The organism is Mucilaginibacter sp. (genome assembly GCF_964263795.1).
Taxonomy (GTDB): Bacteria; Bacteroidota; Bacteroidia; order Sphingobacteriales; family Sphingobacteriaceae; genus Mucilaginibacter.
This window is the reverse complement of record NZ_CAXVWK010000119.1, coordinates 1-48,302: the sequence shown is the minus strand read 5'-3', so window position 1 is coordinate 48,302 and position 48,302 is coordinate 1. Positions and strand designations below refer to the sequence as shown.

At 44.0% G+C, this 48,302-nt stretch carries 49 protein-coding genes and 2 pseudogenes; 39 read left to right on the top strand and 12 right to left on the bottom strand.

Annotation, left to right across the window (positions count from 1 at the left end; translation table 11 throughout):
* The first annotated feature begins 167 nt into the window (after window positions 1–167).
* The 4 genes from ACE5CV_RS18895 to ACE5CV_RS18880 are packed head-to-tail and all read left to right on the top strand — an operon-like array spanning window position 168 to window position 1,108.
* Window positions 168–374 carry a hypothetical protein gene (locus ACE5CV_RS18895; RefSeq protein WP_374951759.1) on the top strand — a complete coding sequence of 69 codons (207 nt, stop codon included), beginning with the start codon at window positions 168–170 and terminating at the stop codon, window positions 372–374.
* A 55-nt stretch (window positions 375–429) separates the two neighbouring features.
* Window positions 430–636, top strand: coding sequence for a hypothetical protein (locus tag ACE5CV_RS18890; protein ID WP_374951758.1), 207 nt, complete (start codon window positions 430–432; stop codon window positions 634–636).
* A 51-nt stretch (window positions 637–687) separates the two neighbouring features.
* Window positions 688–894, top strand: coding sequence for a hypothetical protein (locus ACE5CV_RS18885; RefSeq protein ID WP_374951757.1), 207 nt, complete (start codon window positions 688–690; stop codon window positions 892–894).
* A gap of 46 nt (window positions 895–940) precedes the next feature.
* Window positions 941–1,108, top strand: a complete 168-nt coding sequence (locus tag ACE5CV_RS18880; protein WP_374951756.1) for a hypothetical protein — start codon at window positions 941–943, stop codon at window positions 1,106–1,108.
* Between the two features lie 119 nt (window positions 1,109–1,227).
* Here ACE5CV_RS18880 and ACE5CV_RS18875 read toward each other — a convergent pair whose 3' ends face one another.
* A complete protein-coding gene (locus ACE5CV_RS18875; protein WP_374951755.1) occupies window positions 1,228–1,728 on the bottom strand; it encodes a hypothetical protein in 501 nt (166 codons plus the stop codon).
* 405 nt (window positions 1,729–2,133) lie between these two features.
* Between ACE5CV_RS18875 and ACE5CV_RS18870 the strand changes: the two genes are divergently transcribed.
* On the top strand, window positions 2,134–2,352 hold the full coding sequence (locus ACE5CV_RS18870; protein WP_374951754.1) for a hypothetical protein: 219 nt from the start codon (window positions 2,134–2,136) through the stop codon (window positions 2,350–2,352).
* Window positions 2,353–2,395: 43 nt separating this feature from the next.
* Here the strand turns inward: ACE5CV_RS18870 and ACE5CV_RS18865 are convergent, their stop codons facing one another.
* On the bottom strand, window positions 2,396–2,881 hold the full coding sequence (locus tag ACE5CV_RS18865; protein ID WP_374951753.1) for a CYTH domain-containing protein: 486 nt from the start codon (window positions 2,879–2,881) through the stop codon (window positions 2,396–2,398).
* Between the two features lie 87 nt (window positions 2,882–2,968).
* Between ACE5CV_RS18865 and ACE5CV_RS18860 the strand changes: the two genes are divergently transcribed.
* The 3 genes from ACE5CV_RS18860 (at window position 2,969) to ACE5CV_RS18850 (ending at window position 7,119) form a co-directional block, all read left to right on the top strand.
* A complete protein-coding gene (locus tag ACE5CV_RS18860) occupies window positions 2,969–5,686 on the top strand; it encodes a carboxypeptidase regulatory-like domain-containing protein (protein ID WP_374951752.1) in 2,718 nt (905 codons plus the stop codon).
* 118 nt (window positions 5,687–5,804) lie between these two features.
* A complete protein-coding gene (locus tag ACE5CV_RS18855) occupies window positions 5,805–6,674 on the top strand; it encodes an aldo/keto reductase (RefSeq protein ID WP_374951751.1) in 870 nt (289 codons plus the stop codon).
* Between the two features lie 61 nt (window positions 6,675–6,735).
* Complete coding sequence (locus ACE5CV_RS18850; RefSeq protein WP_374951750.1) at window positions 6,736–7,119, top strand: hypothetical protein; 384 nt, start codon at window positions 6,736–6,738, stop codon at window positions 7,117–7,119.
* Here ACE5CV_RS18850 and ACE5CV_RS18845 read toward each other — a convergent pair whose 3' ends face one another.
* Window positions 7,120–7,413 carry a YciI family protein gene (locus tag ACE5CV_RS18845; RefSeq protein WP_374951749.1) on the bottom strand — a complete coding sequence of 98 codons (294 nt, stop codon included), beginning with the start codon at window positions 7,411–7,413 and terminating at the stop codon, window positions 7,120–7,122.
* Between the two features lie 133 nt (window positions 7,414–7,546).
* Here ACE5CV_RS18845 and ACE5CV_RS18840 point away from each other — a divergent pair, with 133 nt between their 5' ends.
* The 5 genes from ACE5CV_RS18840 to ACE5CV_RS18820 are packed head-to-tail and all read left to right on the top strand — an operon-like array spanning window position 7,547 to window position 11,254.
* Complete coding sequence (locus tag ACE5CV_RS18840) at window positions 7,547–8,704, top strand: galactokinase (protein ID WP_374951748.1); 1,158 nt, start codon at window positions 7,547–7,549, stop codon at window positions 8,702–8,704.
* A gap of 33 nt (window positions 8,705–8,737) precedes the next feature.
* The gene (locus ACE5CV_RS18835; RefSeq protein WP_374951747.1) at window positions 8,738–9,274 is read left to right on the top strand and encodes an RNA methyltransferase; all 537 of its coding nucleotides are present in this window, start codon (window positions 8,738–8,740) and stop codon (window positions 9,272–9,274) included.
* A gap of 4 nt (window positions 9,275–9,278) precedes the next feature.
* Window positions 9,279–9,938, top strand: coding sequence for a YdeI/OmpD-associated family protein (locus tag ACE5CV_RS18830; protein WP_374951746.1), 660 nt, complete (start codon window positions 9,279–9,281; stop codon window positions 9,936–9,938).
* Between the two features lie 44 nt (window positions 9,939–9,982).
* A complete protein-coding gene (locus tag ACE5CV_RS18825; protein WP_374951745.1) occupies window positions 9,983–10,798 on the top strand; it encodes a PhzF family phenazine biosynthesis protein in 816 nt (271 codons plus the stop codon).
* A 12-nt stretch (window positions 10,799–10,810) separates the two neighbouring features.
* Window positions 10,811–11,254, top strand: a complete 444-nt coding sequence (locus tag ACE5CV_RS18820; RefSeq protein WP_374951744.1) for a DUF1572 family protein — start codon at window positions 10,811–10,813, stop codon at window positions 11,252–11,254.
* Window positions 11,255–11,352: 98 nt separating this feature from the next.
* On the opposite strand, the gene ACE5CV_RS18815 is transcribed toward ACE5CV_RS18820, so the two are convergent.
* Complete coding sequence (locus tag ACE5CV_RS18815) at window positions 11,353–12,834, bottom strand: glutamate synthase subunit beta (protein WP_374951743.1); 1,482 nt, start codon at window positions 12,832–12,834, stop codon at window positions 11,353–11,355.
* 5 nt (window positions 12,835–12,839) lie between these two features.
* Complete coding sequence (gene gltB / locus ACE5CV_RS18810) at window positions 12,840–17,366, bottom strand: glutamate synthase large subunit (protein WP_374951742.1); 4,527 nt, start codon at window positions 17,364–17,366, stop codon at window positions 12,840–12,842.
* Between the two features lie 248 nt (window positions 17,367–17,614).
* On the opposite strand from gltB, the gene ACE5CV_RS18805 reads away from it, so the two are divergent.
* From ACE5CV_RS18805 to ACE5CV_RS18740, 14 genes and pseudogenes are all read left to right on the top strand, one after another.
* Window positions 17,615–18,106 (top strand): D-glycero-alpha-D-manno-heptose-1,7-bisphosphate 7-phosphatase, encoded by a 492-nt coding sequence (locus ACE5CV_RS18805; RefSeq protein ID WP_374951741.1) that lies wholly within the window; start codon window positions 17,615–17,617, stop codon window positions 18,104–18,106.
* Window positions 18,107–18,225: 119 nt separating this feature from the next.
* Window positions 18,226–19,740, top strand: a complete 1,515-nt coding sequence (locus tag ACE5CV_RS18800) for a hypothetical protein (protein ID WP_374951740.1) — start codon at window positions 18,226–18,228, stop codon at window positions 19,738–19,740.
* 751 nt (window positions 19,741–20,491) lie between these two features.
* Window positions 20,492–21,343: an ATP phosphoribosyltransferase gene (gene hisG / locus ACE5CV_RS18795; RefSeq protein ID WP_374951739.1), complete on the top strand. Its 852-nt coding sequence runs from the start codon at window positions 20,492–20,494 to the stop codon at window positions 21,341–21,343.
* A gap of 86 nt (window positions 21,344–21,429) precedes the next feature.
* Window positions 21,430–22,716, top strand: coding sequence for a histidinol dehydrogenase (gene hisD, locus ACE5CV_RS18790; protein ID WP_374951738.1), 1,287 nt, complete (start codon window positions 21,430–21,432; stop codon window positions 22,714–22,716).
* Window positions 22,717–22,780: 64 nt separating this feature from the next.
* Entirely contained in the window at window positions 22,781–23,833 is a 1,053-nt protein-coding gene (hisC, locus tag ACE5CV_RS18785) for a histidinol-phosphate transaminase (protein ID WP_374951737.1), read from the top strand.
* The gene (hisB, locus tag ACE5CV_RS18780) at window positions 23,826–24,974 is read left to right on the top strand and encodes a bifunctional histidinol-phosphatase/imidazoleglycerol-phosphate dehydratase HisB (protein ID WP_374951736.1); all 1,149 of its coding nucleotides are present in this window, start codon (window positions 23,826–23,828) and stop codon (window positions 24,972–24,974) included. The genes hisC and hisB overlap by 8 nt, the downstream gene beginning before the upstream one ends.
* A gap of 32 nt (window positions 24,975–25,006) precedes the next feature.
* Window positions 25,007–25,657, top strand: coding sequence for an imidazole glycerol phosphate synthase subunit HisH (gene hisH, locus ACE5CV_RS18775; protein ID WP_374951735.1), 651 nt, complete (start codon window positions 25,007–25,009; stop codon window positions 25,655–25,657).
* A 2-nt stretch (window positions 25,658–25,659) separates the two neighbouring features.
* The gene (locus ACE5CV_RS18770) at window positions 25,660–26,409 is read left to right on the top strand and encodes a HisA/HisF-related TIM barrel protein (protein ID WP_374951734.1); all 750 of its coding nucleotides are present in this window, start codon (window positions 25,660–25,662) and stop codon (window positions 26,407–26,409) included.
* A 45-nt stretch (window positions 26,410–26,454) separates the two neighbouring features.
* Window positions 26,455–26,745: pseudogene (locus ACE5CV_RS18765) on the top strand (endonuclease domain-containing protein); the annotation flags it as partial.
* 51 nt (window positions 26,746–26,796) lie between these two features.
* Window positions 26,797–27,600, top strand: a complete 804-nt coding sequence (gene hisF, locus ACE5CV_RS18760; RefSeq protein ID WP_374951760.1) for an imidazole glycerol phosphate synthase subunit HisF — start codon at window positions 26,797–26,799, stop codon at window positions 27,598–27,600.
* 78 nt (window positions 27,601–27,678) lie between these two features.
* Complete coding sequence (gene hisIE, locus ACE5CV_RS18755; protein WP_374951733.1) at window positions 27,679–28,266, top strand: bifunctional phosphoribosyl-AMP cyclohydrolase/phosphoribosyl-ATP diphosphatase HisIE; 588 nt, start codon at window positions 27,679–27,681, stop codon at window positions 28,264–28,266.
* 74 nt (window positions 28,267–28,340) lie between these two features.
* Entirely contained in the window at window positions 28,341–29,246 is a 906-nt protein-coding gene (locus tag ACE5CV_RS18750) for a WD40 repeat domain-containing protein (RefSeq protein ID WP_374951732.1), read from the top strand.
* A 126-nt stretch (window positions 29,247–29,372) separates the two neighbouring features.
* Window positions 29,373–32,471 (top strand): T9SS type A sorting domain-containing protein, encoded by a 3,099-nt coding sequence (locus ACE5CV_RS18745; RefSeq protein ID WP_374951731.1) that lies wholly within the window; start codon window positions 29,373–29,375, stop codon window positions 32,469–32,471.
* A gap of 29 nt (window positions 32,472–32,500) precedes the next feature.
* A complete protein-coding gene (locus ACE5CV_RS18740) occupies window positions 32,501–32,815 on the top strand; it encodes a hypothetical protein (protein ID WP_374951730.1) in 315 nt (104 codons plus the stop codon).
* Here ACE5CV_RS18740 and ACE5CV_RS18735 read toward each other — a convergent pair.
* Together ACE5CV_RS18735 and ACE5CV_RS18730 are read right to left on the bottom strand one after the other, a co-directional pair.
* The gene (locus ACE5CV_RS18735) at window positions 32,799–33,560 is read right to left on the bottom strand and encodes a C40 family peptidase (protein WP_374951729.1); all 762 of its coding nucleotides are present in this window, start codon (window positions 33,558–33,560) and stop codon (window positions 32,799–32,801) included. The genes ACE5CV_RS18740 and ACE5CV_RS18735 overlap by 17 nt on opposite strands.
* Window positions 33,561–33,660: 100 nt before the next feature.
* Complete coding sequence (locus ACE5CV_RS18730; protein WP_374951728.1) at window positions 33,661–34,014, bottom strand: 4Fe-4S dicluster domain-containing protein; 354 nt, start codon at window positions 34,012–34,014, stop codon at window positions 33,661–33,663.
* A 104-nt stretch (window positions 34,015–34,118) separates the two neighbouring features.
* Between ACE5CV_RS18730 and ACE5CV_RS18725 the strand changes: the two genes are divergently transcribed.
* The 9 genes from ACE5CV_RS18725 (at window position 34,119) to ACE5CV_RS18685 (ending at window position 43,576) form a co-directional block, all read left to right on the top strand.
* Window positions 34,119–35,144, top strand: a complete 1,026-nt coding sequence (locus tag ACE5CV_RS18725; protein WP_374951727.1) for an acyl-CoA reductase — start codon at window positions 34,119–34,121, stop codon at window positions 35,142–35,144.
* Between the two features lie 81 nt (window positions 35,145–35,225).
* A complete protein-coding gene (locus ACE5CV_RS18720) occupies window positions 35,226–35,429 on the top strand; it encodes a fructose-6-phosphate aldolase (RefSeq protein WP_374951726.1) in 204 nt (67 codons plus the stop codon).
* A 5-nt stretch (window positions 35,430–35,434) separates the two neighbouring features.
* Complete coding sequence (locus ACE5CV_RS18715) at window positions 35,435–36,118, top strand: cell division ATP-binding protein FtsE (protein ID WP_374951725.1); 684 nt, start codon at window positions 35,435–35,437, stop codon at window positions 36,116–36,118.
* 167 nt (window positions 36,119–36,285) lie between these two features.
* Window positions 36,286–36,861 (top strand): nucleotide exchange factor GrpE, encoded by a 576-nt coding sequence (locus ACE5CV_RS18710; RefSeq protein WP_374951724.1) that lies wholly within the window; start codon window positions 36,286–36,288, stop codon window positions 36,859–36,861.
* 109 nt (window positions 36,862–36,970) lie between these two features.
* A complete protein-coding gene (gene dnaJ / locus ACE5CV_RS18705) occupies window positions 36,971–38,137 on the top strand; it encodes a molecular chaperone DnaJ (RefSeq protein ID WP_374951723.1) in 1,167 nt (388 codons plus the stop codon).
* Between the two features lie 200 nt (window positions 38,138–38,337).
* Window positions 38,338–39,246, top strand: coding sequence for an ABC transporter ATP-binding protein (locus ACE5CV_RS18700; protein WP_374951722.1), 909 nt, complete (start codon window positions 38,338–38,340; stop codon window positions 39,244–39,246).
* Between the two features lie 3 nt (window positions 39,247–39,249).
* Window positions 39,250–40,506: an ABC transporter permease gene (locus tag ACE5CV_RS18695; protein WP_374951721.1), complete on the top strand. Its 1,257-nt coding sequence runs from the start codon at window positions 39,250–39,252 to the stop codon at window positions 40,504–40,506.
* 76 nt (window positions 40,507–40,582) lie between these two features.
* Window positions 40,583–41,533 (top strand): exopolyphosphatase, encoded by a 951-nt coding sequence (locus ACE5CV_RS18690; RefSeq protein WP_374951720.1) that lies wholly within the window; start codon window positions 40,583–40,585, stop codon window positions 41,531–41,533.
* 66 nt (window positions 41,534–41,599) lie between these two features.
* Window positions 41,600–43,576 (top strand): M1 family metallopeptidase, encoded by a 1,977-nt coding sequence (locus tag ACE5CV_RS18685; protein ID WP_374951719.1) that lies wholly within the window; start codon window positions 41,600–41,602, stop codon window positions 43,574–43,576.
* Window positions 43,577–43,710: 134 nt separating this feature from the next.
* Here ACE5CV_RS18685 and ACE5CV_RS18680 read toward each other — a convergent pair whose 3' ends face one another.
* From ACE5CV_RS18680 to ACE5CV_RS18660, 5 genes are all read right to left on the bottom strand, one after another.
* Entirely contained in the window at window positions 43,711–44,283 is a 573-nt protein-coding gene (locus ACE5CV_RS18680) for a Maf family protein (protein WP_374951718.1), read from the bottom strand.
* Window positions 44,284–44,323: 40 nt separating this feature from the next.
* Entirely contained in the window at window positions 44,324–44,845 is a 522-nt protein-coding gene (locus tag ACE5CV_RS18675) for a KdsC family phosphatase (RefSeq protein ID WP_374951717.1), read from the bottom strand.
* Window positions 44,846–44,928: 83 nt separating this feature from the next.
* A complete protein-coding gene (iscX, locus tag ACE5CV_RS18670) occupies window positions 44,929–45,171 on the bottom strand; it encodes a Fe-S cluster assembly protein IscX (protein ID WP_374951716.1) in 243 nt (80 codons plus the stop codon).
* Between the two features lie 95 nt (window positions 45,172–45,266).
* Window positions 45,267–45,599, bottom strand: coding sequence for a 2Fe-2S iron-sulfur cluster-binding protein (locus tag ACE5CV_RS18665; protein WP_374951715.1), 333 nt, complete (start codon window positions 45,597–45,599; stop codon window positions 45,267–45,269).
* A gap of 19 nt (window positions 45,600–45,618) precedes the next feature.
* Window positions 45,619–46,401 carry a Rossmann-like and DUF2520 domain-containing protein gene (locus ACE5CV_RS18660; RefSeq protein ID WP_374951714.1) on the bottom strand — a complete coding sequence of 261 codons (783 nt, stop codon included), beginning with the start codon at window positions 46,399–46,401 and terminating at the stop codon, window positions 45,619–45,621.
* Window positions 46,402–46,485: 84 nt separating this feature from the next.
* Here ACE5CV_RS18660 and ACE5CV_RS18655 point away from each other — a divergent pair, with 84 nt between their 5' ends.
* The 3 genes and pseudogenes from ACE5CV_RS18655 to ACE5CV_RS18645 all read left to right on the top strand — a co-directional run.
* On the top strand, window positions 46,486–47,409 hold the full coding sequence (locus ACE5CV_RS18655; RefSeq protein ID WP_374951713.1) for an alpha/beta fold hydrolase: 924 nt from the start codon (window positions 46,486–46,488) through the stop codon (window positions 47,407–47,409).
* 30 nt (window positions 47,410–47,439) lie between these two features.
* Window positions 47,440–47,775 (top strand): YbjQ family protein, encoded by a 336-nt coding sequence (locus tag ACE5CV_RS18650; protein WP_374951712.1) that lies wholly within the window; start codon window positions 47,440–47,442, stop codon window positions 47,773–47,775.
* Window positions 47,776–47,971: 196 nt separating this feature from the next.
* Window positions 47,972–48,302 (top strand): annotated as a pseudogene (locus ACE5CV_RS18645) (peptidase dimerization domain protein); the annotation flags it as partial.

Genomic DNA, 48,302 nt, shown 5'->3' with positions numbered 1-48,302 from the left:
CTGCAACAACTAAAAAAGATGTTGGTACTGCCGACACCAAAAAAGACGTAGGCACTGCTGATACAAAAAAAGATGTTGGTACTGCCGATACTAAAAAAGACGTAGGCACCGCCGACTAATTAATCAATCAACTGAATTATCACCCATAATTATAAAATCCAAGAAAAATGAAAAAGTCAATCATAGCAATCGCAATAATATTAAGCACCGGTTTAACTGCAACTGTAAACGCTTCAAGCGCACCTAAAGCGAAAACTGCAACCACTAAAAAAGATGTTGGTACTGCCGATACCAAAAAAGACGTAGGCACTGCTGATACCAAGAAAGATGTTGGTACTGCCGACACTAAAAAAGATGTAGGCACCGCAGACTAATTAAAATTAATCAACCAACTGAATATCATCACCCATAAATACAAATCCACAAAAAATGAAAAAGTCAATCATAGCAATCGCAATCATATTAAGCACTGGTTTAACTGCAACTGTAAACGCATCAAGCGCACCTAAAGTAAAAACTGCAACCACTAAAAAAGATGTTGGTACCGCCGATACCAAAAAAGATGTAGGAACTGCTGATACTAAAAAAGATGTTGGTACTGCCGACACTAAAAAAGACGTAGGCACCGCAGACTAATTAATTAACCAAAAACCATCAAACACAAATACAAATACAAAATCTAAGAAAATGAAAAAGTTAATCATAGCAATCGCAATCATATTAAGCACCGGTTTAACTGCAACTGTAAACGCATCAAGCGCACCTAAAGCAAAAACTGCAACCACTAAAAAAGATGTTGGCACTGCCGATACTAAAAAAGATGTTGGTACTGCCGACACTAAAAAAGATGTTGGTACTGCCGACACTAAAAAAGACGTAGGCACTGCCGACTAATCACCCACTATTTAAACTCTATTAAAACATCCACTTCAAATCCATCATGAAAAAATTCATCATAGCAGCAGCATTAGTTTTAACATCAGGCGTTACAGCGTTTTCGTTAACCAGAGACAATGGCCAGGCAACAGAAAAAGTACAATCTGAGCAAGCTGCCTTAGCGGTAAAAGATTCGTCAAGACCAAAAGCTGATATCGCAACTGCCGATTAATCGATCAGCATAATTGCAATAACAGCTTTTTTAGTAATAGCCGGCAAAGCGCCGGCCTGAAAGATATTTATCCTGCCAAGTCTAAAGATGATCTTCGGCAGCTGTTTTGAACCAATTTGTTATTTGGTTCTGAATTTTTCGCAGTTATCCAGCTTATATATCACAGAGTAATCGGCTTTTGTGTTAACCTGTTCGCGGCCTGTCTTAGTATTTAAATTCATAGGCTTTTGTGCGAGTTCCTGGGCCGAAAGTTTGAATTCTACCGCAAGGGTATCTTTCATCCCCTCCTGCATAAAGCTCCAAACGGCTTTAATATTATCACCCTCAAGGGTACCAAGTAAAGTGCCTTTACGCCTGTCTTTTTCTTTTGGCAGCCAGCTCATATCACCACTCACCTTGTTGGCATTTATCACTAAATGTACTGCCGTAGTATCGTCGGCGTTTTTACCATCGGTATGTACAAAACAATACTCCATATTTTGGGCAGGGGTATTTAAACGGGTAGCGGCCGATGTATCCTTTTTCCCGCTATCTGCTGCTAAGGTATCGTTGTTATTTTTTGACCCATTACCGGCGCAAGATGCTAGCGCCAGGGTAAATATTATTATGTAAGGTTTCATGCTTAATTAGCTGTATGTTGATTGTTACTACAAACGTCAGCGCGAAATGTTCGGTTATACACCAATCGCCACACATGGTGTAACCTTAGCTCCCCTGATGCTTAACGCTCTCGCATATCTTTGCTAAAATTAGTTGTATATGAAATTGTTACAAATAAGATGTAGAAGCGCGAGGCTCATAAGTCCGAAAAATCCTGAATAGCAAGTATATTTAATGATTTATCCCGCTTGGCACTATCTAAGCCATTAGCAGAGAGCGGTATTAATTTGTTACTTAAGTATAATTACATATATTGCCACCCTTTACAGCAATTATTTTGTGATTACCAACAACTTTGTAATCCGGATACTGAAACAATTATTATCAAATACAGTTAAACTAAAAAAACACTAAACAAAACTATCATGGCAGCAGCTAAAAGTGGTGGAATTACCGCCTATTCAGTAAAAACAAAAACTAAAAATGTTCCGATGATCGATCCGGTTATTGACATTAAATCAGGTCGTTACATTGCAACCGGCAAAGATGCCGAAGGCAACAAAATGGCTGCGATAATGGGTAAAGCTACCGCAGAAGAGCATGTTAAGAATGGCAACGCGAAAAAAGGTACTGGCTGGTCATAACCCATACATACATAAAAAGAGCCTGCTTTATAGCGGGCTTTTTTTATGCCCAATTTTTATAAGGTGATACTGATAAACTTGCGTTGGTATACCGCAAATCATCACTTACTTCTTCTTTTATCCACTCGGGCTTTTCAAAATGCTGATCTTCCTTATCGAGTTCTATCTCCGCTACTATAAGCCCTTCGTTATCCCCTGAAAAAACATCCACTTCCCAGATATTTCCGCAAAAATCAATTTCATAACGGGTTTTTTCGATGGCCGATGTCGCCATGTTTTGCAGTATCTCTACCCCATCGGCAACCGGGATGGTATATTCAAATTCGCTGCGGCTGATACCGGTAGCGCTGCCTTTTAAGGTGATAAAGGCTATGTCATCGGCAACCCGTATGCGTACGGTTCGTTTATCGTCACTTAGCAAATAGCCTTGCTTGTAAACTGTGCCGCTGGGTTTGGTAAGTTGCTGCCATTTTTCATGATCTACCAAAAATTTTCGTTCAATCTCTATACCCATATAATAATGTAACAAGTTAGGTGTTAAATAAAGTTAAAAGGCTACCCCTTCAACATGCAGTAAAGCTAAATGTTTATATTAGCCGATGCTACTTTTTAACCCATGAACGTCAAAAAAACCGCATTACTTTTATTTGTCATCTTCGTATCGTTATCTTCTGCTTTCGCTCAGCGCGATACTGTTGGCCTGAATACGATTCTTACCAGCACTGCTAAATACACATCCGGTTTCCCGATAGAAAAGGTTTATTTGCACCTGGATAAACCGTATTATGCGGCTACCGATACCATTTGGTTTAAAGCTTATGTTACCCTGGATAAGCACCTGCCATCGGGCTTAAGCAACGTTGTTTACGTTGATATTGCCAATAGCCAGGATAGCATTGTAAAAGAGTTAAAGTTGCCGGTGGCAAATGGCGTTGCAAGCGGTAATATTGTGCTCACCACCAATCTTAAAGAAGGCAATTATCATTTACGCGCCTATACCGGCTGGATGCGCAACTTTGAACCGGAATATTTCTTTAACAAGAATATTGTAATAGGTAACCCGGTCGATAACGCCGTAAATACGGGTATAACATTTAATACCAGCATGGTAAACCGGCGCATGCAGATTAACGCAGACATCAGTTACAAAGAGAACGGTAAACTTGCACTGGCCAACAAAAAAATTACCTGGACGGCTACCGCAGCAAACGGCGATGAGTTGGGAAAAGGCAAAGGTACAACCGATGCAAATGGAGGTTTTAAACTGGAGTTTGCCGGAGAAAACCCCGCGCTGATCCAATCTGCAATGTTGACCACAGTAATAGACACCGGCGAGCGGAAAGCGGTTACTAAGGTTTTCCCTTTAAAAACCGCAGCCGGGATAAAAGATGTTCAATTTTTCCCGGAAGGTGGCGACCTGATCGTTGGGGTACGGTCAAAGGTGGCTTTTAAGGCAATTGGCACAAATGGATTAGGACTTAACATTAAAGGTAACGTAACCGACAATACCGGTGCCGAGGTTGCGACCATTACCGCCCAGCATTTAGGCATGGGGATATTTGCCCTTTTGCCCGAGGATGGTAAAACCTATAAAGCCAACATTAGCTTTCCCGATGGCTCAAAAGCCACTTATGATATGCCACGTATCCGGCCCGCCGGTATCAGTATGGCACTTTATAATAACGATCCGACGAACTTAACGCTCAAGATATCGGCCAATACACCTTACTTTACCAACAATCAAAACAAACAATACTACATAGTTGCCCAAACAGGTGGTGCCATTTTTTTTGCCGCGCAAACTAAACTGGAAAGCCCGGTTTACAGCGCAGCTATTCCAAAAAACAAATTTCCTACCGGCATTATCCAGTTTACCCTTTTTACAGGCACCGGCGTTGCTGTAAGCGAGCGAATAGTATTTATCCAGCATAATGATATGCTGAACCTTGCATTAACGTCCGACAAAAAAATTTATAACACTCGTCAGAATGTAAAGATGACCGTATTGGCGAAAAATAAAACGTTGCCGGTAAGCGGCAATTTCTCGGTATCGGTAATAGATGAATCGAAGGTTCCGGTAGATGAGAATTCGGAAACTACCATCCTTTCTAATTTACTGCTTACTTCTGAGTTGAAGGGTTATATTGAGAAGCCTAATTATTATTTCCTGGCGAAAAACACTAACGCAGCAGATGATTTGGATGTGCTAATGCTTACACAGGGATACCGCCGTATCTCTTATTCAAACATCCTGGCCGGTAAGTACCCACAGATAATTTTGATGCCCGAGCAGCAGGGCCTTGAAATTAGCGGTATGTTACGTAACAACACCGGTATGCCTATACCGAAAGGAAATTTATTGCTGCAGATGCCCGGCAAAGCTACTGTAGAAACCTATACCGACATGGTGGGTAACTTTAAATTCAATAAACTGGCCTTTAAGGATTCTTCACAAGTAACTATTACTGCGCGCAACAATCCGTTAAGCAAAAACATGGCAATTACTGTTAATGGCGAAACAGTACAGCCCGTGAGCAAAAACAATTACGTTTACGACGAGGTAACCAATATCGACAGCGCATTTAAGCCCTTTTTAGCGAACAGTAAAAAGGTTTATGACGGCCAGCATATATTAAAGGAGGTAGTCATCAAATCTACCGTTTACAAAAAACCGTTGCATCGTGATTGGCCGGGCTTAACCGGTTTACCGGCACAGGCGGATCAAACTATCGGCGCCGAGGTGTTAAAAGGCTGCCCTACATTATTCACCTGCATACCATCTATGGTTTTGGGTATTACCGCACAGGATGGCTTTTACTATCTGGCCAGAAATTTCAGCAGTGGTAATAAGCAACCGATGCAGGTTTATCTGGATGGCAAACCCGTTGATGCATCCGCACTAACCTCCCTAAGAGGCGATGACGTAGAAAGTGTCGAATTGTATAAATCTGACGGGCTGAGCGGCGCTAACAGGATAAATGGCACTAACGGTGTATTACTGGTTAATATGCGTAAGATCAATAAAACCAAGATATCGTTCGCTCAAATGCAGGATATGATTCCTAAGCCTTATGAGGTTACTTTTATGGCTAACGGATATGGCATTACCCGCGAGTTTTACTCGCCAAAATATATTCCCGGCAAACCATTAGGCGGCCCTGATCTGCGTAGCACCATTTACTGGAATCCTAAGATTATTACCGACAAAGTTACCGGTGCGGCATCCTTTGATTATTTTAACGCCGACGGTCGCGGTTCTTACCGCGCCACAATAGAAGGCTTTGACGCCGATGGAAACCTTGGCCGATATGTTTTACGCTATACCGTGAAATAACAGATTGGACTGCTTTAATACAGCCAAATGAACGGTTATATGACAATGTCCTGTTATAGCAAATAAACAATTGGCCGAACGTGCGGTTATTTATTGTAATTATACAACAACAATTATCATGAGTAACGATACCGCATCAACTAACAAAACATTTAATATTGGTGGTGAACTAACCGTTAACCGGGTAGGTTACGGTGCCATGCGCATTACAGGCAAAGGCATATGGGGGCCTCCAAAAGACAAAGACGAGGCCATCCGTGTGCTTAAACGTGCCGTCGAATTAGGTGTAACCTTTATCGACACTGCCGACAGCTACGGCCCGCATATATCTGAGGAATTGATTGCCGAAGCTTTATACCCTCACCCTGAAGGCCTGGTAATTGGCACTAAAGGTGGTTTGCTTCGTACAGGCCCGGATCAATGGCCCGTTAACGCAAGTCCGGAGCATTTAAAAGAAGCGCTGGAGGGCAGCCTTAAACGCCTTAAAATGGACCAGATAGATCTGTACCAACTGCATCGTATAGACCCTAACGTACCGGCTGAGAAAACTTTTGAGTTTTTGAAACAGGCGCAGGCCGACGGTAAGATAAAACACATCGGGTTATCTGAGGTTGATGTAGACGATATCCGCAAGGCGCAGGATTATTTTGAGGTGGTATCCGTACAAAACATGTACAGTGTAGACAACCGTAAATGGGAAGGCGTGTTAGAATTTTGCGAGGAAAACGACATTGCCTTTATCCCCTGGTATCCGCTTAATGCAGGTAATGTAGCCGCGCAGGAAAAACTGCAGGCCATCGCAAAAAAACATAACGCTACAGCGCACCAGGTAGCTTTAAGCTGGCTATTACAGCACTCGCCAAATATCTTGCTGATCCCGGGCACATCAAGTGTTGATCACCTAGAAGAAAACATGCAAACAACAGGCGTTGTGTTAGACGCAGAAGATATAGACGAATTGGATGGCATTTCGCCACCAATTGGATAACCTACATTTTAACGTGAAAAGGGCACTGTAAATACGGTGCCCTTTTTTATTTTTACTGCCGATGAAGAGTAAACAGGAGATCCTGAACAATTACTACACCGAAGGTGCCGATGGCATGCCCGAGATTACAGCTGATGGACTGCTAAAGGCTATGGATGAATATGCCGAACAAGCTTTTAACGCCGCACGGTTACCTAACAACAATCAAAACCACTATCCTGCTTTTGGTGATCTTAAAGCCGAAATAGAAAAACAAAAGATTGTAAAAAATAGCCTGTCGGATGATTTGAAACTTATTGCCGACAGTATTTTACCACAGTTTATCCCAACTGATACCAGCGCCCAAAGCTTATCATTTGACATCCGAACAAATGGCAATAGCTATACCGTGCACTATGCAAAAAATGCCGACGGTTACTGGGAGTATCAAAATTACACGGAATAGTTAGCCCAGGTTTGCTACGCGAAACGGCTTTACATCCACCGTTTCCCAAACGCCCTGTGTTATGTAAGGTTCGCCTTGTTTCCATGCTTCAAGCGCTTCCTCGTTTTCAAACTGAACGATCATTACAGAACCGATCATGTCGCCATTATCATTCAGCATCGCACCGCCTAAAACGTAGTTACCGTTTTCTTTCAATGTTTTGGCACCATCCAGGTGATGCGGGCGGATGTTCATGCGGCGTTGCAGCGCGCCTTCGTCGGTATGGTCGTAAGCAGTTATGATGTATTGATTCATATTGATATCGTTAGTTAAAGTTAACAAGTATAAAGAACTTCTGTTTAAACGCAATTTTTTAAGATAAACCTTGGCACAAAGGCCCGCATATCCTGCAGTTTTCGCAATATTTGTCAGGCAAACCAACCACTAAATGAGAGAAGACCTGAAAAACGATTTTAGCAGCGCATATCATAAAGAACCGGCGCACACTTACTTCTCGCCCGGCAGGGTCAATCTTATCGGCGAACATATCGACTACAACGGCGGACTGGTAATGCCATGCGCTATAACTTTCGGCACTTACCTTTTGGTTTCGCCTAATGGTGCCAACGTGTTCCGTTTCAAAAGCCTTAACTTTGATGATATTGCCGAAATCCCCTTGCAGTCATCATACGATAAAGACGGGAATGGCTGGTACAACTTTCCGCTCGGGGTTATCTCCTACTTTACACAACATGATAAGTTGCTTCAAGGTTTAGACATGCTCTATTACGGTGATATTCCGATCGGGTCGGGTCTTTCGTCCTCTGCTTCTATCGAGGTAGTGACGGCATTTGCGCTTAACCAGCTTTTTGATGCTGGTTTCAGTAAACTTGATCTGGTAAAACTTTCTAAATGGGTAGAGAACAGCTTTATCGGCTTGAGCAGCGGTATTATGGATCAGTTTTCGGTTGCTTTTGGCGAAAAAGACAAAGCGCTGATGCTGAATTGTGACACCCTTGATTATGAGGCAGTAGACAGCAACCTTGGCGATTACGTACTTGCCATAGTCAATACTAACAAACCCCGCAAACTGGCCGAATCTAAATACAACGAGCGCGTGCAGGAATGCCAAACAGCATTGAGCGCTTTGAAGCAGGAACTTAATATTAACTATCTGTGCGATATTGACACCCGAACTTTCGACGAACACAGCCACCTTATTACTGACCCAACAGTTTTAAAACGGGCAACTCATGTAGTTGCCGAAAATGAACGCGTTAAGCTTGCTGCAAACGCTTTAAGCAGCAACAATCTGCCGGAATTTGGCCGTTTGATGTACGCCTCGCATGATTCCCTCCGAGACCTTTATGAGGTAAGCGGTATTGAACTGGATACTGTTATAGAATATGCCAAAACAAATAAAAACGTAGCCGGCGCACGAATGACCGGCGCAGGTTTTGGCGGTTGTGCCATAGCTTTGGTTAAGGCTGATAAGTTTGAGGAGTTTAGTAAAGGGGTAACCGAATATTATACGGAGAAGATTGGCTACGCGCCTTCGGTGTATCAGTCGAGCATTGGTGACGGTGTGCGGGAATTGTTTGATTAACAAATTGTAGCTTTGCAAGCTTACCCAATCAATATGCGCAAACTAAAACTCGACGAACTAAACCGTGCCACCGTGGATGAATTTAAAACACAGGATAAGTTACCGGTTGCCGTAGTGCTTGATAATGTGCGCAGTATGCATAACATTGGTTCTATTTTTCGCACATCTGATGGTTTTGCAGTAGAAAAGATTTGCTTGTGTGGCATAACCGCGCAGCCTCCGCACCGCGAAATAGAAAAAACGGCTTTAGGTGCAACACAATCGGTAAGCTGGGAGTACTTTGAAACACCCTTACAAGCTGTTGAAGCGCTGCGTGCCGGCGGTTACCAGATAATCGCTATCGAGCAGGCACAAAACAGTACTATGCTGAATACTTTTAAGCCATTACCTGCACAAAAGTACGCACTCATATTCGGTAATGAAGTTAACGGAGTAAGCGACGAAGTGATGGAAGTTATTGATACCTGTATAGAGATACCGCAATTCGGCACTAAACATTCATTTAATATCGTCGTATCGGCAGGAATTGTATTGTGGGATTTCTTTGCTAAATTAAACTTCAAGTATTAATGCTATGAGTTCACTTGCCAAAAAGTTGCTGATGAAACCCGGCCAAACCTGGCTGATATTAAACGCGGCCCCGGGCTACCTGTCACTTTTAGATCCGTTGCCTGATGGTATTAAACTCGTTTTTGAACCAGCAAGTACGGTAGATGGCATGCAGATTTTCGTTAATACAGCTAAAGAACTTGCGAATAAATTGCAAGATTTGACACCTTTTTTAAAAGCTGGTACGGTGCTATGGGTCATTTATCCTAAAAAAAATTCAGGAATTGAAACCGACCTGGAAATGATGAGCGGATGGGAAGCTGCCAAACAATTTGGCCTGCGTCCCGTCGCTTCTGCCGCTATTGATAACACCTGGACCACACTTCGTTTCCGCCCGGAAAACCTTGTTAAGCATTCAGATTTCAGCCAGGAATCAATCAAAAAAAACGATTACTCTGCTTTTATAGATACTGTAAATAAACAGATCACGCTACCGCCCGATGTGACTGAGGCACTGACCGACACGCCGGCTGCGTTGTCCGTTTACAATGGCTTAGCTTGGTCGCACCGTAAAGAATACATGGTTTGGATATTGAGCGCCAAACAAGAACAAACACGCGCAGGCAGGATTGAAAAGATGAAAGGGATGCTGCTGGCTGGTAAGAAGAACCCGTCAGAAAAGTAAGCCAGACCGCTTAAATTTCGCCTTTTATAAGATAGTACGCCATTATGAAAACCTACATTGTCGATTCATTTACAAATCAAGCTTTTAAAGGGAACCCAGCAGGGGTTTGCTTTCCGGAACATGAAATTGACGAGCAAAAAATGCTGCTAATAGCACACGAACTCGGCCTTTCTGAAACTGCATTTGTCCGCAAAACAGATGATGAACATACTTTTGCCATCAGATATTTTTCGCCTAAAAAGGAAATTCCCTTGTGCGGCCATGCCACGCTTGCCTCGGCAAAGGTTTTATTTAAACAAACCGACGCAGAACGTATACGATTTTTAACTCATGAGAATGTCGAACTATTGGTAGGGAGAAATGGCGAGGATATTGTAATGGAATTTCCCGTTTATGATACTATTGCGGCAACCGCTCCAGTTGCAATGCTGCAAGCCCTGGGTTTATCGGAAATTACAAATACGGTATATAGCCCTAAAAACAAGATTATCGTCCTGGAAATTAACGACACGAAAATCGTGGCCGAACTTAAACCCGATTTCGATGCCCTGTTAAGGTCTTACGATGGTATCAACGGTGTATTAATAACCGCCCGGGCGTACAATGATGGGTACGACTTTCATTATCGATATTTTTGGCCTTGGGCCGGGACAAACGAAGATCCTGTTACAGGGGGAGTACAAACCTTTCTGGCTAAGTATTGGGGGCAGAAATTGGACAAAAAAGCATTGCGGGCCTTTCAATCATCCAGCCGGACCGGCGCTATGTCTTTAATTTTGCAAGGAGATAAAGTTTTATTAACAAGCCAGGCGGTAATCATTTTAGAAGGAAGTATAAATTTATTTGATTCAATCATTTAATAACTATTTAATATGCTTACTTCTTTAAAATTAATTTTTGAAAGAGACCTCCTTAAACTAAAAACGGAGATTGAATTATATCAAAATGAAAGTAATATCTGGCTAATTAACAAAAGCATATCTAATTCGGCGGGCAACCTATGCCTGCATCTTGTAGGAAACTTAAATGCTTATATAGGTTTTGGGCTTGCCAATATAAACTATACACGTGAGCGTGATCTTGAATTTTCTTTGAAAGATGTTCCGAGAACTTATCTGATCGAAAAGATCAATCAAACAATTATTGTTGTGCAAACCGGTTTAAATAATTTGGATGAAAGAAAGATGGAAACAAACTTTCCAATAGTTATTTGGGAGCAGCCTACCCGGATGGATTACACCTTAATACATTTAGCAACACATTTGGCTTACCATCTCGGGCAAATTAATTACCATCGGAGGTTACTGGATGACTGAGCTGATCAACAATAGCATTACGGCAAATCACACCATAAAAAAAGCCCTTGCAGTTTAACTGACAAGGGCCTTAATTTTTTTACTGATCAAATAAGCGTTTAATAAAACACCTGCTCAAATTGGTTCACGGCGTCTTTGCTTTCCAGGTTAGAGTGGCCCATTAAAAATTCATCAACCTTACGGGCTGCTTCGCGGCCTTCAGATATTGCCCAAACTACTAATGACTGCCCCCGGCGCATATCGCCTGCAGCAAACACTTTACCAACGTTTGTACGGTACTTTCCTTCAACTGCTTTTACGTTCTTACGCTCATCTAAAGCAACGTTGAGTTGCTGCAGGGCGCCTTCAAATTGGGGGTTTACAAAGCCCATTGCGAGGAAAACCCGCTGACAAGGAATCTCCCGCTCGCTGCCTTCAACTTCGTTAAACTTCATCGGGCGGCCCATTACATCTATCTCCCAGCTTACATCAGCCACTTTTATAGCTTTAAGCTCGCCATTTTCATCGCCAATAAACTCTTTGGTGTTGATGCCCCAAAAACGCTCAGCGCCTTCCTCGTGAGAACTGGTGGTTTTTAGCACCATTGGATAAGTTGGCCATGGCATATGTGCGGTACGCTTCTCGGGCGGCTGCACCATCACCTCGAATTGCTTTACAGATGCTGCTCCCTGCCTGTTCGAGGTGCCCACGCAATCGCTGCCGGTATCGCCGCCGCCAATTACAATCACGTCTTTGCCGCTCGCCACAATATCTTCCATCTCGAAAGATGTACTGCTAACACGCTTGTTTTGCTGCTTCAAAAAGTCCATGGCAAAATGGACCCCTTTCAATTGCCTGCCCGGGATGGGCAGATCACGCGGAATAGTGGAGCCACCTGCCAATACTACCGCATCATTTGCACGTACCAGCTCCTCTGCAGGGATTGTTTTCCCAACCTCTACATTGTATTTAAAGATGATACCATCCTCTTCCATTACCTGGATACGGCGGTCAATCACCCACTTTTCCAGCTTAAAATCGGGTATGCCGTAACGGAGTAAGCCACCCGCACGGTCGTCGCGCTCGTAAACTGTAACGCTATGTCCTGCTTTACTCAACTGCGCAGCTGCAGCTAACCCTGCCGGGCCAGAACCCACCACAGCTACTTTCTTGCCCGTTTTTATTAATGGCGCAACCGGCTTAACCATGTTTTTGGAGTAGGCAACTTCAATAATATGTTTTTCTATTTCCTCAATGGCAACCGGTGGTTTGTTGATGCCTAATACACATGCAGACTCGCATGGAGCAGGGCAAATACGGCCGGTAAACTCCGGGAAATTATTTGTAGATGAAAGGATCTGGTAAGCTTCATCCCAGTTTTTACGATAAACCGCGTCATTAAATTCGGGGATCACATTGCCAAGCGGGCAACCCGAATGGCAAAATGGAATACCGCAGTTCATGCAGCGTGCCGATTGCTGGTTAAGCTTCTCGTCAGAATACAAACCAACAAATTCATTATAGTTTTTCACCCTTTCGGCAACAGGCGTTTTTTGAGGGAGTTCCCTGTCAAATTCCTGAAATCCTGTAACTTTTCCCATAATAATTAATGACTAACAGTTTGTAATTCTAATTTTTCTAACACTTTTTTATACTCTTTAGGGTATACCTTAACAAATTGCGTCGAAGCCTTACTCCAGTTCTTCAGGATGTTTTGTGCAACCTTGCTGCCGGTTAAGTTAATGTGCTTTTTAAGCAATGCGGTAATCTGTTCTTCGTCCTTAACTGATAACGGATCAAGATCAACCATTTCCATGTTGCAATTATCGGCAAACGTACCGTTAGGGTTGTAAACCCAGGCTATACCGCCACTCATACCGGCTGCAAAATTTCTTCCGGTTTCGCCTAATATCAGTGCACGGCCGCCGGTCATGTACTCGCAACCATGGTCGCCTATACCTTCAACAACCGTTGTAGCGCCTGAGTTACGCACTGCAAATCTTTCGCCCGCCATACCCCGGATAAACATCTCGCCAGATGTAGCGCCGTAAAGTGCCACGTTGCCTATAATAATATTATCCTCGGGTTTAAATGTGGCGTTAGCAGCCGGATAAATTGCCAGCTGAGCGCCTGATAGACCTTTGCCGACGTAATCGTTTGCCTCGCCTTCTAATTCGAAAGAGATACCTTTAGTAGTGAAAGCGCCAAAGCTTTGCCCGGCCGACCCTTTAAATTTATAGTTGATGGTATTATCTGGCAAGCCTGCAGATCCGTATAGCTTAGAGATTTCGTTAGAGAGCAGCGTACCAATAGTACGATCGACGTTTTTCACATCAAAAGTTGCAAATACCGGCGTCTTATCTTCTAAAGCTTGCCTGGCAGTACGGAAAAGTTCCCAATCCAATATGGCATCCATACCGTGATCCTGCTTTTCGCTATTGTACAGCGTCATCCCTTTAGTTATCGTTACAGGATGTAAAATGCCGCTAAGGTCTATCGTTTTAGCCTTCCAATTTTTAATTCCTTCCTTAACCTTCAAAAATTGCACGCGGCCAACCATTTCATTAATGGTACGGAAACCTAATTCAGCCATAATTTCGCGCAGCTCTTCGGCCATAAAACGGAACAGGTTCACTACATGGTCCGGGCTGCCGCTGAATAATTTCCTTAGCTCGGGGTCTTGCGTGGCCACACCAACAGGGCAGGTATTTAAGTGGCATTTGCGCATCATGATACAACCACCTGCAACAAGTGCTGCAGTTGCTACGCCCCATTCTTCGGCACCCATCAGGGTAGCAATAGCCAGGTCTCGGCCAGTTTTTAGCTGCCCATCTGTTTGCAGCACCACACGGCTGCGTAGCTTGTTTCGTACCAGCGTTTGGTGCGCTTCGGCCAGGCCAAGCTCCCACGGCAGGCCCGCATGTTTAACCGAGCTAATGGGTGATGCGCCTGTACCACCGTCATAACCGGCTATCAGGATAACATCGGCATGAGCCTTGGCTACGCCGGCGGCAATAGTACCGACACCCGCCTTCGATACCAGCTTAACGTTGATACGTGCGGCACGGTTAGCATTCTTTAGATCAAATATCAGCTGTGCCAGATCTTCAATAGAGTAAATATCGTGGTGGGGCGGTGGTGAAATTAACCCAACACCAGGAGTAGAGTGACGGGTCTTAGCTATCCACTCATCAACTTTGTGTCCGGGTAGCTGCCCGCCTTCGCCGGGCTTTGCGCCCTGGGCCATTTTTATCTGTAATTCATCAGCATTGCTCAGGTAATTGGATGTTACGCCAAAACGCGCAGATGCAACCTGTTTGATGGCCGAGCGCATCGAATCGCCGTTGGCCATTTTCTCATAACGCATCTCGTCCTCACCGCCCTCGCCTGTATTGCTTTTGCCGCCTATCCGGTTCATGGCAATAGCCATTGTACTGTGCGCCTCATGAGAGATTGACCCGAAAGACATAGCTCCGGTAGCAAAACGCGTCATAATGCTTTCTATAGGTTCTACCTCATCAATATTGATGGCCTCGCGGTGATGTGCAAAATCAAGCAACCCACGAATGGTAAAATGCTTTTCGGTTTGCTCATTAATGGCAGAAGCATAATTTTTATAAACCGAATAATTATTGCTGCGCGTTGCATGCTGCAACAGGTGTACTGTTGTAGGGTTGAAAAGATGCGCCTCTCCCCTGCGTTTCCACTGGTAAATTCCACCCTCGGGCAGTAAATGATTATCAGTTTTAGGGCTGTTAAAGCCTATTTTGTGTTTGCAAAGCGATTCTTTGGCAATTTCATCTAAACCTAAGCCCCCAATACGGGTAACCGCACCCGAGAAATATTTATCGACAACTTCTTTATTGATCCCCAGGATTTCAAAAACCTGCGAACCGTGGTAGGACTGCAAAGTTGAAATCCCCATTTTTGAGAAGATCTTTAGCAAACCATCGTTAACCGATTTTACATAGTTTTTGTACAGATATTTAAGATCGAGGTTGGTTTCTAACCCACCGTTGTTCTTCAGTGTTTCGATCGTTGACAGTGCCAGGTAAGGATTGATAGCCGTAGCACCAAAGGCTAACAAAGTAGCAAAGTGATGAACTTCCCAACTGTCGCCGGTTTCGGCAACCAAACCTACCGCGCCTCGACGGCCTTTTTTAATAAGGTGGTGATGCACGGCAGATACGGCAAGCAGCATCGGGATAGGCGCATGTTCAGAGTCAATTGCACGATCCGACAGGATCAGCACCTCAAATCCATCATCAACCGCATCTTCTGCATAGCGGCATAACCTTGCAATACCTTTCTCTAATGAACCTGGCATGCCATCGCCGTTAAAATAAGTTTGCAGCGTTTTAGCGTGAAACATCCCCGTATCAATACTGCGCAGTTTTTCTAACTGGTGGTTCTTTAATATAGGGTGATCAAGCACAACACAATGGCAGTGCATTTTATCCTCATCCAGCAAATTACCGTTATTACCTATAAAGGTAGCAAGGCTCATTACCAAACGCTCGCGGATAGGATCTATCGGCGGGTTGGTTACCTGAGCGAAAAATTGTTTAAAGTAGCTGGACAGGTGCTGTGGCTTGTCAGACAAAATAGCCAGCGGCACATCTGTACCCATCGATCCAATAGGTTCTTTACCATCCAGTGCCATTGGTTTGATAATCGTATCGATATCCTCGCGACTGTAACCAAACACCTGCTGATAACGGTAAACAGCATCGGCACTTAGGCTTGCAAATGATAAACGCGGTTCGGCCAATTCACCTAAGCGGATCTTATAGTTTTCTAACCAGGTACCGTAAGGCTGCTGGCTCGTTATTTCTTTTTTTATTTCTTCGTCTGTAATTATCCTGCCCTTTTCGGTATCAATCAGCAGCATTTTGCCAGGTTGCAAGCGGCCTTTTCTAACAACGGTACTTTCGTCGATGATGAGCGTACCGGCTTCCGAAGCGGCGATCACGCGGCCATCGTTAGTGATCACGTAACGTAAAGGGCGCAGTCCATTACGATCAAGCAACGCCCCTACAATTTTACCGTCGGTAAAGGATATGGCGGCCGGTCCATCCCATGGTTCCATCAAGGTAGCATGATATTCATAGAATGCCTTTTTAACGGGGTCCATCTGTTCGTTACCATCCCATGCCTCGGGTATCAGCATCATCATTACGTGTGGTAATGAGCGGCCGGTGTGCAATAAAATTTCAATAATATTATCCAAACAGGCAGAATCCGATTGGTTATTGTCAATAACCGGCAGCAGCATATCCATTTCCTCGTTGGTGAAGTAAGTAGATGCATATGAGCGTATGCCCGAATAAAACCAGTTTAAGTTACCGGTGAGGGTATTGATCTCGCCATTGTGCGCAATCAGGCGGAACGGCTGTGCCAGCTTCCATGATGGGAAAGTGTTTGTTGAGAACCTGGAGTGGATAACAGCAAACCCTGATGCAACACGCGGATCGGCCAGGTCTGTAAAATACTTACGCAGTTGGTAAGTAGTTACCTGCCCTTTATATATTATAGTACGGCAGCTTAGCGATGTAAAATAAAAATGCTCTGCGGCTGCAGGGATAGTTTCTGTTATAGTTTTGTTAATGTAACGGCGCAGTACATAAAGTTTGCGCTCGAAATCATCCGTATTGGTAATATTTTGCGGGCGAGAAATGAATAGTTGTTCGCAATCCGGCTCTGCCTGGCGGGCGGTTTCGCCAATTGCCGATGAATCTACCGTAAGTTTGCGATAGCCCAGTTGATTAAGCCCCAACTTTTCGATAGCAGCAGATATGATTTTGCGAGATGCCTTTTTCAAGGTTGGCTCTTTTGGGAAAAAGATCATCCCAACACCGTACTCCCCCGGTTCAGGCAGGCTGATCTCCAGGTTAGAGCATTCTTCCATCAAAAATTCGTGCGGGAGCTGTATCAGGATACCAGCCCCATCGCCGGTCTCCGGGTCGCAACCGCAAGCGCCGCGGTGCTCCATGTTTTCGAGCATGGTAAGGGCATCGTCAATTATATGGTTTGATTTATGACCGTTAATATTGGTTATAAAACCTGTTCCGCAGGAATCGTGTTCAAATTCCGGCCTGTAAAGGCCTTGCTGGTTGCCATTGGTTTGATCCATTTCTTTATCCGTTTTTTTGAGATACGGGTAATAACGAAATTAACGAAATTTCATATTTATATAATAAGCGCCGCTATTTTTGAAATGTTGTTAAAACAATACCCAATATATATTAATAAATTATAATGACTACTAAAATCATCTACTTAATATATGAAATTGACAATTTTGAAAGTTTAATTAATATGCACACATAGTAATTGCTGTATTAACTTAATTTTGCCCGAATTAAACCAACCACTTTAAACATGGCCGATAAACGTAAAGCAGTTTTTTTAGACAGAGATGGCGTACTTAACCGCGAAATGGGCGATTACGTATGTAAAATTGAAGATTTTCATGTATTGGATAATTTTGATGCGCTAAAAGAATTGCAGGACCGCGGCTACTTGTTATTGGTGGCTACCAACCAGGGCGGCTTAGCCAAAGGTTGGTATGATGTTGCGGAACTAACGAAAATGCATGATCACCTTACACAGGTTTACCATGAACACGGTGTAGAGATAACCGACTTTTTTTATTGCCCGCACCATCCCAATTTTAGTGGCGACTGCGATTGCCGCAAGCCTAAACCGGGGTTGTTGTTTCAAGGCATTGAGAAATATAACATAGACCCACGCCAATCGTACTTTATAGGCGACCGAGAGCGAGACGTAGAAGCAGGGACGGCAGCAGGCGTTACCGGAATTTTAATAAACAGCGACCAACCAATAAGCACGGTGCTGGATTTGATAGCGTAAAAGAGGTTCTCTCTGCTAAATCTTCCAGGTGTTGTAATAGAAACTAACATTAGATAACCCTGCCTTCGTGATCTTTGGGTCATTCAAACAAAAATCACTCAATATCCTTTATTTCGTTAATGACCTTTTCCAAATCCATAAAAGACTATGACACTTTATTAGCCTGTGCTATAGGCTTTTATTTGATATGCCTTTTTTGCAGCTATAGCGGCATCGGTATATCGCCCGATTCTATCATGTATACCAGCGCTGCCCGGAGTTTAAATACAAACGGCACGCTGCAAACTTTTAACCATATTCCTATTGTTGATTTTCCGGTGTTTTACCCGATCTTTCTGGGTGTCATCATGTTTATCAGCCGGATAGATCCGGTTGTTTTCGGGACAATACTGGATGCTACGCTGTTTGCCTCTCTCCTGTTCACCAGCGGGTGGATCATGAACCGGTTTGTACCGTCCTCGCAGTTATATAAATGGCTGATGTTGACAGCAATTGTGTTTAGCCCTGCATTACTGCAGATCTACACTTACCTATGGTCAGAAACACTGTTTATCCTGGAGGTGCTTTTCTTTATCATCGCATTCCGTGAATACCTCCTTAAACACACTGTTAAAGCGCTGTTGATCGCCGCTATAATTGCTGCCTTTAGCTGTGTTACCCGGTATGCGGCAGTAACAATTGTTGGCACCGGCGGGCTATTGTTACTACTGGACAGGACGCTGGTTTTGAAAAAGAAGATCATCCACATCCTCATTTACGGCTTTACCTGTATCTCTTTACTGGTAGCCAATTTAGTTTTTAACGCCTTGCACACCGGCACAGGTACAGGTCCGCGTGAGCCTTCTATTACCCCTTTCAGCAAAAACCTGTATTATTTCGGTACAATAATGTGCGATTGGATGGGTTTTACACCTGCACAGTATTTCCTGGCGACGCCGATTGCTATAGTAATGCTGCTGGGCTTTATTATCGCGTTAGCATATAATTACTACCGCCGGCATTTAAATAGTTATGAGAATCTGGCCATTACCTTTTCGTTGGTTTACGGGTTGTTCATTATTTTGTCTTCCACTTTCTCCCGATACGAGCGGATCAATCACCGTTTATTATCGCCGTTGTTCATCACATCGCTTTGGGGCTATACCAGTTGGGGATTGCTTTTGTTAAAAAGCATCAGCGTAAAACGTACCCGATTGATTGTTGGCACTGTAATGACCGTATTGATGTTGGGCTTTATTACCAAAGAGTTTTTAATAGACTACGCCCGCTATAAAGACCAGGTAGCCGACGACTATGGTAACCCCGGCTATACCGACAGCGGCTGGCAGGAATCGCCATTTGCCAACTATCTGCGGACGATTGATAAAAAAATGTTCGACCCGAAGGTCACCATTTACACCGATGCACATGAAGCGGTTTACTTTTTCTCAGGTATCTCATCTTACCTGGTACCTCATAAATTCTTTAAAAAGGATGTAAAGAAGTTTTACGAGATCAAGCACTTCTACCTTATCTGGTTCAACAATTTGGAAAACCCGGAGCTTATTAACATAAAGGATATAGAAAAGGTGAAAAACTTAAAACTGTTAAAGAAGTTTGAAGATGGTGCAATATATGAGTATAAGGAAGAGTAGCTAATCGATTACGTATATAACGTCATCTAATAAACTTTTTGCGTTCTTTTTTATTCCTTGAAAACGGTAAACGAAGTAAAGAATAAATAAAACCCCCCATATAATAAAAATTGCACTAGCTAAATATATGCCGGTGACCGTGCATATTAAAGATGATATACAATCAAATAGGTAAGACGTCAAGTAGGTTAACCTTACTTTAACAATACATTCTTTCTGAATAATTGAAAAGCTACCGTAAGAGATGTAGTTTGCCGTCTCATTTAAGCTCACTTTTTTTTGCCATAGGGAGAGAATGATAAATTGCTTATGTCTCTTTTATCAACCTTATAGTTGTTTTGATAAATTACATACTCTATTTGATCTAAAATATCTGATAAATTTCCATTCAAATAAATCAAATCTTGTTCTATTACCCGACTTATTCTTGTCATGATTCACTATGATAAAGTTAAAATAAATAACTCTCCAAGCATAATTTACATAAGTACTTATACATATTGCCATTTTTTCAAAAAAGCATATTATAAATTTAATTTTTGACAATCAAATTCAGATTTTATTTTGATTTGATAATCTACTCCCTATATTTGCATCACTTATCTATAAGTACTGTAAAAAAAAATGGAAAAGTTTAAACTACATCATCTTCATCTGCATCACCACCCGGTGGTGAATAGATAATGTATGTTTCTACGCGAAATAACAACCCTCCGTTTTTTATATTTTATAGTACCCTTAAACTCAACTTGTGAAAACATTAAAAATAGCGATCCAAAAATCGGGTCGGCTCAACGAAAAGTCTGTTGAATTATTAAAAAATTGCGGCTTAAACTTCGAGAACTATAAAAGCTCGCTTATATCCCCGGTATCTAATTTTCCGTTAGAAATTCTTTTTCTCCGTGACGATGACATCCCCGAATACGTGCAGGATGGTATTGCCGATCTGGGCATTGTAGGTGAAAACGTGATAGAAGAAACCGAAGTGGAGGTTGCTTACCTCCAAAAATTGGGCTTTGGCAAATGCTCTTTAAAAATAGCCGTACCTAATAATAATACAATTACTGATCTGAAACAACTCAATGGTAAAGCCATTGCTACCACCTACCCTATTATATTGGGTAAATACTTAAAAGAGCAGGGCATTACTTCAGATATCCGTACCATATCCGGTTCGGTAGAGATCTCTCCCGGCTTAGGCTTAAGTGATGCCATCTGCGACCTGGTATCTACCGGTGGCACATTAAAAAGTAACGGATTAAAACCATTTGCGGATGTAATGAGCAGCGAGGCCGTCCTAATAGGTAGCAAAGGCAGCGAGGACGACGACCTGATCAAAGAACTGATCCAGCGGATTCAATCGGTATTGCGCGCTAAAGAAACCAAATATGTGGTACTGAATGTAAAGCGCGAAAACCTGGATGCCGTTATAGCGTTGTTACCGGGGGTAAAAAGCCCGTCGGTAGTGCCGTTGGCTGAAGCAGATTGGGTGGCGGTGCATACTGTTATACCGGAGCGTGACTTTTGGGACAGGATAAGCCAGTTGAAACAAGCCGGCGCACAAGGCATTGTAGTAATGCCGATAGAGAAAATCATATTATAGCTTTAACAAATTCCTCTCTAAAAGAGGAATTTATGAGCTTTTAAAATATAATTCCCTCTCCTTTAGAGGGTATTTGGGTGAGGCAAATGGAAATTTTTAATTATTCAGAACTTTCAAGATCAGATATTCAAAAGCTGGTGCAACGCAATGTGGACCCTGCTAATGAGATCCGTCTATTGGTTGAGGAAGTGATTGAGAATGTGAAGCAGCACGGCGATCGTGCCCTTTATGACTATGCCAATAAATTTGACAAAGTAGAACTGGAGAAGCTTTACCTGGACCGCGCCGAGCTAACTGAAATTGCAGCTACAGTACTCCCCGAGCAACAGGAAGCCTTGCAAGTAGCTTACGCCAATATATATAAATTTCATAAGGCACAGCTTAAAGGCGAGGATAAAATTGAAACCATGCCGGGTGTTACCTGCTGGCGTGAACTGCGGGCCATCGAAAAAGTAGGTCTTTATATTCCGGGCGGAACAGCTGTGTTGCCATCAACTTTCCTGATGCTGGGTATCCCGGCGAGAATTGCCGGTTGTGAAGAGATTGTGGTTTGCTCGCCCCCGCAAAAAAATGGCAAGGTAAACGCCTTTATTGCCTACGTAGCATTAATGCTGAATATCGATAGGGTTTATTTAGTGGGCGGTTCTCAGGCGGTTGCTGCGATGGCTTACGGTACAGAATCGATCATCAAAGTAGATAAGATATTTGGGCCGGGCAATCAATTTGTCACGAAAGCCAAAACCATAATCCAGTCTACAACTACAACAGCGATTGATATGCCTGCGGGACCGTCGGAAGTATTAGTTATTGCCGATGATAGCGCCAAACCTGCTTACGTCGCTGCCGATCTGCTGGCACAAGCCGAACACGGGATAGATAGCCAATCGATATTGGTATGCACAAGTGATACTATTGCGCAGCAAACCTTAAAAGAAGTCGAAAATCAATTAGCTGTGCTGCCCCGTGCAGAAATTGCAAGGCAAGCGCTTGATAATTCTTACATCGTCATCGTAGGCAATTTAAACGAGGCGATGGATTTTAGTAACGAATATGCTCCGGAGCATTTGATATTGGCAACAGAAAAGTGGCAGCAAATTATCGGTAATATAAAAAATGCAGGGTCCGTCTTTTTAGGAAATTTAACGCCAGAAAGTGCGGGCGATTACGCATCAGGCACAAACCATACCCTGCCTACCAGCAGCTACGCAAGAGCCTATTCCGGCGTGTCGGTTGATTCTTTTGTTAAGAAGGTAACCTTTCAACATTTAACAGCCGAAGGAATAGAGAATATTGGCCCATCTGTTGAGACACTGGCCGAAATGGAAGGCCTGCATGCGCACCGGAACGCAGTAAGTGTGAGGATGAACAAGTAATAATGATAACTGTCATTGCGGTTAGCGATCGCTTTGCAATGACGTAGTTTAGATAGAAAACACTATGTACGATATAAACAACCTGATACGCCAAAACATCAAAAACCTTACCCCTTACTCTTCCGCTCGGGATGAGTATACCGGCGAGGCAAGCGTATTTTTAGATGCTAATGAGAATGCATTTGGTTCACCGCTAAATTCGGCCTACAACCGTTACCCAGACCCGATGCAATACAAGGTTAAAATGCGCTTGAGCGAAATTAAAGGTGTACCGGCCCGTAATATATTTGTTGGTAACGGCAGCGACGAAGCTATCGATATCCTTTTTCGTAGTTTTTGCAACCCTGGAGTGGACAATGTGATCATTTGCCCACCAACTTATGGTATGTACCAGGTATCGGCCAATATTAACGATATAGAGGCACGCAAAGTGTTACTGACCGAAGATTACCAGCTTAATCTTGAAGGCATTGCAGAAGCTATTGATGAACGTACCAAGTTGATCTTTATCTGCTCACCCAATAACCCTACCGGCAATTCGCTTAACCGTGATGATATTGAAACCCTGCTGGCTAACTTTAGCGGCATAGTAGTGATAGATGAAGCATACATCAATTTTAGTCGCCAAAAAACATTCATCCAGGAATTGACCGAGTATGCAAATCTGGTGGTTATGCAAACCTTGTCAAAAGCCTGGGGACTGGCAGGATTACGTGTGGGTATGGCTTTCGCCAGCGAAGAAATCATCGAAGTGATGAATAAGGTAAAGCCTCCCTATAATGTAAATGAAGCTTCACAGCAACTGGCTTTAGAAGCTTTAAATAACGTGCAGCAGGTTAACGCCTGGATCAAAGAAACGCTGGAAGAGCGTGATAAATTAGTTTTAGCGTTAAAAGGCCTTCCGTTTGTAGCGGACATTTACCCTTCTGATGCCAATTTTATCCTGGTAAAAACAACAGATGCAAAGCGTATTTATGACTTTTTGGTACAGCATGGCATTATCATCCGCGATCGTTCTAAAGTAGAACTTTGCGAAGGCTGTTTACGCATAACCATCGGCACACCCCAGGAAAACACAATACTACTATCAACACTACAGCAATACAACAATGGATAAGCTGAAAAAAGTACTTTTCATTGATCGTGACGGCACCATCATCAATGAAACGCCAGACGAACAGATCGATTCATTTGCGAAGCTTACCTTTTACCCAGGTGCTTTGCAATACCTCCCAAAAATTGCTGCCGAGCTGGATTATGAACTGGTAATGGTAACTAATCAGGATGGTTTAGGCACCGCCGTTTATCCCGAAGATACTTTTTATCCGGTTCACAATTTCATCATTAAAACGTTTGAAAATGAGGGCGTGCATTTTACATACCAGGCCATTGATCGCACATTTCCTGCAGATAACGCACCCACCCGCAAGCCGGCAACCGGTTTGCTGACGCAGTACTTAGATAGGGACAAATATGACCTGGCAAACTCCTTCACCATTGGCGACCGTAAGAACGATGTTTTATTGGCTAAAAATTTAGGGGCTAAAGCCATTTGGCTAAACAATAAATCAGGGTTGGGCGATCAGGAATTTAAGACGGATACAGATGCTGATATTGCCGGCGTAGTAGCCTTGCAAACTATCGAGTGGAAAGAAGTTTACGAATTTTTGAAATTGGGCGAGCGCGTTGTAGAACACAATCGCGTTACTAAAGAGACCGGGATCTACATCAAACTAAACCTTGATGGCACGGGCGAGTCGAAAATAAGCACGGGACTTAATTTTTTCGACCATATGCTTGACCAGATAGCACGCCACAGCGGCCTCGACCTGACGGTTAACGCTAAAGGCGATCTGCATATAGACGAGCACCACACTATTGAGGACACAGGTATTGCCCTTGGCGAGATTTTCGCAACTGCTTTAGGCAACAAAATGGGCATTGAGCGTTATGGTTTTTGCCTGCCTATGGATGATTGCCTGGCGCAGGTAGCCATTGATTTTGGCGGCCGCAACTGGATAGTTTGGGATGCTGAATTTAAACGTGAGAAGGTTGGTGATGTACCTACAGAAATGTTTTATCACTTCTTCAAGTCGTTCAGCGATGCATCAAAATGTAACCTTAATATAAAAGCCGAGGGACAGAACGAACATCACAAAATTGAATCTATCTTTAAGGCCTTTGCTAAAGCCATAAAAATGGCTGTTAAAAGGGATGTTAATAAAATGGTTTTACCAAGTACAAAGGGACTTTTATAGCTCTTATAACTCTCGGCGAAGTGGAATTAAACATGGATAGCGACAATTTACAACAGGGCAAATCAAAAGCTCCGGCTTCAGTGAGTGACGGGCGTATTGGAATAATCCGGTACGGCGCCGGCAATATCTTTTCGCTTACCGCTACTTTGGAGCGCCTGGGCATTGGCTATGGCATGGTCAACACCGAGGCTGATCTTGAGCAGTACGACCGCTACATCATCCCTGGTGTAGGGCATGCCGGTGCTGCGATGAACAAGCTGGAGAGCACGGGTCTAATCCCTGCTATCAAGGCGCTTAAAAAGCCTACCTTAGGCATTTGTGTCGGTATGCAACTACTCACCTCATATAGTGAGGAGGGCGATGCCAGCTTACTCAACCTCTTTCCTGTCAGAACGCTTAAATTCCCGCAAACAAGCAATTTCAAAGTGCCGCACACCGGCTGGAACCAGGTGTTTACAGAAAAAGAAAACCCGCTATTTAAAAACATTCCTGTAGGATCACACTTTTACTTTGTACATTCATACTTTATTGAGTATGATCAATTATACACTTTATCATCAACCAGTTACATCAATAAATTTTCGGCATCAATTTGGCATAACAACTTTTATGGCGTACAATTTCATCCCGAAAAGTCGGGCTTGCATGGCGAAACTTTATTAAAAAACTTCTCAACTATTTAACAATGTATATTATCCCCGCAATAGATATCCTGAATAAAAAAGTTGTACGCCTGCGCGAAGGCGATTATAAGCAGGTTACCGAATACGATGTTACGCTGGAAGAAATGATTGAGCGGTACCAGAGCAATGGCACTAATTTCATTCACATCATCGACCTTAACGGCGCCAAAAACGATTTCAGCAATCAGCAATATCTATTTGATGTGATCCGTAAAACAGACATGCAGGTGCAATATGGCGGCGGCATTCGCAGTATCGATAAGGTAAAAGAACTGATAGATTCTGGCGTGCACCGCGTAATTGTAGGTACCCAGGCGCTTACCAACCCGCCTTTTTTAGAAGACCTGAGCAAAGCCATCTGCGGGCGCGATAAATGCAGCGATCAGGTGGTGATCGCAATAGACGTTTTGGATGAGGTAATCAAATATTCGGGCTGGATGGAAAGTTCGCCAATCAAGTTAATGGATTATGTTGATAAATGCCTGGCGCTGGGCTTTTTCCGTTTTTTATGTACCGATATCAATAAAGACGGCAAATTAGGCGGTGCAGGTGTCGAATTGTATGAGAAGCTTTTAGATCATTCGCCGTTCATTAAATTGATCGCATCCGGTGGTGTAAGCTCTATGAATGATATTGAGCAGCTCAGTAAAATCAAGGTAGAAGCTTGTGTAGTAGGCAAAGCGATTTACGAAAATCACATTAGCATCGAAGAGATTAAAAACTGGAATTTGGAATCGCTGATGTCAATATAAATCACGCACAAGCCCCCCAGCCCCCTAAAGGGGGAGCAGAATATCATGAGTAAAAAACTTTTTATGGGTGCAGATCATTTTGTGTTTAAAAATGCTGAGGCACTTAGATATAATCCTACCCATGCAGAACTGCTCCTTTGGGGACATTTAAAAGGCAAACAACTCGGTGTTAAATTCAGGCGGCAACATCCCTTGGGAATTTACATTGCAGATTTTTATTGTCATGAGCATAAGATTATTATTGAGTTAGACGGCAGCATCCATAATCGGTCAGACATTATAGCTAATGACATTATCAGACAACAAAATCTTGAGAAAGATGGCTTCAAAATTATCAGGTTTTCAAATCAGGATATATTTACTCGTTTAGAACAAGCATTGGAAAATATAAAATCAAACTTCAGTTCCCCCTTTAGGGGGTTAGGGGGCTCTGGCTTAACTAAAAGAATTATTCCCTGCCTTGATGTTAAAGACGGCCGTACTGTAAAGGGTGTTAACTTTGTTGACCTGCGCGATGCCGGCGACCCGGTAGAACTAGCATGGAATTATTCGCAACAAGGCGCCGATGAACTGGTGTTTTTAGATATAACTGCAACTGTTGAGAAGCGTAAAACACTGGTGGAGCTGGTAAAGTCTGTTGCCCGTCAGATCAATATCCCGTTCACTATAGGTGGTGGTATTAATGAAATTGCCGATGCTGACGCACTATTGAATGCAGGCGCCGATAAGATCTCGATTAACTCAGCCGCCGTGCGAAACCCGGCATTAATTGATGAACTGGCCAAAGCTTTCGGTGTCCAATTTGTAATTGTAGCGGTTGATACAAGGATAATTGCCGATAAAAATATTGTACACTTAAATGGTGGCCGCCTGCCAACAGATAAACAAACTTTAGATTGGATCAAAGAAGCCGAAAACCGTGGTGCCGGCGAGATTTTGCTTACTTCAATGGATCACGACGGCACAAAAGCCGGTTTTGATCAGGGTTTGCTTAAACAAGTGAACGATGCCGTAAATATTCCGGTGATCGCATCTGGCGGGGCCGGTTCGGTGCAGCATTTTGTTGATGTGTTTGAGCAAACTAATGTAGACGCTGCCCTGGCAGCATCGGTATTTCATTATGGTGAAATATTGATACCGGATTTAAAGACAGTATTAAAACAGAACAATATTGAGGTGAGGTTAACCTAACCCCTACCCTTCCCGGCAGGGAGGGCTTAATAATTTATATAGACAGTCTCTCCTGCCGGGGGAGGTTCAGAGGGGCTTATGAATATCGATTTCGACAAAACAGATGGCCTGGTGCCGGTAGTTATACAGGACGAGCAAACACTTGAGGTACTGATGCTTGGTTATATGAACCAGGAGGCATACGACAAAACCGTTCAGGATAAGATTGTTACTTTTTTTTCACGTTCTAAAAACCGCTTATGGACTAAGGGCGAAACCAGCCGGAACTACCTGCACGTGAAAAGCATGCACATTGATTGTGATAACGACACTTTGCTGATTAAAGTGAAAGCCGACGGCCCAACCTGCCACACAGGGTCGCGCAGCTGTTTTAAAACGGAATACAATCAAAACTTCATTTTGCAGCTGGAAAATATCATTACCGACAGATATGAGAATCCGCAGGAAGGATCGTACGTAAATAAACTTCGAAACAAAGGCCTTAACAAAATAGCGCAGAAAGTTGGCGAAGAAGGCGTAGAGGTAGTGATAGCAGCCCTGGCCGAAACAGAGAACGACCTCATCAACGAATCATCCGACCTGATGTTTCACCTGCTGGTACTGCTTAAAGAAAAAGGACTAAATTTGGAGCGCATTGCGAAAAATTTAGAAGAAAGACATAAATAAGTCCATAGTCAACAGTCAATAGTCCATAATTAACGGATTGGGCTTAGGTCTATGGTCTACAGACCATCGATTACATGATCACCGTACAAAAAACGGCCGAGTTAACCGGTCATAGCAATCCTATTTTCACGCTGGAGCTTTCTCAAAAACCCGGGGTATTATTTACGGGTGGCAACGATAAGGGCTTGGTGGAATGGAACCTTACCGATAACTCATTCATCAAAGTGATGTTCCCGGTGCCAACATCCATTTATGCCATTCATTGCCCGGTGGGTTATCCGTTAATGTTTGCGGGATTGCGCAGTGGGGAAGTACTATTATTTAACTTTATCGAGCAAAAGATCACTCATCGCCTTAGGCATCATGTAAAGCCTGTTTTCGATATTAAGTCATCGCCTAAAAAGGCCGAGTTGCTCATCGCATCTGAAGACGGTACCGTTTCTGTATGGAGTTTAGCTACCTTAGAATTTTTGCATAGTATAAAAGTATCTAATGACACGGTACGTTGCATAGCTGTAAGCCCCGATGAAAAACGTGTTGCATTTGGTTGCCGTGATAACCGCGTTATGGTTTATGACCTTATGGATTACAGCCCAGTAAAGGCACTTATTAGCCATACTATGGCTGTATTTGCCGTTCAGTATTCACCTACAGGCGACTATTTAGTCTCCGGCAGCAGGGATGCACAACTAAAAATCTGGGATGCTGATAATCATGAGCTGATTAAAAATATCCCTGCCCATCTATTTGCCGTCAACCATATTGCATTTCATCCCACCCTTCCCTATTTTGCTACAGCAAGCATGGATAAAAGCATAAAGCTTTGGGATGCTGCAGATTTCAAACTTCGTAAGATCATTAGTCGCGAGAAGGGTTATCCGGCCCATATCCTATCCGTAAATAAGCTGGGCTGGGCCGATGAAAAGCTTATATCTGCGGGTGACGATAAAACCGTGATGATTTGGTCATTCTCGTTCTAATTAACCATTATTTCAAATTCTGTTCATTTCATTCATTGAGTTTTTAACCGTAACAACATTTATTACCTATTCGTTTAAATAATCTACTCGCTCTTGCTCTTGTATCAAGCTGCTGAGTTAGGTTATATGAAGGGAATACTGTTTAGTTGTTTATTAGTTGCAAGTTGCCTGGTCAGTTCATTGTGTGTAGCGCAGTCGAACTACGATTGGCGCGGTAACATTAGTACCGACTGGAGCGTGGCTGCTAATTGGCGGATAAATGGAATTACAGCGACTACCCCTCCCGGTTCTTTAGATAATGTATTCATTGGCAATGCGGCGGTAGCTTTCACCAATCAGCCGTCTATACCCGCCTCTTATACAGCTTCGGTAGCTTCCGTTACTTTCGGGACGGTCAAAATTGTGGCTTTAACGGTAGATGGCCGGTTAAACATTACAAATGATCTTACTCAAAAACATAGCGGGTCTGGAGTAAGTATTTCTCCAACTATAGCCGGCCTTGGCACTATAAGCTGCAGGAATCTAATTAATGGCGATGCTACTGCGCCACCTACCCCACTTTTTGGCACAACATCGTCAACGTATGCCACCCAGTTAAAATCAACAGTGGCAAATCTGAATGTTTCTGTTAGTTTAAAAATGAACACCACAAGTTCTAACGCTATAATTTCATTTTCGCCGGTTTACTTCGTTAATAATCCTACTTTTTTCCTGGACGGCGGTAATATGTCTATCGGTACGTCAATTGCAACAACAAACAGCAACTATGTAAACGTAACTGCCAATTCGGTAACCACCAGAAATGTTGCCGAGCTTTATATCTCGGCGAATACTTCCGCAGCAACTTTGACGCTATCCGGTGCTACGCCTTTTGCCTTTGATGCTAGTGGCGCAGGCGGTGTAGATTTTTATAACTCCGGTACTTTTACGAGCACCGTTATTTATGATGGCGCTAACGACCAAACTGTTTATGGCACCAGCCAAACGCGTTTTGGGCGATCACCGGCTAATTATCAAAACATAATGTTCGCTAATACCGGCGTAAAGAATGTGCAAAGTGACAGCCTTACCGTGGCCGGCAACTGGAGCTCGGGCAATGGCAGAGTTGATGTAATTACTCAAAATCCTACTGTGGCGTTTAAGGGCGGCAACCAAACCCTAACCGACGGTAGTTCTGACGGTGGCATAGGCGTTACTTTTAAAAACGTAAGTTTTTTAGGCGGTGGTACTAAAACCATGTCGTCCGGTAAGTTTAACGTGGCTACAAACGGCATTTTGAGCCTTGCAGGCAGTTCAACGTTAAACGCCAATGGCAACCTTACTATTTTTTCGGGCAGCGCCTCGAGTGGGGCGGTTGCTGCTATCCCTGCAAACAGCAGCATTACCGGTAATGTTAATGTGCAGCGATACCTTATTGGCGGCAATACCAAGTCAGGTAATGTCTATACGGCTCGGGGCTACCGTATGCTGTCATCTCCGGTAAATATCAATGGTACCGGCGTGTTCTCATTGGGTTACATTGGTAATACAGCCCTTACCGGTGGGCCGGGTACTGGCTTTACGGTAACCAACTCAAATCCTACCATCTACCTATATCGGGAAGATGTGGTGCCCAGCAACACCACTTTTAACTCCGGCAAGCATAAAGGTATCACCAGCATTAATGCTGATAACACGGTAAACGTATCCGGCGTTACCGGATCATTACAGGTGCCGGTTGGCAATGGCTATATTTTTTACTTTGTGGGCAACACCAGCAGCCCGTCAACAAAAGCAAGCGGCACACCAACCGCCGGGCCGGAAAATACTATCATCACCGCTACTGGCAATCTAAACCAATCGGATATTGTGACCAGGCTTTGGTATACGCCGGCAGGTGCAACAGTTGCCCCTATTAATACTAAGTTATCGTACAACAGTGCCCTTGGCACATCTGCAGGCTATAATATGGTGGGGAACCCTTACCCGGCTACACTTAACCTTGCTACTGTTATTGCCAATAACGCCGCTGGTATAAGCAATAATGTTTATGTACTGGATAACGTTAATCCTGGCCAACAATACATCGTCTATAGCAGTACAGGAGGATCAAGCCCTAAAGCGACACAGTATGTGGCCAGCGGGCAGGGCTTTATTGTAAAAGCCCTTAATACCAACGCCACACTTACTTTCCGCGAAACGCAAAAAGCTACCGGCAACCAGCCGATTCCGCTTCTAATGGGTATTCCGGCCAAAGAAGCGCTTGCAACAGGGTTTTACTTAAAGCTGGAAAAGGACAGCCTGATAAACGACTATTGCGGCGTTTATTTCAGCAGCAGTTCATCATCAAAGTTTGACGATGAGGATGCAAAAGACCTTGACGGAGCGTCATCCCAGGTGTATCTATCAAGCTACAGCGAAGATGGTATACGTACCGCCGTAAATCACCTGCCCGATTACCGGCCGGGTATTAAGAATAAATTGTATGTGAATGCGACGGCAGACGGTTTGTATCAGCTTAAGATAGAAGGGATGCGCAATATTGATACGCTGTATGACGTGTGGCTTAAGGACCGCATGATCAAAGATTCGCTTAACATCAGCCGGTATGGAGCTTATAATTTCAGGATAACCCGCAGCGATACTTCCTCCTTTGGAGGAAACCGGTTCGAGATCGTTATCCGCCCCAAACCGCAGCCACAGTACCAGTTGATATCTTTTAATGCCAAGCAAGATCAAAGCAACATACAACTAAATTGGGAAGTAGCTAATGAAGGAAACTTTACCGGATTTGAAATTGAGAAACTGCAACCCGGAACTTCAGGCATGTACACTTCTGTTTACAACGTGCAAAGCAATGGTAAAAAAAATTATAGTTATACAGATACAGACCCTGTTAAAGGTGCTAACACTTACCGGTTAAAACAAAACGACATTTTAAACAAGTCCACCCTGTCCGATCCCAGAACAGTGATCATTGGAGATGCTTTGACGGGCGCGGCGGTAATGAGCATTTACCCTAACCCGGCTGCCGAACTTATCAACGTAACACTGCCGCAAACCGGTTCACCTGCATCAAGCATTGCTAAAATATACGGCTACAACGGCATACTCATCATTCAAAAAAATATACAGGGAAACAATTGGACGCAGAATGTGGGTCAATTAATGCCGGGTACCTACCTGGTAGAATTGAGTAAACCCAACGGCGAACTGATAGGCCGGTCGAAATTTATAAAGAAATAGTACCCATAACCAGAGAAGGAGATTATACCATGAAAAAGATGCTATTAGCAAACAGCGCAACACTTAAAAAAGCCGTATGGGTACTTGCAATCTGTGTATTTATTGCCATGCCGACGCGAGTATGGGCTCAGAGTGACCCGGTCTTAGATGATGATCTGGAATTGCCATGCGGGGGCGACGACCCTTATGCCACAGAATGCCCGCTTGATACATGGACATTTATACTGGTGGTTGGCGGGGTAATTTTCGGAGCAGCGTCGATATACGTAGCTCAAAAACGTGCCGACCGCGTAGCTAACATTAAGTACATGGATCCGATAACCGATATTAATAAAAGCGCCTGATGCAGCGCAGCTTGTGGGTATAACGTTTAAGATCTTCAGAGTAAATACCTTCATTTTCTATAGCATCAATTTTAACCTTCCCCGATGCATGAATAATTTGGCCGTTGCCGAGTAAAATGCCAACATGTGTTATTTTATTCTCATCTGCTCCAAAAAATGCCAGGTCGCCGTGTACAGCCTCGCTAAGCGATTCAACCGCTGTGCCGTCCTGGGCTTGTAAAGAAGCATCGCGGCGCAGGTTTTTCCCTGTAAGCCTGAATACCACTTGAGTAAAGCCCGAGCAATCTATTCCGAAATGAGTACGGCCGCCCCATAAGTACGGTGTATTAAGATATGACCGGGCAATGTTGTCCATATTGTCCGTTTCGCCAATCTCACCTACAATTTCAAATTTTTGATTGCCTACATAACTGGTAGTTCCCTCTAAAAACGCCAGTGAACTGCCTGCGGGCAAGTAGATAACAGTATTATCAACAATTTTCCATGCTTGTGTAACCGGCCTGAAAGTTAAGGGCGCCGCCGTTTGTAAAAGCCGCTTATACGCCATATGGCCCAGCATGGTAAATTGCAAACGGTCTATCCAGCCAGTGTAATTATCGATGGTTGTATTTATCTGCACCCACTTCTCCATCCACTCCGTAATCTCAAAAGTTTCGCCAAATAAAACCTGCGAGACCTGCTCACTCCTGTCGCTTGGTTCGGCCCGCATCGGAACAATAGCCAGGTTACAAATTCCGTATTCCATAATTTAGTAAAACTTAATACGTAATACCTCTTATAAAGTTTCAACAACAAAAAAGGGGATACATTAGCTGCATCCCCTTTAGTATTTTAAGTATAGCCTGTTAGCCGTTAACGTGCAGCCAATCTTTCTTGGCCAGCAGTTCTTCTTCCGTCTCACGTACATCTTCGTCATCAACACAGCAGTCTACCGGGCAAACGGCAGCACATTGCGGCTCGTCATGAAACCCGACACACTCGGTACACTTATCCGGAACAATGTAGTAAATATCGTCACTTAAAGCAGCTTGCGTTTCTTCTGCATTTAAAGTATTGCCATCACCAAAATCAATAACCCCTTTAAGATCTGTACCGTCAGAGAACCTCCATCCGGCCCCCGCATCATAAATAGCATTGTTTGGGCACTCTGGTTCACAGGCTCCGCAGTTTATGCATTCATCGGTGATTATAATCGCCATATTGTTTAAATATTCTTATTTTCTGAGTTAACTTTGCACCTTCTTTTGAGGGACTACAAATATAACAAAAAAAGCCCTTAAGGGTTTACCTGCTTAACATATATATGTCAAAATTAGATATTACAGCCGCTACGAACGTTTTTGCAGAGTTAGGTAAACAGCTTGCCGCCCCGGATAGCCAGCTAATGGATATCGTCGAGTCGGAACGGCAGCATAATGCATGGTTCACCCCTGCCAGCGTTTTAAATGCCATAATTGCAACGGGCGAAATGCTTAACGCCGCCGATCTGGAACAGTGGTTACTGCGTTATAATCTGCAAAACAACAGTATAAAAAAAGTAGGTTTGGTACTGGCCGGCAACATTCCGCTGGTTGGTTTTCATGATGTACTTTGCGTTTTACTTACCGGTAACCACGCATTGATCAAAGCTTCGTCGCAGGATGCAAGGCTGATAAAATTTGTACTGAGCAAATTGGTAGATATCGAAACCAGCTACAAAGAGCAATTTAGCTTTGTAGACCGCCTGGAAGGGTTCGACGCGATAATCGCGACCGGCAGTAATAATACTTCCAGGTACTTTGAATACTATTTTGGTAAAGTGCCCAACATCATCCGCAAAAATCGTAACAGCATTGCTTTACTAACCGGCGATGAATTTGCCGAAGAACTATTTAACTTAGGCCATGATATTTTCGACTACTATGGTTTAGGGTGCCGCAACGTATCCAAACTTTTAGTACCTGAAGGATACAATTTTAATTTCTTTTTTGAGTCGATAGAGGCTTATAACCCTATCATCAATCACCATAAGTACAATAACAATTACGATTACAATAAATCTATTTACCTGGTGAACCGCGACGAACACCTGGACAACGGTTTTTTACTGCTAAAGCAGGACACCCGCCTGGTGTCGCCGCTGGCAGTACTGTTTTATGAAACCTATAAGGATATCGATGCTGCACGTGGGATGTTGCTGGAACAAACTGAACAGCTGCAATGCGTGGTAACCGGCGCACCTATCCAACTGCCCAACCAGGTAGTAGGTTTTGGGCAAAGCCAGCACCCTAAGCTTTGGGATTATGCCGACAATATAGACACCATGGAATTCTTGTCTGCTTTAGCTTAAAGCGAATTCAGGCAATGTCCGTAAAAAAAGATAAATTTGCCATGAAAGCTTTGGCAGTTGCAGGCTTTTAGTTAACGAAAAATGTATATCATAAAAGTAAAAGGCGTTGCCAAAATACCCGATTATGTGCAGCTTAGGGACGATAAGTTCACATTGCTTGCCTATTTCAGGGTAGACAGGCCCGAAAAATCGTTAGATAAAATTGGCCTGAGCGATAAGTACGATTACATAATGAACATTGTGAAAGAACTGCCTTTTGGCAAAATATTAAAATTAGAGCTGTAAATTACATGGTAGGAAACTCTATTATAAAACTAAACAACGTTGATGTATTCCAGCAAAAGCACCTGGTACTGTCAAACGTAAACCTGCATATTGATAAAGGCGATTTTGTTTGGCTTATCGGGCAAACCGGTTCTGGTAAAAGCAGCTTGTTAAAGATCATCTACGGCGATTTGCATGTTACCAACGGCACAGGCCACGCCTGCGGATATGAATTAAGTAAGCTGGTAAGTAAAGATGTGCCCTATTTGCGCCGTAAGCTGGGCATCGTTTTTCAGGATTTTCAATTACTTACGGATAGATCTGTTGAGCAAAATCTCCAGTTTGTGTTGCGGGCTACCGGCTGGGACGATAAACAAAAGATCAGCGACCGCATCCTCGACGTTTTAGAAAAGGTTGGCCTTCGCTCTAAATTAAAAAAAATGCCGCACGAGCTTTCCGGTGGGGAGCAGCAGCGTGTGGTTGTAGCGCGTGCATTATTGAATAACCCGGAAATAATCCTGGCGGATGAACCTACCGGTAACCTTGACCCCGATACATCTGAAGAAATCGTATTGCTTCTGAAACAGATCAGCCAATCGGGTACCGCGGTATTGATCGCCACGCACGATTATCATATCATCCGCACGTTTCCATCGCGCATCATCAAGTGCGAAAATGGTAAAGTTTTAGAGGATGTGCAGATAGCCTAGTTGACGGACAGATCGATGCTAACTGCTAGCTTGGCTGCCAACTGAAACGATCATACTTATCGAAACTGCAAACTTAACCGATTAATTTACTAACTACTGCCAGCTTGTCGGGTTTAAGCCGATGGCAGGATACTTGTTTAGCATTATTTGCTATGAATTTTAATGACATGTTAAAGAAAAAAAAGAAGGAAGATTCAGAAACTCCTGAAAACACCGCTGAAATGGCAAACGAAAACGGACAGACTGACGGCCAGGAGCAAGCCATTCAAAATGAGTTTGCTGAGCTCCAGCAATCTGTAGAAGAAAAACATAAAGAAGAGCTTTCACAGGCTAATGATAAGTTTTTACGCCTGTATGCCGAGTTTGATAACTTCCGCCGCCGCACGGTTAAAGAGCGCGAGGATGCCCGCAAAACCGAGGGCAAAGATATCATTGTAGCTTTATTGCCGGTACTGGACGATTTTGAGCGTGCAGTCCGTTCAATGGAAAACGCTACCGACGTAACTTCAGTTAAAGAAGGTGTTATTTTGATTCAGAATAAGATGAAAAATATTCTGGCGCAAAAAGGACTAAAAGAGATGCAAACCATAGGCACCCCTTTTGATGCCGACTTGCATGAGGCAATTACTAACATCCCTGCACCTACCGATGATATGAAAGGTAAAGTGATGGATGAGATGGAAAAAGGCTACGAACTGAATGAAAAGGTTATCCGCTTTGCAAAAGTTATTGTAGGGGCGTAAAAATAGATTTAGCGGTATGGATGTTCAGTTTCGAATCTAAATCGAAATTTTCCATCAATCCAACATTCAGCAAATCCGAAATTGAAAATTCGAAATTCGAAATAAAAATATGGCTAAGAGAGATTATTACGATGTGCTTGGTGTGAGCAAAGGCGCTGATGCAGATGAAGTAAAAAAAGCATATCGTAAAATGGCTATCAAATATCACCCGGATAAAAACGAGGGTGATAAAGAGGCCGAAGAAAAATTTAAAGAAGCTGCAGAGGCTTATGAAGTATTAAGCTCGCCTGAGAAGCGCCAGCGCTACGATCAGTTTGGCCATGCTGCCAACGCGTCATCGCCAAACGGTGGTGGTTATGGTGGCGGCAGCATGAATATGGACGACATATTCAGCCAGTTTGGCGACATATTCGGTGGTGGCTCCCCGTTCGAAGGTTTCTTTGGTGGCGGTGGTGGCAGGCAGGGTGGCGGTGGCCGCCGTGTTGCCCGCGGCAGCAACCTGCGTATAAAGGTTAGGTTGACCATTGAAGAAATTGCCAATGGCGCCGAAAAGAAAATAAAGGTTAACAAACAGATCCTTTGTAAAACCTGCGATGGTACCGGTGCTAAGGATAAATCGTCGTTCTCTACCTGTAAAACCTGTGGTGGCCAGGGTAGTGTGCGCAGGGTTACCAATACGATATTGGGCCAGATGCAAACCACCAGCACGTGCCCTACCTGTAACGGCGAAGGATCGACCATTACGGCTAAGTGTAACGTTTGCCATGGCGAGGGTGTTACCCGCGGCGAAGAAACAATTACCATTAACGTACCTGCAGGTGTAAGCGAAGGCATGCAGCTAAGCATGAGCGGCAAAGGGAATGCGGCCCCACGCGGTGGCGTGCCCGGCGATCTGATCATCCTGATTGAAGAAGTGCCGCATGAAACTTTAAAACGCGACGGCAATAATGTTATTTATGACCTGCATGTAAACTTTGTTGATGCAGCCTTGGGTACCAGCGTTGAAGTACCAACCATTGATGGTAAAGCCAAGATAAAGATTGAGCCGGGCACACAAGGCGGTAAAATATTGCGCTTAAAAGGCAAAGGTGTACCGGAAGTAAACTCTTACCACCGCGGCGACCAGCTGATCCACATTAATATTTGGACACCAAAGGCGCTTAGCCGTGAAGAACGCGATATATTAGAAAAACTACAGAGCTCCCCTAACTTTAAACCCAACCCGGGCAAAAACGAAAAAAGTTTCTTTGAACGGATGAAGGAATATTTTGAGTAAGAGGTAGTTCGAAGTTGGATGACCGACAGTCCGAAAGATAAATGGTAAGCTCGAAGTCGTTATGATTTCGGGCTTCTTTTTTTAACAACAATACGTCCCGAACTTCAAAAGAGACTTAACCCATAGTCCGCAATATTCTCAATAAGAATATTGTAACAAAATATCAGCTTGCATATCTAAATCAAAAACTAAACCCTGATATGCTAAGCATTCGCAACATTGTTAAACAATACGCCGGTCACCGCGCGTTAAGCGATGTAAGTTTAGAAGTTGAAAAAGGCCAGATCTATGGCTTGCTTGGCCCAAATGGTGCCGGTAAAACTTCACTCATCCGTATTATTAATCAAATTACTGCGCCTGACAGTGGCGAAGTGTACTTTAACGGCCAAAAGCTTAATCAAAGCCACATCGAACGCATCGGCTATCTGCCCGAAGAGCGTGGCCTTTACAAAAAAATGGAGATCGGCGAGCAAATGATCTACCTCGCCCGCCTTAAGGGACTGAGCCGCGCCGACGCTACCACACGCCTTAAGTTTTGGTTTGACAAACTAGGTATGGAAACCTGGTGGAAAAAAAAGATAGAAGAACTATCAAAAGGGATGCAGCAAAAAGCGCAATTTGTAGCTACGGTATTGCATGAACCTGATCTGATCATCCTTGATGAGCCTTTTAGCGGTTTTGACCCGGTAAATGCAGAGATCATTAAAGACGAGATCCTCGAATTAAATAAAAACGGTGCTACCATCCTGTTCAGTACCCATCGTATGGAATCGGTAGAAGAGCTTTGCGATGCCATTGCGCTCATCAACAAATCGCATAAAATACTGGACGGGAAAGTTAAAGCTATCCGCAATTCGTACCGTAGCGAAACTTACCTGGTAGAGTACGCCGGCGAAAAGCTAAGTTTTGACGGCGCGCAACCATTTACCGTGGTACAGGAAATGGTAAGCGAGGAAAATAACCACACCATCCGCATAAAGCTGAACGGCCAAAGTAATTCTAACGATGTACTGCAGTACCTTATCCCAAAGGCACGTATCAATATGCTGCAGGAAGTTATCCCAAGCATGCATGAAATTTTTATCGAAAAAGTAAACCAAAAAGCCTAAACCATGAATAAAGTATTACTAATTATACAGCGCGAGTACATTACCCGTGTACGCAAAAAAGCGTTTATCGTGATGATATTTGTGGTGCCCCTATTGATACTGGGCATGTCGGCAGTGGTTGGTTATGTGGCTAAAAGCAACCAGGAGCTTAGTACCGAGCAGGTGGTAAATGTAATTGACGAGAGCAAGGTGTTTGCCGGTAAATTCCACAGTGGTAAAAACATCAAATATGAATCGGGCAACCAAAACTTAGCGGAAGCAAAAAAGGAATTAAATAAGAATGAGGACTTATCCATCCTGCTTATCCCGGCCGGTTATGCTAAAAAAGATGTGGTGCAGATCCTTTCGAAAAAGAAGCCATCTTTTAAATTGACCAACGAAGTAGAGAAGCAAATGAACGCTATTGCATCTGCCGAAAGCATGGTGGCCCACCATATCGATACGGCTTTTTTAAATGCTCTTAACAAAAATAAGATATCTATCAGCGCGATGGAGGTTACCGAAACCGGCGTTAAAGATGCCAACGTAGGCACCAATATGGGTATAGGTATTGCCTGCGCCATATTCATTTATATGGCGCTGTTCATTTACGGCGCGCAGGTAATGCGTGGTGTGATAGAAGAGAAAACCAGTCGTATAATAGAGGTGGTGATCTCCTCTGTAAAACCATTCCAGCTGATGCTGGGTAAGATCATCGGCGTGGGTTTAGTGGGGCTAACCCAGTTTGGCGCATGGATCATCCTGTCTATTATTTCTACCAAAATAGCAGGGCAAGCCTTCGCAGGCCCGGGCGGCGCCATGACCGGAATGCTCGGCGTACTGGCCACTATCCCATTCGGATATATTCTGGGTTGCTTTCTGTTTTACTTTTTAACCGGTTACTTATTGTACAGCGCATTGTTTGCTGCGGTAGGCTCGGCAGTTGATAGTGAAACTGAAACTCAACAGTTTATGTTCCCGATAACATTGCCGTTGCTATTCACCTATATATTGTCGGTATCGGTGCTGTTTCAGGCTCCGGACAGTCCACTGGCTGTTTGGTTATCTATCATCCCATTCACCGCGCCGGTAGCTATGATGGTGCGCATCCCTTTTGGTGGTGTGGCACCGTGGCAGCTGGCACTGTCTATGGGGCTGATGGTCATCGGATTTTTGTTCACAACTTACGTTGCGGCGCGCATTTACCGGGTGGGTGTTTTAATGTACGGCAAAAAAGCAAGCTTTAAAGAACTGGCTAAATGGTTCTTTTACAAAGAGTAAACCGTAAACCCTATCATAATTTTAAAATCCCTTACAAAGGCCAAAACCTTTGAAGGGATTTTTTACTTTAGTAACCATGCAAAATGAAAATATGCCCGGCAAAAATAAACGTGTTGCCGTGATGGACCTGGGTACAAATACTTTTCATTTATTAATAGCAGAAGGCACTGCCGGTAACTTTACCGAAGTGCTGCACCTGCATGAAGGGGTTAAGCTTGGCGAAGGCGGAATTAACCAGGGCTTTATACAGCCCGAAGCTTTTGAGCGCGGGGTGGCCACCATGCAGCGCTTTCGAGACCATATCCTTGATCATCATGTTACCCAGGTTAGGGCAATAGGTACATCTGCCTTGCGTAACGCTGAAAACGGTAAAGAATTTATTGAAGCAGTGAACGATAAGGCTGGGATCAGCATAGAATTGATCAGCGGCGAACAGGAAGCTGCTTATATTTTTAGCGGCATCGAAGCCAGCGGCTGCCTGACAGATAAAAATGTACTGGTGATGGATATTGGTGGCGGTAGTGTAGAATTCATTATAGGCAACGAAAACGAAGTGTTATGGAAACAAAGTTTTGAAATAGGTGCGGCAAGGCTGATGGACAAATTCCATAAGGTTGACCCTATACCGGTAATATCTATCAAAGCAATGACCAGCTACCTTAACGGGCAGTTGAACGACTTATTCACCGCTGCGCTTAAATACCGTCCCCGCACGCTTATCGGCTCTTCGGGAGCTTTCGAAAGTTTTGAAGAAGTGATTGAACTGGAAAAGGGTCGCAGGTTCGACCTGAAACAAATTAAAGCCTACGAATTTGACACCGATGACCTGCTTGACCTTATTGAACGGCTGGCAAAATCAAATCATGCCCAACGAGCGGCCATTAAAGGCATCATCCCCGTACGGGTAGATATGATCGTAGTAGCCAGTTTGCTCACCATCTACATTATGCAGAAAATTGGCCTTGCCGATGTGACCATGAGTACCTACTCGCTTAAGGAAGGCGTACTGGCTCAGATGCTGGGTTAAATTTTGCAGCCTCTGCGCTTTGGATCTATGGCATCCTTTGTATATTGCGATCTCTTAGCCCACTGCATGAAAATTTACACCATTACCATCCTGCTCTTATTATCGGCTTGCTTTTCCTACGCGCAAAAGAAAAATACCAACGATACTATTGCCAGCAATTACCAGCCATCACTGTTGTTTGCCCCAATAAACTTTACCAAAAATGGCGACGAAATGCACTCACCTAATGGTAATCCCGGACCCAGGTACTGGCAAAACAGGGCAGATTATCAATTGAACATTACGCTTGATACGGTTGCAAAAACCATCAGCGGTACAGATAATATTACCTACACCAACAATAGCCCGGATGCCCTGCAATATCTTTGGCTGCACCTGGATCAAAATACTTATAAAAAAGATGCGAGATCTAACTTTGTGACAGGTACACAGCCAACTCAGCACACCAACGGTTATAGTATCGAGTCGGTAGGCATTGCTGTAAATGGCAAGGTAACCCCGGTAAATTATACTGTCACTGATACCCGCATGCAGGTACGTATGCCGTTAGCGCTGGCAGGCAAAGGCGCTAAGGTAAACCTCGTTATCAAATATCATTACACCATCCCCGGTAACTTTGGAAACCGAACTACCTTTTCAGATACCAAAAATGGCAAGATCTACGAGATAGCCCAATTTTATCCCCGCATGTGCGTTTATGACGATGCACGCGGATGGGATACCGCACCTTTTTTAGGCAGCGGTGAATTTTACCTCGAATACGGCGACATTGATTACCGGATTACCCTGCCCGCTGATATGATCGTAGCCGGATCAGGTGAGTTGATGAACCCTGCGGATGTATTGACCGCTAAACAGCTTACCCGGCTGGAAGCCGCACGCAACAGCGACAAAACTGTAATGATCCGCACCGCGGCCGAGGTAACGGACCCGGCATCCCGACCGGGAAAAAAAGGCAACCTTACCTGGCACTTCCGTATGCTGAACACACGAGACGTGGCCTTCGGCGCGTCTAAGGCTTACATTTGGGATGCAGCCCGGGTTAACTTGCCCACCGGTAAAAAGTGCATGGCCATGTCGGTTTACCCGGTAGAAAGTGCCGGCAACGATGCCTGGGGCAGGGCAACGGAATATCTGAAGGGCTCCATCGAATATTTTTCGTCTAAATGGTTCGAATACCCTTACCCCGTTGCAGTGAACGAAGCGGGTATTGCCGGCGGTATGGAATACCCGGGCATTGTCTTCGACGGGATAACTGATAAGGGCAAAGACCTGTTTTGGGTAACCGCGCATGAAATTGGCCACAACTGGTTCCCGATGATAGTAGGCAGCGACGAACGACGCTTTGCCTGGATGGACGAAGGCTTCAATACCTTTATTGATGTATACGCATCTGATGTGTTTAACAAGGGCGAGTATGCTCCTAAACGCGACAGTGAATACGCTGAGCAAGGCGGCAACCCGGCAGACGAGATCATTCCCTTCATCAGTGACCCTAACGCACCTACCATCATGACCAAGCCCGATGCCATTGCCGAAAAATACCGCCATCCGTTCACTTATTTTAAGCCCGCGTTCGGATTGATCTTACTGCGGGAGCAGATCCTCGGCAAGGACAGGTTTGATTATGCCTTTAAAAACTATATCAACAAGTGGGCTTATAAACATCCTCAGCCGGATGACTTTTTCAGGGCTATGGAAAATGGCGCGGGCGAAGACTTAAGCTGGTTTTGGCGTGGCTGGTATTACAACAATTACAACCTGGATATTGCACTGACAGATGCCCGGTATGTAAGTAAGGACCATAGCAAAGGCGTACAAATAACTATTTCTAATAAAGATATAATGGCCATGCCGTTTACTGTTGAAGCGCGATTTAAAAATGGCACAAAGCAGCGCACCTACTTCCCTGTAGAAACCTGGCTGCAAAATAAAATAACCATATATGTGTTGCCAACCACACAGGATGTGGAAAGCGTTGTTATCGACCCGGACAACGCGCTACCGGATGTGAACCGAAAGAATAATATGAAGAAGCTTTAATGGAAGAGAAGTCAATAAAATTGTCATCGCGAGAGATATCGAAGCAATTGGGTCTCCAATACTGCCTGTTTACTTTTAACACGATTACCACATCACCGTTAATCGTTAGGAACGACAGTTTTCCGATTACTGTACTACCTTTTCAGCCTTACCAGCTGCTGGTAAACTTTTTCGGTAGGCAGTCCAACCACATTAGTGTATGACCCGTTAATGCGCTCGATGCCGATAAGGCCAATTCGCTGCTGGATGCCGTAGGAGCCGGCTTTATCCATGGGTTGATATTCTTCCACATAACTGCTAATCTCGTAATCCGTCAGCTTACGGAAAAACACTTCGCTCCTGTCGTAAAATTTATTGTATTCGCCGTTGTACAGTAAACATACACCGGTGTAAACTTCATGTACCTTTCCGGATAAGCGCTGCAGCATTTCTACCGCGTGCTGTTCAGACTCCGGCTTGCCTAAGATCAATCCGTCGATAGCTACAATCGTATCTGCTGTTAAAACAACTTCGTCGGTAACGTCTTCGTCAAAAGCTTCAGCCTTTTTCAAAGCAATATATAAGGCAATTTCTGCAGGTGTTAAACCATCAGGATAACTTTCGTCCACCTCTTTTAAAACCACCCGAAAATCAATATCCATCAAGCGCAACAACTCCTGCCTGCGTGGTGATTTGGATGCGAGAATAATTTGAGGAAAGCTACTCATGTCGGGTTTTGACTTTTTACTTTAAACTTTTGATATGCATTTACCAGCTATAAGCTTCGGCTGACATCCATTTGCCCTGGATCTTCATTACCTTTTCAATAATGTCGCGGGCGCAGCCTTTACCACCGGCAAACGGCGATACATAAGTACAAATGGATTTGATCTCTTCCGCAGCATCAGCAGGGCAAACAGGCAGCCCCACCAGCTTCATCACCCCAAGATCGGGGATATCATCGGCCATATATAGGATGTTGCCGGGATTAATGCTCTTTTCTTCGATGTAGATCTTAAAACGTTCGGTTTTGGTATGGGCGCCCATGTAAACATCAGTAACCCCCAAACTATTCAGCCGGAACAAGGCGCTTTTTGAACGGCTGCCAGATATTGCTGCAACATTATAACCGCACTTAACAGCCAGCTGCAACGCATAACCATCCTTTATATTGAATGCACGGCTTTGTACCCCATCCTCGGTCACAAATATCGACCCATCCGTCAGCACGCCATCCACATCAAAAATAAACGTGGTAATATCTTTAAGCTTATTTAAAAAAGATTCCATGGAATTTATATACACCGATAAGGACTTGATTTAACCGATTTCATAGCATCTGCAAATTAAATTTGCACTTCAGCACATCGAAACTATTTGTTATCCCGCCATTCGTAAACCCAGGCGCTCTGGATCTGCTCCAGGTGCCCTTCATTAGCCTCTTCGCGGGTACCGGCAAAATTGGGCAGGCTTAGTACCCACTCCAGCAATTCGGTAAAGCGAATGCGGTATATTTTCGATTCACCAAAATCGTCGCCAAACTTTTCGTACAGGCTCATGGCAATATCTTCGTAATCATTCCAGTGTATTGGAAGCGCGAATTTCTGATCGTTCATCGTATGTGGTACGTTACACGTAAAAAGTTATACGTCTCTATTATAATTACTATTGAAAAACGTAGAACGTAAAACGTCGTACGTAAAGCCTATTGTTAGTGTCCCATAAAAGACGACTGATCGGGCAGGGTAACTTCAATGTCACCATCAATCACTACACACTGGCAACCCAGGCGCGATGTAATGCGGGGGTTTACGGCCCTGTCAATAAAGTCTTCTTCTTTGTCAGATATCTCCTGGATGTTGTCCATCCCCTTGTTAACATATACATGGCAGGTGCTGCATCCGCAAACGCCGCCGCAATTATGCTGTAGTTCAATGCCGTTCTCCAGGCAAACGTCCAAAACAGATTCCCCCTCGGCAATAGCCAGTTCCACGGTTTCGTGGTCGGCTTCCTCAAAGTTTATCGTTACTTTAAAAATATTCATTTTGGCAAAAGTAACAAAATTACTTATCCCCGCCTGCCTTGTTATGGTTTTTGATAATATCCTGACTTAACATTTCGTAGATAGCTTGCAACCGGGGTTCGTCTTCAAGCATTTGCAGGTGTCTTGCCATCGTTTGCACATCGTTACGTACAGCCGGGCCGGTTTGCACATCAACCGGTGAGTGGGCTTTTACTTTGTCGGCAGTTTCGGCAATAAGCGGGCGCAGCATGTCAAAACTCAATTCACTACCGGCCAGTAGTTGTTGCGATACGCTATATAAATGGTTGGTAAAGTTGCAGGCAAACACTGCTGCCAGGTGCAGTACCTTGCGCTGGTCAGAATTGATGCGGTAAACATTGTTGCTGACGCTGCGGGCAAGTTCTTCCAATTGTTTGGTGATGCTGTCATCCGCCCCTTCGATACAAAGCGGCACCGACCTAAAGTCAAGTTCTTTGGTTTTACTGAAGGTTTGCAGCGGGTAAAACACACCTGCGTTATCCGTAAAATGGCGGATGGCTTCTAAATGTACCGCGCCTGATGTATGTACAACAAGTTTATTGAATTGGGCCAGCCCGGATGCGACAGCAGCGATGGCGTCATCCTTTGCTGATATGATAAAGATATCGGTATCGGCATTAATATCGGCAAGGTCGTCAATGGCTTCCGCACCAACATGGTAGGCAAGCAGCGCTGCATTGTGCATAGTGGGGCTGCAGATCTGCACCAGGCGGTGCCCGGCATTTTTAAAAGCCGCGGCCAGGTGTGTGGCTACATTGCCCGAGCCAATAATAGTGATACGCATAATGTGTTTATCTTTACAGGTGCTAAATTAAATATTTCGCTTACTTTTATTTTTTAAACCGCTTAACATTTTTCTTGCCCCAAAATGAAGTTTTTAAAAAACCTGCTGATCACGGGGATTGTCCTGGTAATTTTTGCAGCCGCTGCCCTTGCCATTGTTTACTTTGTTAAGAATAAAGAGAAAAAGGAAATTACCCCCCAGGTAAGAAAATCTGTCACTACAGGTTCATTTATAACCCTTTCGCTTGGGCAAACACACTATGAGTTAGACGGGCAGGATACCGGCAAAGTGGTTGTACTACTACATGGCTTCAGCGTGCCTTATTATATATGGGACGGCACTTTTGAATACCTGGTAGAGAACGGCTTTAAAGTTTTACGCTACGATATGTATGGACGGGGCTATAGCGACAGGCCGGATGTACTGTACAACAAAAAATTGTATGAGGACCAGTTGATCGAACTGATAGAACAACTGCACCTTAAAAAGCCGGTAAACCTGGTGGGTGTATCATTTGGCGGTACATTGGCGACAGATTTTACGGTAGATAACCCCGGGATGGTTGATAAGGTAGTGTTGATCGATCCCGGTTATTCGCGCACCAAAACGCGTGTGCCGCAGTTTATACCTGAGTTTAAGGAAGCGATAACCGCCGATAGCAGGGCCAATAGCCAGATAAACGATTTTATTTATGCCGACCTGCATCCGGAATGGATCAGCCGCTATCTTCCGCAAATGGAGTATAAGGGTTTCAGGCACGCGCTGGTATCTACCAATTACAATTATCACTACAATGGCCGCGAAAGCAGCGCTGCCCTTAACGCTACTCATAAGCCGGTGTTATTGGTATGGGGCAAGGAAGACCAAACCGTACCCTTCAAATACAGCGACTCTATACGCAGCGTTTTAAAGACTCAGTTTTTACCTATCGAGGATGCGGCCCACCTGCCTCACCTGGAAAAGCCGGAGATAGTTAACCCGGCCATCGTAACATTTGTAAGAAAGTAGCATCTAAACCATACATCAAAACAAACCAACATGGATATTTCACTCATCACCACCGGTAATGATCTGCAGGGTTATAAAGTAGTTAAGCACTTAGGCGTAATTCGTGGCATAACCGTACGCAGCCGCAGTGTTGTAGGCAATTTTGCAGGTGGCATACAGTCGCTTTTTGGCGGCAGGCTATCTGTTTATGTGGAGCTATGCGAAAACGCCCGCCAGGAGGCCTACCACCTTATGATCCAGCATGCGCAGGCTATCGGTGCCAATGCCATTATAGGTATGCGTTATGACGCAAACGAAGTAATGCAAGGTATTACTGAAGTACTGGCTTATGGCACCGCGGTTGTTGTTGAGAAAGTAGCAGAGTAAATAAATAATAAAAGTGTCATTGCGGGCGATAGCGCGGCAATCTCACCGAATGCAAAGCGGTTATGCATTGGCGACGAGATTGCCGCGTCGCTGCGCTTCTCGCAATGACATGGTTTTGCAAAAGGAACTTCCAATACTTTCATCCTTTCGCCTCCAAATAATCTACACTATATTTGCCCTATAAACCCATGCATCTATGCAAGTAATTAAGCAATATATAGACGATAATAAACAGCGCCTGCTCGACGAGTTATTCGAACTGCTGCGTTTCCCATCAGTTAGTGCCGACCCAAAATATAAACCGGACGTTTTAAATGCTGCCAATTACGTAGCCAAAAAATTAACCGACGCCGGTGCCGATAATGTTGAAGTTTGCCAAACGGCAGGCTACCCTATTGTGTACGGCGAAAAGGTCATCGACCCAGCCTTACCTACCGTATTAACTTACGGCCACTATGATGTGCAACCACCAGACCCTTTAGAGCTTTGGAAAACGCCGCCCTTTGAACCAACCGTTCGCGATGGTA

What these genes read in the sequence shown, in the direction of transcription:
- ACE5CV_RS18895 (WP_374951759.1), top strand. Translation starts at nt 168, where the DNA reads ATGAAAAAGTCAATCATAGCAATCGCAATAATATTAAGCACCGGTTTA.
- ACE5CV_RS18890 (WP_374951758.1), top strand. Translation starts at nt 430, where the DNA reads ATGAAAAAGTCAATCATAGCAATCGCAATCATATTAAGCACTGGTTTA.
- ACE5CV_RS18885 (WP_374951757.1), top strand. Translation starts at nt 688, where the DNA reads ATGAAAAAGTTAATCATAGCAATCGCAATCATATTAAGCACCGGTTTA.
- ACE5CV_RS18880 (WP_374951756.1), top strand. Translation starts at nt 941, where the DNA reads ATGAAAAAATTCATCATAGCAGCAGCATTAGTTTTAACATCAGGCGTT.
- ACE5CV_RS18875 (WP_374951755.1), bottom strand. Translation starts at nt 1,728, where the DNA reads ATGAAACCTTACATAATAATATTTACCCTGGCGCTAGCATCTTGCGCC.
- ACE5CV_RS18870 (WP_374951754.1), top strand. Translation starts at nt 2,134, where the DNA reads ATGGCAGCAGCTAAAAGTGGTGGAATTACCGCCTATTCAGTAAAAACA.
- ACE5CV_RS18860 (WP_374951752.1), top strand. Translation starts at nt 2,969, where the DNA reads ATGAACGTCAAAAAAACCGCATTACTTTTATTTGTCATCTTCGTATCG.
- ACE5CV_RS18855 (WP_374951751.1), top strand. Translation starts at nt 5,805, where the DNA reads ATGAGTAACGATACCGCATCAACTAACAAAACATTTAATATTGGTGGT.
- ACE5CV_RS18850 (WP_374951750.1), top strand. Translation starts at nt 6,736, where the DNA reads ATGAAGAGTAAACAGGAGATCCTGAACAATTACTACACCGAAGGTGCC.
- ACE5CV_RS18845 (WP_374951749.1), bottom strand. Translation starts at nt 7,413, where the DNA reads ATGAATCAATACATCATAACTGCTTACGACCATACCGACGAAGGCGCG.
- ACE5CV_RS18840 (WP_374951748.1), top strand. Translation starts at nt 7,547, where the DNA reads ATGAGAGAAGACCTGAAAAACGATTTTAGCAGCGCATATCATAAAGAA.
- ACE5CV_RS18835 (WP_374951747.1), top strand. Translation starts at nt 8,738, where the DNA reads ATGCGCAAACTAAAACTCGACGAACTAAACCGTGCCACCGTGGATGAA.
- ACE5CV_RS18830 (WP_374951746.1), top strand. Translation starts at nt 9,279, where the DNA reads ATGAGTTCACTTGCCAAAAAGTTGCTGATGAAACCCGGCCAAACCTGG.
- ACE5CV_RS18825 (WP_374951745.1), top strand. Translation starts at nt 9,983, where the DNA reads ATGAAAACCTACATTGTCGATTCATTTACAAATCAAGCTTTTAAAGGG.
- ACE5CV_RS18820 (WP_374951744.1), top strand. Translation starts at nt 10,811, where the DNA reads ATGCTTACTTCTTTAAAATTAATTTTTGAAAGAGACCTCCTTAAACTA.
- ACE5CV_RS18815 (WP_374951743.1), bottom strand. Translation starts at nt 12,834, where the DNA reads ATGGGAAAAGTTACAGGATTTCAGGAATTTGACAGGGAACTCCCTCAA.
- gltB (WP_374951742.1), bottom strand. Translation starts at nt 17,366, where the DNA reads ATGGATCAAACCAATGGCAACCAGCAAGGCCTTTACAGGCCGGAATTT.
- ACE5CV_RS18805 (WP_374951741.1), top strand. Translation starts at nt 17,615, where the DNA reads ATGGCCGATAAACGTAAAGCAGTTTTTTTAGACAGAGATGGCGTACTT.
- ACE5CV_RS18800 (WP_374951740.1), top strand. Translation starts at nt 18,226, where the DNA reads ATGACCTTTTCCAAATCCATAAAAGACTATGACACTTTATTAGCCTGT.
- hisD (WP_374951738.1), top strand. Translation starts at nt 21,430, where the DNA reads ATGGAAATTTTTAATTATTCAGAACTTTCAAGATCAGATATTCAAAAG.
- hisC (WP_374951737.1), top strand. Translation starts at nt 22,781, where the DNA reads ATGTACGATATAAACAACCTGATACGCCAAAACATCAAAAACCTTACC.
- hisB (WP_374951736.1), top strand. Translation starts at nt 23,826, where the DNA reads ATGGATAAGCTGAAAAAAGTACTTTTCATTGATCGTGACGGCACCATC.
- hisH (WP_374951735.1), top strand. Translation starts at nt 25,007, where the DNA reads ATGGATAGCGACAATTTACAACAGGGCAAATCAAAAGCTCCGGCTTCA.
- ACE5CV_RS18770 (WP_374951734.1), top strand. Translation starts at nt 25,660, where the DNA reads ATGTATATTATCCCCGCAATAGATATCCTGAATAAAAAAGTTGTACGC.
- hisIE (WP_374951733.1), top strand. Translation starts at nt 27,679, where the DNA reads ATGAATATCGATTTCGACAAAACAGATGGCCTGGTGCCGGTAGTTATA.
- ACE5CV_RS18750 (WP_374951732.1), top strand. Translation starts at nt 28,341, where the DNA reads ATGATCACCGTACAAAAAACGGCCGAGTTAACCGGTCATAGCAATCCT.
- ACE5CV_RS18745 (WP_374951731.1), top strand. Translation starts at nt 29,373, where the DNA reads ATGAAGGGAATACTGTTTAGTTGTTTATTAGTTGCAAGTTGCCTGGTC.
- ACE5CV_RS18740 (WP_374951730.1), top strand. Translation starts at nt 32,501, where the DNA reads ATGAAAAAGATGCTATTAGCAAACAGCGCAACACTTAAAAAAGCCGTA.
- ACE5CV_RS18735 (WP_374951729.1), bottom strand. Translation starts at nt 33,560, where the DNA reads ATGGAATACGGAATTTGTAACCTGGCTATTGTTCCGATGCGGGCCGAA.
- ACE5CV_RS18730 (WP_374951728.1), bottom strand. Translation starts at nt 34,014, where the DNA reads ATGGCGATTATAATCACCGATGAATGCATAAACTGCGGAGCCTGTGAA.
- ACE5CV_RS18725 (WP_374951727.1), top strand. Translation starts at nt 34,119, where the DNA reads ATGTCAAAATTAGATATTACAGCCGCTACGAACGTTTTTGCAGAGTTA.
- ACE5CV_RS18720 (WP_374951726.1), top strand. Translation starts at nt 35,226, where the DNA reads ATGTATATCATAAAAGTAAAAGGCGTTGCCAAAATACCCGATTATGTG.
- ACE5CV_RS18715 (WP_374951725.1), top strand. Translation starts at nt 35,435, where the DNA reads ATGGTAGGAAACTCTATTATAAAACTAAACAACGTTGATGTATTCCAG.
- ACE5CV_RS18710 (WP_374951724.1), top strand. Translation starts at nt 36,286, where the DNA reads ATGTTAAAGAAAAAAAAGAAGGAAGATTCAGAAACTCCTGAAAACACC.
- dnaJ (WP_374951723.1), top strand. Translation starts at nt 36,971, where the DNA reads ATGGCTAAGAGAGATTATTACGATGTGCTTGGTGTGAGCAAAGGCGCT.
- ACE5CV_RS18700 (WP_374951722.1), top strand. Translation starts at nt 38,338, where the DNA reads ATGCTAAGCATTCGCAACATTGTTAAACAATACGCCGGTCACCGCGCG.
- ACE5CV_RS18695 (WP_374951721.1), top strand. Translation starts at nt 39,250, where the DNA reads ATGAATAAAGTATTACTAATTATACAGCGCGAGTACATTACCCGTGTA.
- ACE5CV_RS18690 (WP_374951720.1), top strand. Translation starts at nt 40,583, where the DNA reads ATGCAAAATGAAAATATGCCCGGCAAAAATAAACGTGTTGCCGTGATG.
- ACE5CV_RS18685 (WP_374951719.1), top strand. Translation starts at nt 41,600, where the DNA reads ATGAAAATTTACACCATTACCATCCTGCTCTTATTATCGGCTTGCTTT.
- ACE5CV_RS18680 (WP_374951718.1), bottom strand. Translation starts at nt 44,283, where the DNA reads ATGAGTAGCTTTCCTCAAATTATTCTCGCATCCAAATCACCACGCAGG.
- ACE5CV_RS18675 (WP_374951717.1), bottom strand. Translation starts at nt 44,845, where the DNA reads ATGGAATCTTTTTTAAATAAGCTTAAAGATATTACCACGTTTATTTTT.
- iscX (WP_374951716.1), bottom strand. Translation starts at nt 45,171, where the DNA reads ATGAACGATCAGAAATTCGCGCTTCCAATACACTGGAATGATTACGAA.
- ACE5CV_RS18665 (WP_374951715.1), bottom strand. Translation starts at nt 45,599, where the DNA reads ATGAATATTTTTAAAGTAACGATAAACTTTGAGGAAGCCGACCACGAA.
- ACE5CV_RS18660 (WP_374951714.1), bottom strand. Translation starts at nt 46,401, where the DNA reads ATGCGTATCACTATTATTGGCTCGGGCAATGTAGCCACACACCTGGCC.
- ACE5CV_RS18655 (WP_374951713.1), top strand. Translation starts at nt 46,486, where the DNA reads ATGAAGTTTTTAAAAAACCTGCTGATCACGGGGATTGTCCTGGTAATT.
- ACE5CV_RS18650 (WP_374951712.1), top strand. Translation starts at nt 47,440, where the DNA reads ATGGATATTTCACTCATCACCACCGGTAATGATCTGCAGGGTTATAAA.